Here is a 57,671-nt window from a genome sequence, read left to right as displayed (position 1 = left end):
CCGAAGAAGCGAAGATCCCCATCAGCAAGGTCGAGCGCTTTGCGTACCCCGTTCTGCTCGAGCGCTCCCGCGCCGCGGAAATGGCGCAGGGCGGACACCCGGTGCGCGACAACGGTCCGACAGTTCCCACCCTCTCCGAAATCGTGACCCACGCATTCCGCGCCCGCGGCCACAGTATCGACGAGGCCACCTGGGATGCCTGGCGCGACGAGGACAATCAGTGGGTCGCGCAGTTGCAGTGGCAGGCCGGCCGCACCACCAACGCCGCGCACTGGCGCTACCAGCCAGACGCGCACGGCGGAACGATCGTCGCACTCGACGACGCGGCATTCGACTTGATCGATCCCGACTTCGGTCGCCCGCTCCGCGGCCTGGTACCGGTGGTCTCGAACGAGCCGCAGCAGCTCGAACTGTCCCGATTCGACGTCGAACCGGTGGCGGAGATCGAGCCCGAGCCCGCAGCAGTTTCCGAGCGGACAGCAGTCCCCGAGCGGACGGTGGTGGCGGAACGGATCGTGGCGCCCGAACCGATTGCTGTCGAGCCGGAAACCGTCGTCACCGAAGAGGTTCCCGAACCCGCACCGGATGTGACCCCGAAAACCGCTCCGCAGCAGACGCAGACCAAGGACAAGCGCGGACGGCCTGCTCTTCCCTCGTGGGACGACGTACTCCTCGGGGTCCGCAGCAGCGGTCGCTGACCCGAAGGAAAGTATTCTTCTTTCGAGCGAGGCTGAGGAGAGAGGGCTGCCGGTGGCTGCACGGGTATCGACGATCTGGTTTCTGGGCGGCGCAGACGCTCGCACCGAATTGAGCAGGTACCCACAGCCGGATCAGACCGAGGCCCTGAAAATCGCCATGTCGCTGTACCCGGACAAGGAGTTCGAGTCGCTCGGGCCTCAGCCGCTGTCGATGGCCGCGACGGTGAGCCCCGGCTACGTCTTCGTCGGCGCGTACGGTCGAGTGAGTGTCGTCTGCAGCTCCGAACTCAGCACCTTCGTCCCCTCGAAACTGCCTGATTCCTGGCACCTTTCGGCAGAGGGTGGCTCGACGCTGTTGATCAGCTCCGTCCCCGAAACCGCGCAGGGTTCGTTTGCACTGTGGGAGGACGGCGAGCTACGACGCTCGTTCAGTGCCATCCCGATCGACATCATCGAAAATCTGGGGATCCCACAGACCTGGGAACTGGAATTCTGGGCCGGCAACCATCCCCTGCGTTACCCGCCCGGGATCCTGCCTGATCCGCAGTCACTTCCGTTCCACCCGCAACAGTTCGCGGAGTCCGCCAACCTCGAGTGGCTGGGATTTCGATACACCGGCGCGCCGCGAGAACACGAACTCGACACAACGCAGATTCTCCTGTGGGGCTTCAAGATTCACCGACCCGGCGAGGCACCCAAACCTGCACCCCCAGCCCCCGCGCCGATGCCCGAGCAGGCGCAGACAGAGGTACCCATGCCCGAAAACATGCCGCCGATCCACGACGCACCGGTGGCCAAGCCGCGCGGCCGCCTCGCTCGGTACTTCGGCTTCAAGTAGCGCCGAGCAGCCTCACAGGTTCACGCGGCTATCGCTGCGATCCACCCGAGCGGTACGCCGGCTACCGCGCCGTAGACCACCCATCGCCAGACGGGGACGGCTCGCCAGCGCCAGACGGTCGGCGCAAGTCCGCCTACCGCAATGACATTGACGACAACCGCCAGGAGCACGTTCACGTTGCCCAGCGCGACACAGAACGCCGCGACGGCACTGGTCGAGAGCATGGCTGCGAACACCGACACCGCGATTCCGGTGAACCAGGGCGTGCGGTCCTGAGTCACCGGCCGGTCCTGACACGTTCGTAGAAGGCCATCGCCGCTGCGGTCGCGACGTTGAGCGAGTCGGTGCCGGGCGCCATGGGTATCTTGGCACGAATGTCGGTGGCCCGCATCGCATGTTCGGTCAAACCTGGCCCCTCGGCGCCCAGCAGTAGCGCTACCTTCTCCCCGGTCATCGCTTCGGCCAAAGTGACCGCTTCCGGATTCGGAGTCAAGGAAATGAGCTGAAAACCGTTGCCACGCAGCTCATCCAAGTCGTGTGGCCACTTTGCCACATGCGCGAAGGGCACTCGCAGCACGTGCCCCATCGACACACGGACCGACCGCCGGTACAGCGGGTCGGCACAACCCTTCCCGAACAGAACTGCATCGACACCGAGCCCCGCCGCGTTGCGGAACATCGAGCCGAGATTCTCGTGATCGTTGACGCCTTCGAGGACCACGACGGTCTTCGCGTCCTTCAACACGTCCGAGACCGCGAGCGGTGCCGGGCGTGCTGCTGCAGCGAGGACGCCGCGGTTGAGGTGAAATCCGACGACCTCGGCCATCACTTCGGCGCTCGTACGGTAGAACGGCACGTCCACACCGTCGAGATCGTCAGCGAGCTCCAGGAGCCGTCGTTCGACGCCGAGGAGACTGATCGGCTCGAACCGCGAAGTCAGCAGTCGCTGAGTGACGAACACTCCCTCGGCGATGACCAGTCCCTTGCCCTCCGGCAGGTCGGGGCGCCGATCCGAAGAGTTGAGATCGCGAAAGTCATCCAGCCGGGGATCGGCGGGATCTGAGATGTCGATGACGTGAACCACGGGTCTATCGTGCCGTACGCACCGCGAGCCCCCACCACTACTCCCGACCTAGCGCAACAGCGTGACAAAATGCGCGTCGAGCACCTGGCTGATCACCTCTGGATTGGTTCGCTCGGGATTGTCGACGCCGTGCGACGCGAGCCCGTCGGCGAGCGCATGCAATCTCATCGCCTCGATGTCGACCGAGGCACCCGGCCGTAGAAAACCCGCTCGATGCGCCGCTTCCACGAACGAACGAAAGTGCTCGAACAAGGTCCGGTCTGTCTCGTCACGCACCGCCGTCAACGCCGAATCGGTCTGGGCGGCAGCAGCAAAGGCCTCCCAAACCTGCATTTCTTCACGCCGATCTTGGTCGAGGGGAACGAACTGATCGGTGAACTGACGGATCGCGCGGCGGATGTCGGGATCGAAGTCGATGCCGGCAATCCTTTCCTCCACCCGGACGGTCACGAGCGTCATCGCGAACAGCAAGAGTTCGGACTGCGTCGCGAAGAAGTGCCGTAGCGACCCCGTCGACATCTTCGCCTCGTCCGCGACCGCCCGGACGCTGGCGCTCGCCACACCGTCTCGACGGATCACACGCCACACGGCCTCGGCGATCTCTTCACGCCGCTCATCCGGACTGCTACGTTTCACCACTTCACAAAACTAACACAGCTGTGCTAGTTTTCAATCACTAACACAGTCGTACTAGAAATGAGCTGATGTCATGATCGTCCACTTGATCATCGCGTGCGAAATCATGTTCTGGGTGTTCATCGCCGCAGGTCTCGCGGCCCGCTATCTACTGCGCCGCAAAACGCTGGGCGCCGCACTGCTCATCTGCGCGCCCCTGGTGGATGTCGTACTGCTCGTCGCCACAGCCCTCGATCTTCGTGGCGGTGGCGAGGCGAACTTCACCCATGGGCTTGCCGCGGCCTACATCGGATTCTCCGTCGCGTTCGGACACAGCCTCATCTCCTGGGCCGACGCCAGGTTCGCCTACCGATTTGCCGGCGGCCCGGCTCCCGTCGCACCACCCAAGTACGGGAGTGCGCGAGCACTGCGCGAATGGCGCGAGTTCGGCAAAGCCGCGATCGCCTGGGCCGTCGCGTGCGGACTTCTCGGCGCGGCCATCTTCCTCGTCGACGACCCCACCCGTACTGGAGCCCTCGACGGATGGATCAGCAAGCTGACAGTGGTACTCGCAATCTGGGGAGCAATCGCCCTGAGCTACACGGTGTTTCCCAAGCGTGAGAAGGTCACGGCGCGCGGCTAGCCTCGACTGCCTGTTCGGTCGCGTCGCATACGATCACCGGACGCAGGACGAAAACCGGTAGCCTGCCACCGTCTTCCGGTCGCGCAAGACGAAGTTTCAGCCCTTCGCTGCGTAGCAGGTACACCCCGGCCACAGTGCCCGAGACGAGCGAGATCACTCCGCCCACGATCAAGGGCGCACGTGGGTCCACGGAGTCGGCGAGCCAACCCAGCAACGGGCTTCCCAGCGGTGTGCCACCGAGGAAACTGAGCATGTAGATACCCATCACCCGCCCGCGCATCTCGGAAGGCACCGACATCTGCAGGATGTTCATCGCGGACGTCGTGAACGTCAACGTCAGTGCGCCCGTGGGGATCAACATCAGCGCCACCAACGCGTAGGTGGGCATCAATCCCACCGCGACCTCGAAAACACCGAAAGCCACGGCGGCACCGAGGAACGTCCGCAACCGCGGCGCTTCCTTCCGTCTTGCGGCGTACGCAGCGCCGGCAAGGGTGCCCACGGCGAGCGTCGTGGACAGCAATCCGTAACCGTCGGCCTCGAGGCCGAACGTGTTGCGCGCCATCACCGCCAGGCTGATCGCGAAGTTCAGGCCGAAGGTCGAGACCATGAAGACCGACACCATGATCACGCGAAGGTCCTTGCGGCCCCATACATATCGGAACCCGTCGCGCACCTGCCCCTTGGTGCGCGGGGCCGGTTCCGACGGGATCAACTCCTTCTTGTTCATCAGGTAGAGCGCGATGAGCACCCCACCGAATGTCGCGACGTTGAGCAGGAACACCCACCCTGTTCCGATCAGGTTGATCAGCACACCCGAGATGGCCGGACCGACGATGCGGGCCGTGTTGAACGTCATGGAGTTGAGCGCGATGGCGTTGGACAGGTGTTCCTTGCCCACCATTTCGATGGTGAACGATTGACGCACGGGTGCGTCGAGCGCCGAGACACAGCCGAGGGCAAAGGCAATCAGGAAGACATGCCACAACGCGACGAGCCCACCGACGTCCAGCAGACCCAACACCAGCGCGCATACCGCACTCGCCCACTGCGTGAAGATCAGGATCCGACGCTTGTCGTACCGATCGGCAAGCACCCCACCCCACACCGACAAGAACAGCGTCGGGCCGAACTGCAAGGCCATGACGATGCCCACCGCCAGCGCATTGCCGTCCGAGAGCGTCAGTACCAGCCAGTCCTGGGCGATGCGTTGCATCCACGTGCCGACCAGAGAAACGATCTGTCCGGAAGCCCAAAGGCGGTAGTTGCGGTTGTGGAGCGCGGCAAACATGCCGGAATCGGGGTCTCGGGGCACCCCACTATCTTGCCCCTCGAGTAATTCGTTTGGGCAACGACCTCTAGGTAGCGGAGCTACGCGACCTCTAACTCACGGAGCTACTCCGTCTTGTTGACCATCTCGGTGATGATCTCGACGGCACCGCGCAGCGTCGCGAGTTCTTCGCCACCCAGCCCGGCCAGCTGCTCGTTCATCCACGCCTCACGCGCATGGGTTTCGTCCGCGAGCAACGCCTGCCCGGCGTCGGACAGATTTACGATGATCTGACGACCGTCCGTGGGATGCGGCGAGCGCTCGACCAGACCGAGCTCGGCGAGAGAAGCAACAACGCGCGTCATCGACGGCGGCTGCACTTTCTCACGTGCTGCGAGTACGCCAGGAGTCATCGGGCCGTACTGATCCAGGCTCGCCAAGGCGGACAGTTGCGTCAGCGATACCTGAGCGTCGACTCTGCGGCCGCGCAGATGCCTGGTGAGACGCACTACAGCCAGGGAAAGATCGCTGGCCAGCGCACGAGTTTCGGTGGTCACGCGTCAGACAATACGTCAAGAGCTGGCCGGTAGCTCACGTAATCGAATACCGGTCAACCCTGATTTCACGTAAGGGCGTCGGTAATGGGTCCGACAGTGAAGTAGGCCACAAAAAGTGCCGCCACGATCCAGAGCAACGGGTGGATCTTCTTGATACCACCGCTGGCAGCGTGCAGGACCACCCATGAAATGAAGCCGACGCCGATGCCGTTGGCGATCGAGTAGGTGAACGGCATGACGATCATGGTCAGGAACGCCGGGAGAGCAACCGAGAACTTGGTGAAATCGATGTCTCGGACCTGCCCGATCATCAGCGCACCGACGACGACGAGGGCAGGCGCAGCTGCCTCGATCGGCACGACGGAGTAGAGCGGCGTCAGGAACATCGCGACGAGGAAGAGCAGTCCGGTCACGACGTTTGCCAGGCCCGTGCGGGCGCCTTCGGCGATACCCGACGCGGATTCCACGAACACGGTGTTCGACGACGCCGAAGCGCCACCGCCCACGATCGCGCCCGCGCCTTCGACGACAAGCGCGCGACCGACGTTGGGGAGGTTTCCGTCCTTGTCGGTCAGGCCGGCTTCCTTACCGAGACCCGTCATCGTGCCCATGGCGTCGAAGAAGTTCGCCAGCACGAGAGTGAAGACAAGCAGGCTGGCGGCCAGAACACCGATGCGGGTGAATGCGCCGAAGATGCTGACGTCGCCGACCAGGCTCAGATCAGGCATACCACCGAGCATCTCCGGGATCGCGGGGATGCTGAGGTTCCAGCCCTTGGGGTTGGTTCCGAGCGAGGGTCCGACGTCGGCAACTGCCTCGATGATCGCGGCGAGGATCGTCGTGACGACTATGCCGATCAGCAGTCCACCACGAACCTTGCGCACTACCAGAACACCCATGAGCAGCACACCGAAGATGAACACCACGGTCGGCCACGAAGCGATCGAGCCGTTGATTCCGAGTCCGACGGGAACCGTCGTACCGGCGGCATCGGGGATACGGCGGACGAATCCGGCGTCGACCAGTCCGATGAAGGCGATGAACATGCCGATACCGGCCGCGATCGCGGACTTCAATGCCGAGGGAATCGCATTGAACACCGCAGTTCGGAAACCGGTGAGTGCCAACAGAACGATGATCACACCGTCGATGACCACCAGGCCCATCGCCTCGGGCCAGGTGACCTGAGGTGCGATTGTGACGGCGAGCAGGCTGTTGATGCCGAGACCCGCGGCGATGGCAAACGGATAGTTGGCAACGACACCGAAGACGATGCTCATCAGGCCGGCAACCAGAGCGGTGACCGCAGCCACCTGGTTGACCGGAAGGATGTTGCCGAGAACGTCGGTCTTCGCTGCAGCGTCGTCAGCCGAGAAACTGCCGAGGATCAGGGGGTTGAGGACCACGATGTAGGCCATCGCCACGAAGGTGACGACACCGCCGCGAATCTCGGTCGAGATCGTCGACCCTCGTTCGCTGATCTTGAAATAGGTGTCGAGGATCTTGCCGGGTGCCGCCATGTTTGTTCTTTCCCCATCGCTGTAGGTCGCCGTGTGCCGGCGCACATGAAGCCGGTCGCACTAGGGAGAGTAGGCCACCGGGGTACGGGTAGCGTTAATTTTGTGACGGAGACTCGCAACACAACAGGCCTGATCGGCAAATTGTCCGCACCCGCGCCGGCACTGATCATCGGCACCGCGTTGTGGGTGATCGCCACGATCGTGGTCGCGGTGAGCGGCGATCGTTGGTCGGATGCACTCCCGATCTGTTACGCGGGTATCGGAGTCGGCTTCCTCGGCTTCGCTCTGTTCTCCATTCAACGACGCGCAGCTGTGCGCGGTGACAAGGGCGCACAACAGGGCGCCGGTCTGGTCGACTGAGCAGGTCGATTCACCCTTTCAGTATGGTAAGCCTACCCTGCACTCCAGTGTCGGTCTTAGCTTGTCAATGCTGAAAGGAACCACGTAGCCGTGAAGATCTCGCACCGAAATCGTTGGAAAAGCCGAGGACGTTGGACGAGACTGACATCCGTTGCTGTGGTCGCCCTGGTCGCCCTGGTCGGCACAGCACTCGTCTCCTGCAGTTCGAACGACGACGCAGCAAGTAGTTCGTCGAGTTCCGGTGGTGGCGCCTTCCCCGTCACGATCGATCACGCTTTCGGCAGCACCACGATCGATTCCGAACCACAACGGATCGTCACCGTCGGTTACAACGACGAGCAGGCTCTGTTGGCCCTGGGCGTCAAGCCCGTCGGAATGGTCAACCAGTACCCGGGCGAACCGGACGTCAACCGCACGTGGCCATGGGTCACCGGCCCTTGGGGCGGAACCGAACCGACCGTCGTCGGCAGCAATCCCGAAACCACGATCAGCGTCGAAAAGATCGCTGCGCTCGAGCCCGACCTGATCCTCGCGCTCTACTCGAGCATCGACAAAGACCTGTACAGCACACTTTCCGCGATCGCCCCGACCGTCGCGAAGGATCCGGCCTACGGCGACTACGCAACTCCGTGGCAGATCACGACGAAGACCGCAGCGAAGGCAGTGGGTCGCGAAGCCGACGGCGAGAAGTTGGTCGCCGATATCGACAAGCAGTTCGCCGACGCCAGAAGCGCTCACCCGGAATTTGCAGACCAGACCGCGGTGATCATCAGCGTCGACGCGACCCCGGAGTTCTACGCCTTCTCCTCCGAGGACGCCCGCGGACGGGTTCTCGGCAGTCTCGGATTCAAACCTGCTCCCGCGGTCGAGGCCTTGATGAACGGTGAGTTCTACGCGCCGATCTCCACCGAACGACTGGATCTTCTCGACGTGGACCGTCTCGTTGTCATCGGCAATCCCGATGCCGCACAGGCGGTCCGAAACAACCCTGGCTTCCAGCAACTCGACGTGGTCAAGGACAATCGCGTCGTCTACGTCAACGACGATCAGGCTCCGCAGGTCGGTGCGGCCTTGACCGCAAGCTCGGCACTGAGCTTGCCGTGGGCCACGAGCCAACTACTCGCCGAGCTCACGAAGTAACCAGCGCCCGGCGCTTTCTGATCTGCGCGGTTCCCCAGATCCACACCCCGGCCCACATCATCCCGAACGCCCAACCTGCCAGTACATCGGTCATCCAATGGGCAGCCAGGTAGACGCGGGAGAATCCGACGGCGATCGTGTACAGGCCGAGGCTCGCGAGCATTGCCATCTTCGCGAGCCTCGGCAAGGCAAGACGAAGGATCACGGCGGCAACCGAAGTCGCGAGTATCGCGCTCATCATCGCGTGGCCCGACGGGAACGAATACGAATCGATTTCGATCAATCTCTCCGGAACGGGTGGGCGGGTTCGCGTGAAGATGCGCTTCAATCCGCTCATCACGAGCAGACCGGTCAACATCGATCCGGCGATCAGCAGAGCTTCGGTACGCAGTCTCCGAACCAGAAGCACGATCGTGAGCAGCGTCGCGATCAGCCACGACGCGAGGGTTCCGCCGCTGTCGGTGATGACGTCGACGACGTCCACGAGCCACGCCGTCCGCTGACTCACTGCGCTGTCGAGTACCCACTGATCAAAAGACATCTGCCCTCACATTCCTTGCGGCAGAGTCCACGTACGCATCACGTGATGAACGCCGTCCGAGTCCACCCACCACGGCACGATCACCGTCGTCTCGACCGCCCCCGTCAGTTCCACCGTCAGTTCGTGATGGATCACTACCTCGCCGCTGGGTACCTCACGGCCGAGGGCTGCGAAGCCGAGAACTGCCTGCGGTTCGTTCGCCCACGTCGTGACGACGCCGGTGCTGCTCACTCGTCCGTGAACGGATGCAGACGCCGTCGCGACGTCGAGTAGATCTGCCAGTGCGTCGGCCGTCTCGAAGCTGCCGAGCACCACTCGTTGTGCAGGTAGTGCCGCTCCCAGCCACGGTCGGTCGAGAACAAGGGCGTCGCCGGGATCGACCAGATCGCCGGAAAGGCCTCGCACGAACGGAGGCAGGTGCAGTTCCTCCAGGTCGAGAACCCGTCGCTGCGCTGCCTCACCCAGTAGTCGGTGCGTCCGCGCGACGACGGCGGAGGCCGGCATCCGTAGTGGGTCGGCAAGCCGATCGAGCAGCAGCTGAGCCAGTTCCGGATCGTCGACAGTATCCGATGCCAGCAATCCGGAGAAGAATCCGGCGTCGGGGTGTTCGGCAGCATCGAGCAATCCCTCGAAGGTGCGATCGCCCGGAGCGCGCAGCAAGCCCAGCACCTCACCGCCGAGTTCGGCATTCGAACGCAACCACCACGCCGTGTATCCACGACGGTCGGTGAGCAGCGCCCGCGTCGCCGGCGACTCGACCAGCAGCGACAACGCCTGCGGCCAGCGGTCTTCGTCCACGAGATCGAGATCGCGCACGGCTTCGATGTATTCGGGGTCCTCGTCGAGGGTGTCCCACCATGCGTCTTCGGCGTCGAGATCGTGATCGGGGCCGGAAGGCAATTCCTCACGGACCACCGTGAAACCCCACCCGACACCGACTACCCGTAGCGCCTGCTCCCCCACCTGCTGAACAAAATCAGCGTCGACGATGCCGAAGGGAGAATCCTCGACCAGGACGCTTGCAAGGGGAGCTCCCGGAAGCAGAAGTTGGTCGGCGGACCGCAATTCGCCCTCCGAATCAGGAAGCAGCACTTCACCGATCCACGACGGCAGCGCCCCTGGCGCCACGTGGGCCGCCAATCCGAGCACCACTTGCGCCAACTCCGTCGCTACCGAATCATCTTGGTCCGCAGCATCTTCGATCAATGCGCGCAGCGCCGGATCGGACAGCAGGTCGGTGGCACTCGCAGTCTGCGCTCCCAATCGAGAGAGCAACGGGTGAACCGCGACGGGATGAACCAACCTCGTCCACTGCACCGACGGCGCGTCTTCGCCCAGTTCGACGCCGACGACGACGGTCCGCGGCCCGGTCACCGTCCGTCCGTCGGAGAGCGGAACCGGCAGTGTTCCAAGCTCTTCCACCGCAAGAGTGTCGATCACCAAGGGCTCGAGAGCCGAATAGAGTCGATTCCACCACTTCGGTTCACGTTCCGAACCGCTGAGCAGTTCCGCGATGCGCGCGAGCCCGATGCGGTGCGTCGACACTGCCGCGAGTGCTCGCTCGTGCTTGGGGCCGGAGAGCTCGGGGACAACCAGGCCGCCGATGATGTCGGTGAGCAACTCGGCAAGGTCATCACCGAGCCCGGGCACCACGGATGCTCGCTGCGGCGCGCGGTCGGGTTCACCGACCACCGGAAGCCACTCGTTTTCCTGCAGCTCCTTCAGAAGCGCTTCGCGCAGAAGCGAATCCGTTTCACTGCGGGCAAAGGCAGGGATCGGGACGAGTGCCGTTCGCTGCCGAGGAGGTAGTGCAGCAAGGAACTTCGCGTACCCCTCGGCAAGCGGAGCGATCGGTGCAGCGGGCATGATGCGTCGCCGATCGGGTTGCATTGCAATGTCGGCAATGATGATCGCGGGGATCGACAGCTCCTCGTCGGATCGCGTCGGCGCCCGCAGGACGTCGTCTGCGACCGGCTCGACGACCCCGTCGCGGACCGGCACCAACCATCGCGCGTTCGGCGCGGTGTACTGCCACCACGTGCGATCACCGATCGCGATCTCGACGAGGCCGGAATCCAGCACCCGTTCCGATCGCCGAAAAGTTTTCTCACCCAGACGAATTGATCCGAGAGCCGGGAGTTCGAGCAGCAGGTCGACTGCCTCACGTGTCATCTGCGAAAGCAGCGCCGCGGCATCGACGTCCGGCCGAAGCGTCAGCACCACTTCCGAATCAGCACCATCGCTCGGCAATTCGCCAGACGGCCACACCAAACGAAGTACGGGGACACTGGTTTCCGGTACCGGGAGTTCGCGAGACTCGATCTCGCGCAGAGTGTGCGAGGCAGAGAATCGAATCGATCCCGTCGACGAGCGCAGTTCCACCTCGTCACTGACCGAGAGAACTGCCGAGAATCCGACGCCGAACCGTCCCGTCACACCTTCGTCGGCGTCGACCTTGTTCGACGCGCGCAGCGCGGTCAGCGCATGTACACCGGATTCGTCCAGTGGACGGCCCGTGTTCGCCACCGTCAGCGTCCGACCGTCCACATCCACCCACAAAGAGCCCTGGACGCCCTCGCGTGCAGCTGCATCGGCAGCGTTCTGCGCCAGTTCGGTGAGCAGACGGTCGCGGTACCCGGCCTTTGCGAGGTCGGATTCCGCAGCCGCGTCTTCACGCAATCGCGTCGGAGATTCCGACCACGCGCGCAGCGTCGCCTCGCGGAGTGCGTCCGTACCGAACGGATCTTCTACTCGGTGGATACCGAATCCTCAACTGCAACAGCGCTCGACGGGCGAGCGGGCACCGCAATCAGCTCGACGGCCCCGTCGTCGAATGCGTCGAACTGCGGCGAGCCCGCACCGAGCGGCAGGCTGGTGTCCGAGTGCGCGCCACAACCGTAGGACACGCTGACCACACGGCCGTCTGCGGAGAGTTCGTTTCCGCACACACCGAACGCTGCGTGCAGCGAACCGGCGAGTGGAAGGAAGAATCCACACAGTCCACACGTCGACGGCGCGGCCTTCGCCATCTCCGACTCCGGGCCGAAGTCACCGTCGAACCAACGCTGCGCGGCATCGAGTCGGCCCTCGCGGCTCATGACCTGTTTGCGGCCGAGCCCGATTTCGAGAGCTACCTCGTCGACTTCCGGGTCACCGGTGGCGACGTAGCCGGGAACGAGGCGAGGATCCTCGGCCGGCGGGGCGAGTAGGTCACCGACGGACAGATCGCCGGGACGAATCCGCTGATCCCATGGCAGCCATTCCGGCGCAACCAACGCGTCGGGACCCGGCAACAGCGCCAACTCACTGATCGTGGCGTGGGTGTCCTCCGGTCCGGCAGCGACGACAACCGCCCACTGCCAACCGCGGTATCCCGGAATGTCTGCTGCAAATCGATGGGTGGCGGCAAATTCGTCCTCCGACGTCACGCCGAGGTATGCCCCCACACCGCCTTCATGCAGGTCGACGACTGCCTTTCGGGCAAGCTCGACCGCATCGGCCAGTACTGGGCGCGGCACTGCACGCTCTGGAGAAGTAGCAACACTCACTCCTCCAGTTTGCCGCACCACCGCAAGTCCGCAACGCACTGGGCTGCCATGCTGGGCAGATGAGTAGGTCACACGCCAATTCCGTGCGCACTTTTGCAGTGGTCGCCGTGATCGCCTCGGCCTTGGCGGGGTGCTCCGATTCCCCCGGCGCTCCCGACAACCTCACGTCCGAAACCGGCTCCGTCGAGATCGTTCGAGTGTCCGCGCACGATCCCGACGCGTTCACGCAGGGCCTCGAGATCGACGGAAACCGGTTGTACGAAAGCACCGGACGCGTCGGGCAGTCCTGGGTGCGCTCGAGCGAGATCTCCGACGAGCAGTCCCCCGCTTCGGGACCGGAAGTTGCGCGTGCCGATCTCGACCCGCCGTTGTTCGGTGAGGGCATCACGGTCGCCGGAGACACACTGTGGCAACTCACCTGGAAAGACGGCGTTGCCATCGCCCGTGACAAGGACACCTTGACCGAACGGGGGCGGTTCCCACTCGACACCGAGGGATGGGGAATCTGTTCGCTCGGGGATCGGATTGTCTCGAGCGACGGTTCGGCCACGTTGACCTTTCGCGATCCCGAAACCTTTGCGCCGATCTCGACCGTCGACGTCACCAGATCTTCGGAGTCCGTCGGCAAGCTGAACGAATTGGAATGCGCCGAAGACGGCTCCGTCTACGCCAATGTCTGGACCACGGACACCGTCGTCCGAATCGACCCATCGGACGGCAGCGTCACGAACGTGTACGACGCTTCGCCGCTACGCGAAGAACTCGTCGCGGACGGATCGACCAGCACCGTCGACGTTCTCAACGGCATCGCGCAGATTCCCGGTACCGATCGATTCCTGCTCACCGGCAAGTATTGGCCGCAGATGTTCGAAGTCCGTTTTGTTAACTGAGTCCGACATGACACAGGACTCGCAGGGGTGTGCGTGGTAGCCGCGCCGACACTAGGACAGAATTGAGTGGTGACCGGACCGCGCGAACCCTACGACCCCGAAACTCGGCGAATCCACGACGAGCCGGAGGGGCAACAGGTGCACCCCGGTTACGACAATTACCCACCCGCGGCCCGCCCGGACAATTACCCACCTTCGGCCCGTCCCGCTGCCCGTCGCACGCCTTTGCCACCGCTGCATCCGATTCCCGAATCGCGGGGAGACTCCGAATCCGCGGCCGGTTCGAAGACGCCGGGGGCGGACGCTCCCAAGGCTCCACCGATGCCTCGCAAGCTCACCGTCACTCGCGTCGCAGCGATGCGCAGCCGCGAACTGACGAACAAGGGCATCGCGACCTTCCAGCGCGCGGCGAAGGCCGACGGCGCGGACAAGTCCGGTCTGACCGCTCTCACCTACGCGGTGATGACGAACAACGCGACCGACGCGGCGATCTCCGTCGCTCTGGCCAACACGCTGTTCTTCTCGGCCGCGACGGGCGAGGACAAGACCAAGGTCGCGCTCTATCTCCTGATCACGATCGCACCGTTCGCGGTCATCGCACCGCTCATCGGCCCCATGCTCGACCGGTTGCAGCGCGGACGCCGCATCGCACTCGCGTCGTCGTTCGGAATCCGGACGCTCCTCGCGGTGATCCTGGTCTTCAACTTCGACAGTTGGATCCTCTATCCGGCCGCGCTCGGCATGATGGTGCTCAGTAAATCGTTCTCGGTGCTCAAGAGCGCAGTGACACCACGCGTCCTACCACCGGAAATAGACCTGGTGCGCGTGAATTCGCGTCTGACGGTCTTCGGGCTGATCGGTGGAACGATCGGGGCCGGCGCTGTCGCAGGTGCGCTCGCGCTGGCTTTCGGTTCCACCGGCGCCTTGTGGTTCGCGGTCGCCGTCACCGTGTTCGGCGCATATCTGAGCATGCGAATCCCGTCGTGGGTCGAGGTCACCGAGGGTGAGGTTCCCGCGACCATCACCTACCACCCGGACGAAGCGCATCACGCCGGCAGCGCCCCACCGCAGCCGGACGCCAAACCTGCCAAGGTCCGTCAGCCTCTCGGACGCGCCGTGATCATCGGACTCTGGGGCAACGGCACCATTCGCGTGCTCACCGGCTTCCTGACGCTCTACATCGCGTTCGTCGCCAAATCACGCACCGATCACGAGCCGCTCCAGCAGGCCATGATGCTCGGCCTGGTCGGCGCAGCAGCCGGTCTGGGTAACTTCGCCGGAAATGCCACGGGTGCACGCCTCAAGCTCGGCCGGCCTGCCTTGATCGTGCTCCGGTGTACTGCGTCGGTGTGGATCATCGCGGTGATCGCAGCTCTGACGGACAACCTCATGACGGCCGCGCTTGCCACGCTCATCGCATCGGCCGCCAGCGCGCTCGCCAAGGTCTCACTCGACGCGTCACTCCAGCACGACCTGCCCGAGGAATCGATCGCGTCCGGATTCGGTAGATCCGAGACGGTTCTGCAGCTGAGCTGGGTACTCGGCGGCGCATTGGGGGTTCTGCTTCCGACCGAATACTGGATCGGGTTCACTGTTGTATCGGTGTTCCTGACGATCGGGCTTCTGCAGACCTTCCTGAGCTACCGAGGAAGCAGCCTCCTGCCCGGCCTCGGCGGGAAGCGACCCGATCTGGCCGAACAAGAAGTGACCGAAGTGATTTACACCGGTAAATCCAACCGAGGACAAGGAAGTACTCCGCAGTGATGATGCGCTCGAGAACAAAGAAGATCGTGGCAGCGATCAGTGTCCTGATGGTGGTGGCACTGGTTGCTTACGTCTCCGTTCTTTTCGTGATCATCAAGAACATCAACGACGACCCCGACAAGCTGCCGGTCATCACTGCATACGCACACGGCAAGACGATCGAAACGAACCCTGCCGGTTTCTGCACCATCGACCTGTCCCAGTGCGCCCAGGTGGGCGACATCTACGCACTCGACGTTCCAGCGGGCTACCCGCTGCAGCTGTCGTTGTCGACGGACGTCTCGGATGCGCAGTGGGCACTGCTCGCCGTCTACGAGGATGCCGACGGCAACCAGACCGGTGAGCCCCGAGTCTTCGAGCCCGGCGAGGCCCTGGCAGTGACGGTCGAGTCTTCGAGCGATCCCGTCAAGCAACTCGTCGGCGTCGAAATCCACCTCGCCGTCGGTGAGGGAAGCGAACAGGGACTGCTGATCTGGTCGATCAAGACCGCTTGATCCCCGGAACGTCGAAAATGCCCTGCACACCGATTGGTGTGCAGGGCATTTTGTTTCGAAGCCGTGTATGGCAGCTCGTATCGAGCGATCAGGTGTCGAGCTCGCGAGCGACGGCCCGGACGACCTCGGAGATCCGCTGAGCGGTCTTGCGGTCCGGGTACTTGCCGTTGCGCAGATCCGGCTGGACCTTCGCCTCGAGCAACGTGATCATGTCCTCGACCATGCCGTGCAACTGATCAGGGGTGTGCTTACGCTCGACGGGCTCACGACGCGTCGCCGTCGCGCCGCGCAACGACGGCGCCGGCTCGAGTACCTTCAGGCTCAGTGCCTGCGGACCGCGGCGGCCCGCAGCCATTCCGAACTCGACGCGCTGGCCGGCCTTCAAGCCTTCGACGCCCTCGGGGAGAGCGGAAGCACGGACGTAGACGTCCTCGCCCTCTTCCTGCGACAGAAAGCCGAAACCCTTTTCGACGTCGTACCACTTCACCTTGCCGGTCGGCACCGCGTTCACCTGCTCATCACTCGACTGGGGCGTCTGCCCCAATGTGCTCGGGAGGCTCTCGGAAGAGCCTCATGGCCTTGCTCGCATCGCTTCCGGTGGAAGAATGCAAAAGAACGCGCCCCACACTTGCTTCAGCGGGGCGCGCAGTCTGTTAACAGTCTACCTGTGACGAACCCGGGTCGGCACCCAGGTTTACAGGCACTATCCTCGTAGGTGTGGACCCTCAACCGAACCCGCGCACTTCCGGCACCGGAAACGGTCTGTTCCGTACGGCGATGGCACTGTTCATCGTCGGATTCCTGGCGATCGTGGCCATCTTCGCAGTCCATATCTTCAGCGACACCCCACCCGGCCTGGCGTTGTACCTGGTAGCACTCGCGTGCCCGATCGGCTTCCTTCTGGCCATCGTCTACACGCTCAGATCCGGTCGACGCGTGCGCTGATCACTCCCGCCTCCAACCGAAAGGTCACTGACCATGAGAATCCTCCTGAACGTGATCTGGCTGGTCTTCGGCGGCTTCTGGCTGGCGTTGGGCTACTTCGCCGCAGGCATCATCTGCTGCATCCTCATCATCACGATTCCCTTCGGAATCGCGGCATTCCGCATCGGCATCTACGCACTGTGGCCGTTCGGTAAGACCGTCGTCGACAAGCCGACCGCTGGTGTCGGTTCGATGATCGGCAATGTCATCTGGGTGATCATCGCCGGTATCTGGTTGGCGATCGGACACATCGTCACCGCCGTCGCGATGGCGATCACGATCATCGGAATTCCGCTCGCGGTCGCGAACCTGAAGATGATTCCGATCTCGCTGATGCCGCTCGGCAAGGAGATCGTCGACGTGGACCGGGTGAATTACGCATAGTCGTGGACCGCGTCGATTACGCATAGCGGGCCCGCGGACCGAAGAACCCGACCACAGCAGTTGCTGTGGTCGGGTTCTCTCGTATCAGGTCGGATCAGCGCCCGAGGCTACCGAGTCCGGGAAGGTTACCGAGCGAACCGGTACCCGTTCCCGGGTTGCCCGGATCGACGGGGCCGACCGGCCCCTCGGAGATCACGATGGTCACGCTCGAAGCACGCGAAAGCACGCTCTTCGCAGTGATCTCGACGGTGACGCTGCCGACAGCGGTGGGGGTACCCGAGATGGTGCCGTCCTGTGCGAGGGACAGTCCGCCGGGCAGAGTGCCACTGGTGAGTGCAAACGTTGCGCGCGCATCGGCAGTGAGCTTCTGCGAATACGCCTTACCTACCTGAGCGGCAGGCAATTCGACGGTCGCGGGTAGCGGGTACGCAGCAACGACTGTCACCTTGCCCCCGTTGGTCGTCGACGCGATGGCGCCGGTCGAGGTGTCGAGCGCGAGGTTTTTGACCTTCTCCAGTGCCGGAACCTTCGTATCGGTCAGAGCGGTGGTGGCGCGGGTCGTCAGATCGACCGACCACAGGTGTCCGTTCATGACGTCCGCGACATATGCAATGCCTGCCGCAGCGTCGACGACCACGCCGTTGGGAATCGCGGTCGGAGACAGCGTGGTCTTCGACAGAACCGCGCCGGCCGGGGTGATCGCCCACAGGTTGGTTGCCCGGGTGTCGGTCATGTAGATGTTGCCGGTGTTCGTGTCGACATCGACGTCGACCGGGTACAGGTTGTCGGCACGCACGATCGACTTGAGTGCTCCGCCCTTGCGTACGTCCGCCTGCCACAGCGTGCGGCCGTAATTCTCGTCGAAGAAGTTGGTGTCCGCGATGTAGAGGAAGCCGCGGACACTGTCGAAGGCGAGCTTGGTCGGCGTTGCCGACTTGTGGACCAGAATGCTCGACACGGCGTCGGCGGCGTTGGGGTCGACGACTCGGATGTTGCCGGACTTGTAGTCCGAGAAGTACGCGCGGTGTGTTGTGGGATCGACGACGACATCGTTGATCTGCGGACGCGAGCCGTCGGGGTTCTTCTCGCTCAGCGTGACCGTCTTTTCGACCTTCCCGGTCTTCGTGTCGACAATCGAGATCGCGCCGCCGTAGGAGGAGGACACGTATGCGCGTCCGAGGCCCGAGTCGACGGCAAGTGCCGACGGGTAACCGACGACGCCGTCGATGGTGCCGACGGACTTGCCGGTGTTCGTGTCGACGACGGACAACGAGCTGGTCGGTCCGCCGTACTGCGTGATGTATCCGCGGTGGGTTGCCGAGTCGACGACGATGTCGCCGGGCTGGGTTGCGGAATAGCTTCCGACAACACCGTGTGTCGGATCCTCGGGTGAGGCGTGTGCAGCGGGAGCAGTGACGGCCAGGCCGACAGCAGCAGCGGCGACGGCGAGTGATGCGGTGACCGCACGCCGACGGTATTGCAGTTTCATGAGGGGTGCCCTACTTCTTTGGAAGACTCTGCGAAACCTGCCCAATCGAGGCAAGTCAGGCAAACCTAACCTAAGTTTCGATCTCGATGTTGAGACACGGGCCACACCTTGGGCCCGGATCGACACACCTCTCAATCGCCCGAAATTGTATTTCCGCATAACGTGTGACCTTGCTCACATTACGGATGGATAACGGAACGGACACAACCGGACATTCACTCGGGCACCCCCACCTACCTGGGAAGAGTCTCCTGCGCTTTGTGTGACGCGTTGTACGGCTTTCGCCACGCCGCGTTATCAAATGGTGACACGAGCGACTCGAGCCGTTACCGTCGTTTTCGGCCGGGAAACTCGGCCACCTCCGGCCCGCCGCGCCAAGCCTTGTCCCGCGGGTACCGGACTTCCGACAGAGCATTCCAGGGACGAGGACGGGGGACCCAAAGTCCTCTGTGAGAACAGAAAAGTTCTCCAGTGGACACCGGTTCGATCGCAAGACCGAATCTTGGGGTGAAGCCAGACCCTTTCCAGCCAGGAAAGGCGAGGCCGGGCGACCTCTCAGCCCGAACCCGACAGCTGACCTCGCAGGCGCGTGTGGAGAGGATTTCGACCATCATGAGCGGACGCCATCGCAAGCCCACCACCACCGGCCGCACTGTCGCCAAGGTCGCCGTCACCGGCGCCATCATGGGCGTAGCAGGAATTGCAGCCACCGGAACCGCAAACGCTGCCCCCGACTCCGACTGGGATCGTCTCGCCCAGTGTGAGGCCGGCGGAAACTGGGCCATCAACACGGGCAACGGTTACCAGGGCGGACTGCAGTTCTCCCCCAGCACGTGGAACGCACACGGCGGCGGACAGTACGCAGCCACCGCAAACCAGGCCACTCGCGAGCAGCAGATCGTTGTTGCCGAGCGTGTTCTCGCAAACCAGGGTTGGGGCGCATGGCCGTCCTGCTCCTCCAGCCTCGGGCTGAGCAGCGGCGCCACCGAGCGTTCCGCTCCGGCCACGACGGCTCCTCAGGCAGCTCCGGCTCCAGCGCAGCAGGTCGCACAGACCGTTGCACACCCGGTCGCCGACGCCATCGATCAGGCAATCGCATTCGCCGAGGCCAACGGTATCCCGGTCGACCCGCAGATCCTCGCAGTCGCCGACACCGCGAAGTCGTTCCTCAAGTAACACCGGCAAGACTGTCCGCTCGGACGCTCGAACATCAAGAAGGCCCGCACCGATTCGGTGCGGGCCTTCTTCGTGTCGAGTTGTTATCGGTTGATGACGGTGTGCGGGTGTACGTAAGGAAGTGACTCCACCGGAACCGGAAAGGTGGTGTCCTCGCCGAAGGGTGAAAGTCCACCTGCGCGGGTCGATGACAATTCGGTCACTGCGTGATCTCCGTCTGCAGTTTCCGGCCATCCTGGATCTACATAGTGTTGCTTCGAATTGTTGGCCACGAAGTCATTTTGACAGGACGCCGTTACGCCGTACAGACCAGGTCTCTAATCTGATACCTGATGACCGAAACACGTGGCACCCCGGCGGGCAGTTCCGCAGCCGAAAGTCTGACCGATTGGCTCTCGGCGCGCAGTGACGCCGAGTTGACGGAGTTGCTGCGTCTGCGCCCCGATCTGGCCGTACCGCCGCCGAGCACGATGGTGGTTCTCAGCGGTCGGGCACAGCAACGCGCGTCGGTCAGCCGAGCCGCAGACGAACTCGACACCCTCGATTTCGGTCTTCTCGAATTGTTGGCGCTGGGCGGCGCCGAGGAAACTCCGATGACGCGGGCGGAGCTCAACAGTGCGATCGCCGAACGAGCGCTGACCGGCAAGGGCAAGGTCACCAAGAAGGCCGTCGACAAGTCTCTGTCGAAGATGCGCGCGTCCGCCCTCATCTGGGGTGTCGATCCCATCAGCGTCGTCCCGGCAGTCATCGGGATGATTCCGTGGCGTGTGGGGCGCGCCCTCGAACCTGCCGAGGCGATGACCGAGACCGAGATCTCGGCTGCGCTCAACGCTCTGGACACCCGCGAGCGGGATCTCCTCGAGACACTCGCCAACTCCAGCCCGATCGGTCGCACCCGCGACGCTGCCCCCGGAACGCCGCCTGAGCGCCCGGTTCAACGACTGCTGGCGGCCGGCATGCTGCGGTGGCTCGACGAGCAGACCGTCGAGCTTCCGGCGACGGTTCGTCAGGTCATCCGCGGCGAGCCGGTTTTCGATCCGACGACGCTGACCGCACCTGTCATCGGGGGCGACAAACTCAAGCCGGCGGACGTGAACGCCGCAGCAGCCGGCGAGGCGCTCGAGTTGGTACGCCAATGCGAGAACGTGATCGCTGTTCTGGGCGCAGCGCCGGCCCCCGCACTGCGAGCCGGTGGGCTCGGTGTTCGAGAACTACGACGCGTGGCCAAGACGGCCGATCTCGACGAAGCGCGCGTGAGCCTACTTGTCGAGTTGCTCTCGGCAGCCGGACTCATCGCCAGTGGAACACCAGATCCGGCGCCGGTCTCGGACAACGCGGACGAATACTGGACGCCCACGCTCGCGGTCGACGGCTGGCTGAACGCATCCACAGCGCGACGGTGGGAGGTCCTGGCGTCCGCCTGGGTCGACGTACCTCGAGTCCCGTGGATGATCGGGCTGCGCGATTCCACCGACAAGCCGATCGCGGCGTTGTCCGAGGAGGGCCGCGCTCCGGCGGCTCCGCGAGATCGTCAGGCCATTCTCGGGCTGCTCTCCGAACTCGACAGCGGCCAGACCGCGTCGGCCGTCGAGGTAAGTCGACTACTGGCGTGGCGACGCCCGCGATGGAGCGGGCGCCTACGGACGTTCGCGATCGAGCGGACTCTGGACGAGGCCGCCGCGCTCGGGCTGGTGGCCCGCGGCGCGTTGTCGTCACCTGGACGAGCTTTGCTGCACGGCGGGGACGCCGAAGCCGAAATGCAGTCCGCCCTACCCGAGCCCATCGACTACATCCTGGTCCAGGCGGATCTGACTCTGGTTGCGCCCGGCCCGCTGGTACCGGACCTGCTCGAGCAGGTGAGCCTGGTCGCAGACATCGAGTCGGCCGGATCGGCGTCCATGTACCGCATCAGCGAGGACAGCGTGCGTCGTGCGCTCGACGCCGGTCTGACGGCCACCGAACTGCATACGATGTTCGCTTCGAAATCGAAGACTCCTGTCCCCCAATCACTTTCGTATCTGATCGACGATGTCGCCCGTCGACACGGACGACTGCGTGCCGGAGTGGCGGCGTCGTTCATTCGATGTGAGGACGCGTCACTGCTGGCGGAGGTCCTCGCATCCGCAGTGGCCGAGCCGTTGGCACTGCGCGCCTTGGCTCCCACCGTCGCGATTTCGCAGGCCCCTCTCCGCGAAGTCCTGACCGAGCTGCGAGCCGCCGGATTCGCGCCGGCAGGTGAGGACTCCTCGGGCACGTTGGTCGATCTCCGCCCACGCGGGGCACGTGTACCCAACCGTCGCAGCCGACCGGCGTCGAGGATGCCGGCGAGCCCGTCGGCGGATCAGCTGGCGTCGTTGGTCCGCACGATGCGGGCCGGAGACCGTGCTTCCGCCCCCGGCCGCGGCGGAGTGCGAACGGACGGTTCACGGGAGAACAACGCCGCCACCATCGCCTTGCTGGCCACGGCGGCCCGAGACAATTCGAGCGTCAACATCGGCTACGTCGACGCCCAGGGGGTCGCGACGCATCGCATCGTCGACCCCGTCAGCGTTGGCGGCGGACAGCTGGACGCCTTCGACCCCGCGAGCGGCGCGGTTCGCCGTTTCACGTTGCACCGAATTACTTCCGTCAGCCCCGTCGACTCCGGAAAAAAGTAGCAAAAAAGAAGCAACTGGCTTTTTTCTGTAAATGAAGTATGGTCGAGGTCAGTTTGTGATTGCCACTTCGAAAAATGAGGAGCGACAATGGCTGACAAGGCGCCGGGTAAGAACATGAAGAAACCCGCCCAGTCGATCAAGGAACGCCGCGCGGAGAAGCGGGCGAAAACTGCGGAGTCTTCCGAGTTCATCCGTAAGCGAAAGCGGAGCTGACAGCAAAGTCCAGAGAAGACGAGCTGATTGCGAAGCTGACCAATGCCTGCCTCCACCGACACCCTCGTGCACCTGCACGAAACGTTCAACCTGTTCAAGTCACGTAATCGAGGAACTGACGCACGCTCGCGCGGGTACGCAGCGGGCATGACCCTCGCTTCACTCTGCGTCCTCGACGAACACGCTCGGCAATCCGGAATACTTCTATCGGATTTACCGCAGAAAGAGAATCAACCATCGTGAAAAGAACAATCCATACCCTGGACCGCATTCAAACGAGACTCGAATCGGAGCTTGATTCCACTCCGGGTGATTCCGAAAAGAATATCGGTTACCGGTCCGGAATTTCCGAAGCTATTACTCATGTAATGGAAATGCGGAAGTCAGTGGTCGCGCAGAAATAGGAGACGCATCGATTAGGCGCTCACCCCAATAACTGCCGCACACCACCCACCAGAAAGACGACCTGGTCCTCGTAGAAGTCGGCAAGCCGCTCCGGCGCGAGCGGCTTGCCACTTCCGCTCCAATCGTCCGCCCGGCTCAACGCCTGGAGGAAGCCCATCAAGGCAATCGCCCAGCGAGTCTCGAGCCGTTCGGGATCGGTAGCAGGAAAAGTACGACGGACCTGGTCGAGAAGATGTTCACGCAGGTGCAACTCGGTCGCCTCGAGGGCTGGATGGCCCGGTCGTGACATCTGCGGCTGCGAGATCTGCGTGACGATTCTGATCCATCGCATTCCCCGCGTGCGATGGCGAAGGAGCAATGCCTTGTAGGGCGCAGTGACGGCCCGTACCAGCGCCTCGACCGTCGGCGGCGTCTTGTCGGCGGAGAGGGCGTCGACGTTCGCGCTGATCTGATCTCGCACCGACGTTCCCATGTCCAACAGCACCGCTGCGACCAGATCGTCCTTGGTTCCGAAATGGTAGTGGACCGATGACGGCCCGAGACCGGCCGCGGCATTGACCGAGCGCAGCGAAACTGCATCCAATCCCTCTGTCGCGAAAAGCCGTTCAGCAGTTTTGAGCAAACGCAGACGCGTCGCGTCGCCTTGACGGTTCTGCCGGGAGTCGGTCATACGAACGAGCTTCGCACGGGCTCGACAAACGTCTCAACCGTGGCGAACGCGGAGTCAGAGTGATTCACGGTGTGCTCGCACCCTGTTGTCGCGATCCACCCAGCCGTGGGCGCGTGCGTAGTCCACCATCGCGGAGAACTTCTGTCTCCACTCGGTGTTTCCGATCCGGGCAGCGACGGCTTGCTCCAAGTGGCCGATGTCGAGCCAGACGTGATCCCCCTCGAGTTCCCCCCACGGTTCCAGTACCCGACTCAGAGTCTCGGATCGATCGTCGCCGCCAACGACGACCGAGAGACTGGTGAAGTCGTCGACACTGTTCAGTTCGACGGTCGAGGAGTCGGGGGTGATTGTGACGTCCAGTTGCATACCTCTTCAATACTCCTTCGGAAAGTACTTGGTTCAGTCGATCGACTTGCAACAACGATATCCGACGTCATTGCACCAGATAACGTTGAACTACAGGTGATTACAAATCTCCCACTGTGCGGGAGGCTCAACTTATTGGATCAGTTGATCCATGTTAGACATCTCGATCAGAGCGAGTGATCCAAATCACTCCCCTGTCGACAGGAGTTGTCATCGTGTGGTCCGCATCGTCCATCCGCTTCGGAGCCTTCCTCGCCCCGTACCACCCGCTCGACGCCGATCCCGCCCTGCAACTCAGACGCGATATCGACCTCATGACACACCTGGACCGCCTCGGATTCGAAGAAGCGTGGATGGGTGAGCATCATTCGACCGGCGCCGAGATCGTGCCTGCCCCGGACATGTTCATCGCGGCCGCCGCAGAGCGAACCGAGCGCATCCAGTTCGGCACAGGCGTGACGTCTCTGCCCTATCACCACCCGTTGATCACGGCCGACCGCATCACTCAGCTCGATCTGCAGACCCGCGGACGGCTCATCTTCGGCACCGGCCCGGGCAAGATCCCCCTCGATGCACACATGATGGGCATCAACCCGTCGGACCAGCGTCGTCGCCAGGGCGAAGCGCTCGAGGCCATTCTCGCGTTGCTTCGCGGCGAGGTCGTCAACATGGAAACCGACTGGTTCACGTTGCGTGACGCACGCGCACAGCTGCCCACCTACCGCGCGGACGGCATCGAGACAGTGACAGCGTCCACGATTTCCCCCAACGGTTCGGTGCTCGCAGGCAAGAACGGCCTCTCCCTGCTCTCATTGGCGGCGAGTTCACCCAGCGGCTTCGACGCACTGGATCGCAACTGGGATGTGTACGAGAAGGTCTCGGCCGAACACGGCCACCGCGCCGACCGAGCGACGTGGCGTGTGGTCAATCCGATGTTCATCGCCGAGACCCGAGCCGAGGCCGAGCGCGCCGTGAGCCGGCGGATCGGATCGATGGCTTCTTACGTGAATCGACAGACCGGCCAGAACCCGGCCTGGGCAGATACACCTGCCGGAATCATCGATCAGTGGCGCAACGACACGCTCGGCGAGTTCGGTCAGGCGATCATCGGTACCCCCGAAGATGCGATCGCACAGATCGAGCGTCTGATCGAGAAGACGGGAGGGTTCGGCACGTTCTTGATCCTTCACGTCGACATGGCGAGCTGGGAGGACACCAAACGCAGCTACGAATTGTTCGCCTCCGAGGTGGTCCCGCACTTCCGGAAGCGAAATGTCGGGCGTCAGGCGAGCATGCAGTTCGCCGAGGACAATCGCGAATACCTGATCGGCGGGCTGGTCGGAGCGATCACCAAAGCCCATACCGACTACTACGGCCGGCCGGCCGAGACGGGAGCCGTGCGCGCATGAGGGCCGTCCGTTTCCAGCAGGGAGAATTCGCGGTCACCGAGATCGCCGACCCGCCGCCGTTGGCACCCCATCAGATCCGCATCGACGTCGTCGCCTGCGGGATCTGCGGCAGCGACCTGAGCATGTCGAAGGACCCGTGCCGCTTCGTTCAGGTCGCGCACGACGGGGGCTACCCGCTCGCCACCTTCGATCCGGACGCGCCAGTGGTGCTGGGGCACGAATACGCGGGTATCGTCTCCGAGACCGGTTCTGCAGTAGACGATTTCGCGATCGGCGATCGGGTGGCCGGCATCGGCTTGGCCACCGACACCGCTACCGGGATCCCGACGATCATCGGCTACTCGAACGAGTACCACGGCGCGTTCGGCGATCACATAGTCGTCGACGGGTTCTGGGTCCGCAAAGTTCCCGACCACCTGTCACTCGAGCACGCCACACTTGCCGAACCTCTCCACGTCGGCGAGATGCACCTCCAACAGTCCGGCCTCACCTCGGCCGATTCGGCGCTCGTCATCGGTTGCGGAACGATCGGACTGGGCGCCATCGTCGCCGCGAAAGCGCGCGGAGCGCAGATCGTCATCGCGTCGGAGCCCTCCCCCAAACGACGCGAGCTCGCCGCGAAGATGGGCGCGGACATCGTCGTCGATCCGGCCGAGCAGGATCCGATCGAACTGTGGAATCGAATGATCGCCGAAGGCAACCAGCTTGTCGGCCAGGCCGCGAACGGAGTTCTGATCGCCTACGAATGCAGCGGTCGGGCGGGAGTCATCGGAGAACTGATGCACACTCTGCCGTTCAACTCGCGGATTCAGGTTCTGGCTGCGCCGTTCGGCGACGAGACGATCATTCCCGTCGTCGGGCAGTTCCGGAGGATCTCGATCAATTTCGGTCACGGTCCTTACGAGAATGCCTACGACATCACCCTGCAGAGGCTCGCCGACGGCGAGATCGACGCCGAAGCGATCATCACCGGCAGGGTCGGTCTGGATGGAGTCTCGGACGCTTTCGCAGCTCTGCGCGCACCCGACGAACACGTGAAGATCCTCGTGCTACCCGCGGGCCTCCCGGAATAGCGGTCGATCCTGCCCTGTTGACGTAGGGGTGCTCGCACCCGGGCACCTCTACTTCGGGCTGTGCGAGCGTCGCCTGTTGGCGTCTGCGCCCCGATACCAGGACAATGGCAGGGTTGGCGTCAGCCGACAACGCGGCGCAACGCTCTGTGGCTGCCGCGTTTGCTTCACTAGGAGGATTCCGTGACCGACGGACCGTTGATCGTCCAATCCGACAAGACGCTGCTGTTGGAGGTCGACCACGAGCGCGCCGGCGATGCCAGGCAGGCAATCGCCCCCTTCGCGGAACTCGAACGGGCCCCCGAACACGTCCACACGTATCGCATCACTCCCCTGGCCTTGTGGAATGCCCGCGCCGCCGGACACGACGCCGAGCAGGTTGTCGACGCGCTCGTGTCGTACTCACGATTCGCGGTTCCACAACCGCTGCTGGTCGACATCGTCGACACGATGGCCAGGTACGGACGCTTACAGCTGGTCAAGAGCCCGGTGCACGGCCTCATCCTGGTCAGCCTCGACCGCGCAGTCCTCACCGAGGTGATGCGACACAAGAAGATCTCGCCGATGCTCGGTGAGAAGGTCGACGACGACACCGTGATCGTCCACCCGAGCGAACGCGGCCGCCTCAAGCAGATGCTGCTCAAGGTGGGCTGGCCGGCCGAGGACCTCGCCGGCTACGTGGACGGCGAAGCGCACCCGATCGATCTCGCTTTCGAAGAGGGCCACTGGGAACTGCGCGACTACCAGCAGATGGCAGCGGATTCGTTCTGGGCCGGCGGCTCGGGCGTCGTCGTGCTGCCGTGTGGCGCCGGCAAGACGATGGTGGGCGCCGCAGCGATGGCAAAGGCCAAGGCCACCACCCTCATCCTCGTCACCAATACCGTTGCCGGTCGTCAGTGGAAGCGTGAGTTGATCGCGCGTACATCGTTGACCGAGGAAGAAATCGGCGAATACTCCGGCGAGCGCAAGGAGATTCGGCCGGTCACGATCGCGACCTACCAGGTGATCACACGTCGCACGAAGGGCGAGTACAAGCACCTCGAACTTTTCGACTCCCGCGACTGGGGACTGGTGATCTACGACGAGGTCCACTTGCTGCCCGCGCCTGTCTTCCGGATGACGGCAGATCTGCAGTCGCGCCGCCGTCTCGGCCTGACCGCAACGCTGGTTCGTGAGGACGGCCGCGAAGGCGACGTCTTCTCGCTCATCGGCCCCAAGCGCTACGACGCTCCGTGGAAGGACATCGAAGCGCAGGGCTGGATCGCGCCGGCCGACTGCGTCGAGGTGCGAGTGACGATGACGGACGCCGAGCGCATGTCCTATGCCGTCGCCGAACCGGAGGAGCGCTACAAACTGTGCTCGACGGCTCACACGAAAATTGCGGTCGTGAAGTCGATCCTGGCCAAGCACCCCGATTCTCCGACTTTGGTGATCGGTGCGTATCTCGATCAGCTCGACGAACTCGGCGAAGCCCTGAACGCCCCGGTGATCAAGGGATCCACCAAGAACAAGGAACGCGAGATCCTCTTCGATCAGTTCCGTAACGGTGAGATCCAGACGCTGGTGGTGAGTAAGGTCGCGAACTTCTCGATCGACCTTCCGGAGGCGTCTGTCGCCGTGCAGGTTTCGGGAACCTTCGGGTCGAGACAGGAAGAAGCGCAGCGACTCGGACGCCTACTGCGACCCAAGCACGACGGCGGTCAGGCTCACTTCTATTCGGTGGTCTCGCGCGACACTCTCGATGCGGAGTACGCGGCACATCGTCAGCGATTCCTCGCCGAACAGGGCTACGCCTATCGGATCACCGACGCCGATGACCTGCTCGGACCTGCCATCGGCTGAGCATTTCTGCAACACGTTGCAGAATCAAATGGACATACGTCCAGTTGTCTGTAGAGTGTCCCCTGTCACAGTCGTGTCCATCGGTCGGGGGTCACCAGCACCATGCGCTCAGTTCCACGTCTACGGGGTCGGCTCGCCGGAACCATCTCGCTGCTGACTGCCGCCGTCGTCGTCGCCACGACCGGCGTCAGCGCCGCGGCACCGAGTCCTGCTCCTACTGCGCAGAACTCGGTGTACGCACTTGCGAACGGTTGCTTCGCGCTGCGCACCGAGTCTGGTGATTTCGTCCGTCGTGACGGATCGGCGTACCTCACCGACGTAACGAAAGCCGCAGACGCCGAACCGTTCCGGCTACATGCGGCCCAGTTGGGTCGTTTCATGCTGTACGGCCCGGACGGGTCGATGCTCTCGCACGACGGCGCGGACTCGGTACTCGCCACTTCCGAAGCAACTCCCTCCACCGACTGGACCGTGATGTCCACCGGTGAACCGTTCGTTCTGACCGCGACCTCGAACGGCCGTCAACTGATCTCGCGCGACTTGATGCTCACGATGTCCGATCCCGGTGACGTTCCCGAATCTGCGTTCACGCTGATCCCGCGCGACGGCTGCGCCGATTTCCCCGAAGCGGAGGTGGGCGCAAACGGCGTTCCGGGAGAAATCGGACCGAACGGTGAAGTCACCGGATTCATCGACACACACGTGCACATGAACGCTTCCGAGTTCATGGGCGGAAACCTGCACTGCGGCCGACCTTTCGATCCTCAGGGCGTCACCGCAGCGCTCGTCGACTGCCCGGACCATCAACCTGACGGGATACCGGCGCTCCTCGAAAACGTTCTGTCGTACGGCAATCCCTTCGAAACTCACGACACCACCGGCTGGCCGAGTTTCGCCGACTGGCCGGCGCACGATTCACTGACGCACGAGCAGACGTACTACAAGTGGGTCGAGCGGGCCTGGCGCGGCGGGCTGCGAATCTTCACCAATCTCTTTGTCGCCAATCGTGTCCTGTGCGAGCTGTATCCGAGCAAGCGAAATCCCTGTGACGAGATGGAGACCGTCCGGATCCAGGCGCAGCAGACACGCGAACTCCAGGACTACATCGACGCCCAGTACGGCGGTCCCGGCCGGGGTTGGTTCCGCATCGTGAGCTCGCCGGAACAGGCCAGGCAGGTGGCCGCCGACGGAAAGCTGGCCGTCACCCTCGGGGTGGAGGTGTCCGAACCCTTCGGTTGCTCTGTGCGCAACGGTATTCCGCAGTGCACCGAGGACGACATCGACCGCGGCCTGGACGAGTTGTACGACCTCGGTGTCCGGCAGATGATCGTCACGCACAAGTTCGACAACGCCCTCGGCGGTGCCCGTTTCGACGGCGGCGTCACCGGAGTGGCCGTCAACATCGGCAACTACCTGGGCACCGGGGAGTTCTGGCAGTCGGAACCATGCACCGGCGTTGCCGAGGACAATGTGCTGCCCACCAAGGTCGACGGCGCACAGAATCTTCTCGCGGTACTCCCACCCGGAGTGACGCTTCCGGTGTACCCCTCTGGTCCGCAATGCAATTCGCACGGCCTGACCGACCTCGGCGCGTACACGATCCGAGGTTTGATGGACCGAGGGATGATCGTGGACATCGATCACATGAGCGTCAAGACCGCCGAAGCGGCTCTCGATATTCTCGAAGCTGCGAACTACTCCGGCGTCGTTTCCAGTCACAGCTGGAGCGACCCGAGCCTGTACAAGCGGATCTACGCACTCGGCGGATTTGTCGCCCTGTACGCCGGACAACTCGACGCATCGGACGAAAAGCCCGAGGAGCGTGGGTTCATCGACCAGTGGCGGGACGCACGGGCGATGCGAAGCGAGAACTACTACTTCGGTTTCGGCTACGGCGCCGACACCAACGGCTTCGGGCCGCAGGCCGCACCGCGCGGCGACGCCGCAGAAAATCCGCTGCAATATCCGTACACCGCCTTCGACGGCACCGTCATGGACCAGCAGCGCGCCGGCACCCGGGTTTTCGACGTGAACACCGACGGCGTTGCCCAGTACGGGATGATTCCCGACTGGATCGCGGACATGCGTATTGCTGCGGGCGCCGACGGCGACACGATCATCGAGGACATGAGCCGTGGCGCCGAGGCTTACCTGCAGATGTGGGAGCGCGCGCGAAACTAGCTACGCTGGTGGACGGTCCCCGGGCGATCGGGGGCCGGTCCTAGATCGTCCGGCACCACCCGAAGGAATTTTTCGTGGCTGACTTCCAGTTCACTGTCGACAAGGCTCACGCCAAGTCGGTCAACGACACACTGGCCGATGTACGCCGCCTGCAGATTTCTGCGGTGATCTTCGCGATCGTCCTCGCCGCGGTCGGGGCCTGGTTGATCAGCATGGGTGAGGTGTGGTCCATCATCATCGGCGCAGTCCTCGCCATCGGTGCGGCCAGTTCACTGTGGGTCGCGTTGTGGGCACCTCGCAAGGTGGGAAGCGTCGAATCTCTGTATGCGGACAACCCACTGGTTCCCGCGATCGTCACCGAGGTTCACCCTCGAGCGGCGACCCTGACGGCACTGATCGACATCGCGAAGCCGGCGGCCGGAGCACCGAAGTACGCGCTCGTCAGCCGCAATGTTCGACTCAATCCGAAGTGGCGAGTCGGCGACCGCATTCCGTCGGTCGCACTGCGTTCGGATCGTTCCACCCGCAGCAAGGCTGACACGTGGCAGATGGTCAGTCCCATGCCGATCGAGTGGGGGACCAAGGACTCGGCAGTGCTGGCACGCGCGATCGCTGCTGTCAGTGCGAGCGAGTGGAACTTCCTGCAGAGCCGGATTCCCGATTCCGAAGAAGTTCGCACCCACCCCGATCGCCGGGTTCTGATCAACCCGGCCGATCTTCCTGACTCGCTGCGCTAGTCCAAACGGTTACGCGAGCGCGGGCAGCACTTCCTTCTCGAACATCTCGATTCCCGACGTGTCGTACGCGGCCTCGGGGAAGTAGAAGATTCCGTACTCGAGTCCCTGCGCCTCGAGCGCCGACAGGTTCTCGATGATCTGCTCGGGCGTACCCACGGCGGGCATTCCGCGGAACGCATCGAGCGACGCATCGGCGGCAGCTTCGCCGACCAACGGCGTCAGTCGGGCCTTCAGTGTCTCCAACCGCTGAGCCACCTCGGATTCCGTCGCGCCGATGGCCACGTTGTAGTTGGCCGAACGGACGATGGCGTCGAAATCGGTACCGACGGTGTCGCAGTGCTTCTTCAGGATCTCGGACTTGTGCGCGAAGCCGGCCGGGGTGCCGTCGAAGTTCGTGTACTGCGCGTACTTGGCCGCGATCTTGAGTGTGACCTTCTCGCCGCCACCGGCAACCCAGATGGGAATTCCGCCCTCTTGCAACGGAAGTGGACGGCACAGCGCTCCGTCGACCTGGTAGTACTTGCCGTCGAGCGTCGAACTGCCGGTCGACCACGCCTGCTGCATGATCTGGATTCCTTCGTCGAGGCGGCCCAGACGCTCACCGGCAGAGGGGAAACCGTAGCCGTACGCACGCCACTCCTGCTCGTACCAACCGCCGCCGATGCCCATCTCGACGCGTCCACCCGTGATGAGATCGGTGGTCGCGGCGACCTTGGCGAGGTACGCCGGGTTTCGGTAACTCATGGCGGTACACATCTGGCCCAGTCGGATACGCGAGGTCGACGCACCGAGTGCGGCCATCAACGTCCACGCCTCGTGAGTCGCTTCTTCCGTCGGCTGGGGAACGGTGTGGAAGTGGTCGTAGACCCACACCGACTCCCACGGCTCTGCCTCCGCGCGCAGCGTGAAGTCTCGCATCACCTCCCACTGCTTCGCGGGGTCGATGCCGACCAGGTCCAGACGCCAGCCTTGAGGTACGAACAGTCCGAATCGCATGTAGCGAGCCTACCTACAGTTTCCCGACGCGCGACCGGGGTGACACCCGCGGAGAGTAGACCGGAATGAAGCGGAACATCATCGCCGCGCCGGCGAACGACGTCGCGCCCAGAGCGGCGAATGCCCACCCGAGTGGGAGCACCGCGGCGAGTAGACCGATCGCGAGCGGCCCACCGAACATGCCGGTGTCGTGAGTCAATCGCCATGCAGCGAGGAACTCGGCGCGTTCTTCGGGCGGGGCGATATCGGCACCGAGGGTCATGATCACGCCGTTGCCCAGCCCGTTGCCGATCCCCATCACGACAGCGACCACGGTCAATCCCACTGCACCCGTCGAGAACGGCAACAGTAGGTACGACACACCGATCACCGTCAGCGAAGGCACCGCGACCAGCCTGCGGCCGTATCGGTCCATGATGTGTCCGGCCGGGTACGAGCACAGCAGGTCCACGGCCGCACCGATACCGAAGATCACACTCACCTGGGCTGCATCCAATCCGAGGTGCAATGCCCACAATGGAAGAACGGCCTCACGCGAAGCGCGGGCGGCGCCCATCAGAAGGGAGCCTGTCCCGAGCGTCGACAGAGCGGCACGATGACGGCGAAGGATCTCCGGGAGCGTAACGTGTCCGTGATCGCTGTTGCCTGCCTGCACCTTTCGTGGCGGGTCGGGAACGCGGGCCATCAGCGCCCCGGCGAGCACGACGCCCACCAACTGGACGAGGAATCCTCCGCGCGCTCCCACCAGGAGAATCACGCCGGCCCCGATGAGCGGTCCCAGGAAGAAACCCAACCGCCACATCGCAGCGAACGACGACATTGCTCGGGCCCGTAGACCGAGTGGCACGGTCTCGGCGAGGTAGCTCTGCCGCGCAAGGCCCCACACCGCATTCGCCAATCCGGTCAACAGTGCGCCGATACCGAGCATCCACGGAGTCTGTGCAAGGAGACAGATCACCACTCCTGTTGCACCCAAGGAACTTCCGCCGATGATCGACCTGCGCTCACCGAAACGCGACACGATCCTGCCGGCGGGGAGGTCACCGAGTACGGCGCCCAAACCACCGAGTGCAACGATCAGGCCGGCGACGGCAACCGAGGCACCCAGGTCGCGCGCGGTGACGGCCATGATGGGGGCAGCCGCACCCTGACCGATCCCGAAGATGGCCGCCGGTACGAAAACCGTTGTGACCAGTGGCTTGAGACCGGCAATCGCCGGCTGTTCCTTGGGCAGTGTTTCCGTCACGCGCTCACTTCTGCCGCGTCAGCGGCCCGCGAGAACCGATTCGCCGGACGATCGAGGCCGTAGTGACCCCGCAGGGTGGATTCCGTGTATTCGGTCCGGAAGAGCCCACGCGCCTGCAGAATCGGCACGACCCGGTCGACGAACACCTCGAGCCCTCCGGGCAGATAGGGCGGCATGATGTTGAAGCCGTCCGCGGCGCCCTTGTCGAACCATTCGGTCAACTCGTCCGCGACCTGCTCCGGTGTCCCGGCAAATGTCCGATGCCCACGGCCACCGCCGAGTTTGCCGATCAGTTCACGGACGGTGAGGTTTTCGCTCTCCGCAAGGTCTTTGACGAGCTGGTATCGACTCTTGTTTCCTTGGATGCGATCGATGTCCGGCAACGGGGGCAACGGGGCATCCAGCGAATGCTCGGTGAGGTCGACGCCCACCATGTTCGAGAGTTGGCGCAGCGAGTACTCAGGTGAGATGAGATCCGTGAACGACTGCTCCAGTGCCTTGGCTTCTTCTTCCGTATCCGCGATGAAGGGAACGATGCCTGGCAGCACCTTGATCTCGTCGGGACTACGCCCGTACTTGATCAGCCGCGCTTTGAGGTCGGTGTAGAAATCCTGCCCCTGCTCGAGTGTTCGTTGAGCGGTGAACACGGCCTCGGCATACTTCGCCGCGAAGTCCTTACCGCTCTCGGAGGAACCGGCTTGCACGAGCAACGGACGTCCCTGTGGAGACCTCGGCGAATTGAGCGGGCCAGCCACCGTGAATCGTTGACCGTCATGGTCGATGCGATGGACACGATCAGGATCGGCGAAGATTCCGGTCTCTTCGTCCAGGACAACTGCCCCCTCTTCCCAGCTGTCCCAGAGTCCGAGCGTCACGTCGAGAAACTCCTCGGCGCGCTCGTAACGACCGCTGTGCGTCGGTACCGCATCGAGGCCGAAGTTCGCGGCCTCGTCGGCGCCGGCCGACGTCACGATGTTCCACCCGCCTCGTCCACCACTGATGTGATCGAGGGAAGCGAACTTCCTTGCGAGAGTGTACGGATCGCTGTAACTGGTCGACGCGGTTGCAATCAGTCCCACCTTGTCGGTGGCCGCAGCGATCGCCGACAGCAAGGTGACGGGTTCGAAGATCGCCTGGGTGTTGTACTTGACCCGCGGGCCGACTGCTAGACCGTCGGCGAAGAACACCGAGTCCAGCTTTCCACGCTCGGCGATTCTCCCCAATTCCTGGAAGTGCTTGACGTCCAGGAGGTTGGCCGCGTTTGTGCGTGGGTGGCGCCACGCCGCCTCATGATGGCCGACGCCCATCAGGAAGGCGTTCAGATGAAATTGTCGTTCGGACATGAGTTCGCAGAATCTTTCCGTGAATGTGTGGTCAGGTGGTGACGCGCCAGCGCGAGAGCCGACGTTCGATCAGGACCAGAATCGCGTTGATTGTCAGACCCAACAACGAGATCGCGACGATGCCCGCGTACATGTTCGGGATCTGGAAGTTGAGTTGTGAAGCGGTGATCAGATACCCGAGACCGGCTTTGGCCCCGACCATTTCGGCGGCGATCAGCACGAGAATCGACGACGCGGCTGCCATGCGGATACCCGTGAAGATCGTGGGAACAGCGGCGGGCAGAACCACCTTCTGAAACAGCCGAATCGAGGAGAACCCCAGCGAGGCAGCGGACTTGATCAGCAGCGGATCGACCGTGCGCACACCCGAAATGGTGTTGAGCAGGATCGGGAAGGTGCAGGCGTAGATCACCAGGGCGATCTTCGATTCCTCACCGATTCCGAGAATCAGCACGAAGACGGGAAGCAGCGCCAAGGCTGCTGTGTTGCGGAACAATTCGAGAATCGGGTTGAGGAAGTCGGAGACCGGGCGGTACCAGGCGATCGCAATTCCCAACGGAATCGCGATCGCGATGGCCACGAAGAAGCCGGTCAGCGCACGCGTCAGACTGGCGGAAACATGCTCTTGCAATTGTCCGTTCTCGGCGAGGGTGAAGAATGCGGACACAACTTCGGTGAAGGGCGGGAGGAAGACCTTGTCCACCAGCCCGAGCCGAGGTGCCGCTTCCCAGATCCCGAGGAAGATCGCGATCGCAATCGACGGCTTGGCAATCCGCCAGGCGGTGGAACCAATGTAGCGCGCCGCCTTGCCGCCGGCCTGGCTCCGCTGCGCAACGTCAGGTGTTTTGTCGGCCAACGGTTTCGGGGTGGCGACCACCTCCGGCGTCGCCAATGCGCTAGACATGTGCAACCTCCTTGGCAGGATCGAGTTCGCCGGCCCGAGCGCGCTCGACTTCACCGTGCAGCAGCGTCCAGATCCGGTGCCGGAACACACGGAACTCCTCACCTGATCGCACGTCGTCGCCGGACCGGTCGATGTCGATGTCGACGATCGTCTTGACGCGCCCCGGGCGCGAAGTCAGTACTGCAACACGTTGCCCGAGGTAGATGGCCTCGTCGATTCCGTGGGTGATGAACAGGATCGTCTTGCCGGTGGCCTTCCAGATGCGCAGAAGCTCGTCCTGCAGCGACTCTCGCGTCTGTGCGTCCAGCGCTGCAAATGGTTCGTCCATCAGCAACACTTCGGGGTCGAATGCCAGGCTGCGGGCGATCGCGACTCGCTGCTTCATTCCACCGGACAACTCGTGCGGATAGCGATCCGCGAAACCTTGCAGACCGACCAGTTCGAGGTAATGCTCGGCGAGCTCGCGTCGCTCGCTCTTCTTCACGCCCTTCGCTTCGAGTCCGAACTCGATGTTGTGACGTGCAGTTCGCCATGGAAGCAGCGCGTACTGCTGGAAGACGATTCCCCGATCCAAGCCTGGGCCCGTGATCTGCTTGCCCTCCAGAAGGATTCGACCGGAAGTGGGCGAACTGAGTCCTCCGAGGAGGTCCAGCAGAGTCGACTTGCCGCAACCACTCGGCCCGACGAGGACCAGGAACTCCCCCGGCGCCACGTCGATGTTGATGTCCTCGACCGCGGTGAAAACTTCGTCGGTCCCACGAATGTCGAACTGTTTGGTGACGTGCTCGAGCCGTAGTTTCGGTTCTGTGCTCATTTTGCTGCCTCCAGTGCCTGTCCGTCAGCGCCGCTGTCGGGTGAATACGTTCCGTTGGCGTACGGGTTGAATTCGTTCGTGTAGATGTCCGACGGCTTCAACTTTCCTTCTTCGAGTTCGCCGTTACGGGTGAGCCAGTCGATCCACGTGCTGATCTCGGCATCGGTGATCGTTCCGCCTGGACCGGCGACCCCCGGGCTCTTCCAGTAGCTGATGAGCTTGGTGTCCTCGTTGCGTCCGCGGCTGTTGATGATCGACGTCAGCTTCGCGACCACTTCTTCTCGTGGGTGTGTCTGCGTCCAGCGGATGGCCCTCGCTGTTCCCTGCACGAAATCCGCGACCGCCTCCTTGTTCTGCGCGATGTAGTCGTCACGGAACACCAACGTGCCGTAGGTGAACGAGCCGAACAACGATTCGTCCGTGAACAGCTCACGAAGGCCACCACGTTCTAGCGCGGAGTCACGGAAGACCGAGCCGAGGGTGGCGACGTCGATCTGTCCCTGCCGCAACGCTTGTTCCGTGTTGACCGGCGGAACGACGATCAATTCCACCTGCTTGATCTCGTCCGGCGTAAGTCCCTGCCGCGCAAGCCATTCACGGACGACGAACTCGTGGTGCGCACCGAGGGTGTTCATCCCGACCTTCTTGCCGATCAGGTCCTTCGCCGATTTGATCGGACTGTCGTCGAGTACGTAGTACCCGTTGAAGCTCTCCTTGTCCGAGCCGTAGTACCCGATGACCGAGGTGATCGGTGAACCCGCGGAAGCCAACTTCACCACCGCCCCGTTGAACGCTCCGCCGAACTCGGTTTGACCGGTCGCTGCGTTCTGAATGCTCTGAGGGCCGCTGGTCGTATCGCCGATCCAGTTGAGCTCCACGTCGTTGAAGTAGCCGAGGTCAGCGGCCAGTTCGGGGTAGATGACCTGTCCGGTGCTGCCCTCGTACCGCAGGACGGTCTTGCCGTCGGCGGTCTTGACCACTTCGTCGGAGGAGCCCGAGCAGGCAACGGCAAAACTGGACAGAGTGACAAGAGCGACGACCGCGGCTACCGAGCGCGCGAAACGAGGGCGAATCATGAAGTTGCTTCCTGTAGAAGATGATTGGTTCAGTTCTCGGCTACACCTGTCCGGAGCGCCGTGTGCGGCGCTCGGCACAGGCAGGTGTGGGAATGTCAGTTCAACGACAACAGTTGAGCGACATGAGCGGGAAAGACCGAAACACGTGAGACTCCAATGAATGTGCAGACAGGATCGAGCCGTGAGCAGTGCCGAAACCATACGTCGGCACCCACTACCTGGGTCAACGGTTACATTCATGCCGGATTTAATGTGTGAGGTCCGTATCATGAGGGCATGCTTTCGCCGACGACTGCGCAGGACTTCGAGCAACACCGTGGCCACCTGACGTCGGTGGCCTACCGTCTCACCGGAAGTTTCAGCGACGCTCAGGATGCGGTGCAGGAGGCATGGATACGCTTGCAAGTCGCACAATCGAGACAAGGAAGCGACCTCGAGATCCGCGAGCTGCGCGGATGGCTCACCACTGTTGTCGGTCGGATCTGCCTCGATCATCTCAAATCGGCCGCGGTCAGACGAGAAAGCTATGTCGGACAGTGGCTTCCGGAGCCGATCGTCACGCCCGTCGACGCCACCTCGGGCACACCCTCAGCGACACCCGATCCGCTGGAGTACGTCGTGACGCAGGAACAGAATCGTTTTGCTGCCCTCGTCGTCCTGGACACCCTTACTCCCGCTCAACGCGTTGCCTTCGTCCTGCATGACGGCTTCGACGTGCCCTTCGCCGAGGTTGCGCGCATCCTCGACATCGAAGTAGCCACTGCCCGTCAGTTGGCCTCGCGGGCCCGTAAAGCCGCAGCGTCGGCGCCGGTCCCGGTCAGTAGCGAGGAGCATGCTGCTGCCGTCGAGCGATTGGTGACGGCTATCGCGAGTGGAGATCTGAACGCCGTGATAGGTGCACTCGATCCCGATGCCGTCCTGATCGGTGACGCAGGCGGAACTACCCGCACGGCTGTCAACATTGTGCGCGGCAGCGATCGTGTCGCGCGGTTCTATCTGGGATTGGCCCGCAAGTACGGACCGGCAGCGGTGTTCTCGATGTCACCGGTTCTCGTCAACGGACAGCTCGGCGGTGTATTCGCCGGCTCACCGGGGGACGACCAGTACCCGCAGTTCGCCGCTCGCGTTGCCGGCTTCACTGTCCGCGACGGAGTTGTGTGCGCAGCCTACGACATTGCGAATCCAGCCAAGTTCAGCGCTGTGCCGATGCTCGATCACACCGAACCCGAACGCAAGTAGCGAGACTCCCATTCCTCGAGGTGTGATCTGGACACCTGCGTGCCGAACCACAGTCGGTGCAGTACATCCGATCCCAGATGATGCAATTCGGTGTGCGTCCTCCACTGCTGCGACGCCCACTCGGGTTCGTTGTGGGCGGCGTCGATCCCGGCCATCGCGCTACCTCGCAGTTCGAAGTCCAGGTCCCGACGAAGCTCCGAAAGCTCCGACCAATTCGCCTGTGGTGCATAGTGCCTCGCGCGAATTTCGGTCAGCAGCTTGAACAGGACGCTACCCGCCCGTTCGTCGACCCAGATCAGAGTGCGTCGATGCGCACCGCGCCCCACCGTCCACAGGACCACCAACGCCACGACGACGCCGATTGCCGTCTCGAGCATGCGGCTGAGGATCAGATGTCGGACGGTCCCGTGCGCACCACCGGCCGCGCCGAGGAGAATCGCGAGGGCGGTGATGAAGATGACGGCTATCCCGTAATTCCGCACCAGGAACAGCTCGATCCCCGCCATCAGGACGGCAAGTACCGCCACCAACCACAGACCGGTCGGACTCCAGGCGTAGATGGCACCCAACAGAATCAACCCGAGGACGGTTCCGCCGATGCGGTGGATTCCGCGATAGGTGCCCAGTATTCGATCCGGTCCTTGATGAAGGACCATCGCCGCGGCGATCACCGCCCAGTCCGGGCGATCGATGCCGAGCAGGACGGTGAGGGTTCCCGCCGCCATACAGGCAATGGACAGCCGAAGTGCCGTCACCGACGCTCGGCTGGACGGATTGCAGGCGCGGAGGAACCGATATCGGATCGTCGGGTCGGGCAGAGGCGGGTGGGCCCCGACCTCGTCGACGTCGAACGCGGGGTCCGCCATGAGCTCCGGATCGTGGTCGTCGGAGATCGCTCTGGCCATCGAGATCTGCGCTCGTTCGAGTTCACGGGTCAACGGGTGGTCTTTCCCGACGATTGCGCCGCGGTAAAGGCACTGCCACGCGTCATGCAGCCGAAGTGCTGCAGCGTGGCGTTTGTCTCGCGTGAGTTCGGGTGGGGCGTACCTCGCCTGAGCGTCCGTGTACTCCGCAACGGCCGAGACGGCTGCCTGTACAGCACTGCGTTCGACAGCTCTCGGTGCCCACAGGATTCCCGTCATCGAGACGACCACCGCGCTGATCCCACCGATTGCCGTCCACATCGCGACCTCGACCGGCGGCTGACCGGGAGTGGCGATCACGGAACTGATCTCGGTGGTGAGCAACAGAAAGAACGCGCCCGGTGGACCCAATCGAAGCGCGTCGACGGTGAAGGCGCAGGTCGACACCACGACGGCCATGATCAGCACGACAAAGACCAGCAGCACCGTCGGCGCTCCCTCAGCGATGGCTCGGTGGACGGGCTCACCCACCGATGCCCCGACGAAGGACAGGATCGTCAGCGCCGTCGCAGCGATACCGACTGCCTTCCACCTGCTCCGGTACGGACGACCCTCACCGTAGATCGATGCAAATGCACCGAGGCCGACCAGGAGCGAAGCAGACCCGAATCCGAGCAGTGTGGCGATGGCCGCCGGAATCGCCAGGGCTAGGGCGACGCGAACCGCTCCGGGGTACCTGTTTCCCACCGGCGGCAATCCGAACAGGACGCTGCGCGCCGGCCGCGGAGCCGGGAGGTTGGACTCGTGACCCGCTGATGTTTCTTCGGGGTCCACTGCCCATCCTTCGCGCCGGCCTGTTCGTGTCTGTGTCCTCCCATTCTTGCGGGCGGCCGACGTGGAATTCGAGGCGGGTCCGGAGGTCGATTCGACCACCCCTTTATTGACACTATGTCAACAGTGTGGATGATAGGTGGAGTCGGATCCGCTCGCGGGTCGCACTTCATCGATCGGGAGAATCACGATGACGCAAGGATCTACCGCAACCCGGACCGCAGAACGACGGTCCCCGTGGATGGACGACGAATTGGAGGCCGTGGCCGACCTGGCAAGGAACTTCTTCGCCAAACACGTCACACCGCATCAGAAACGCTTCGCGTCCCAAGGTTTTCCCGACAAATCCGCATATCGAGAACTCGGGGCGCTCGGGCTCGCCGGCATGTCGATCCCCACCGAGTACGGCGGCGGAGGAGGAACTTTCGCGCACGACGCCGTGCTGTTCCACGAGCAGGTCATGGCGGGTGATCATTCACTCCAACTCGGCGTGCACTCGGGAATCGTGCCGCACTACCTCAATGCCTACGCCGATCACGAGCACAAACTGCGCTGGCTACCGAAGCTGGTGAGTGGCGAGTGGGTGGGCGCAATCGCCATGACCGAGCCCGGCACCGGATCCGACTTGCAGAACATCACCACCCGAGCCGTCCGCGACGGTGACGACTATCTGATCAGCGGCGCAAAGACATTCATCTCGAACGGTCGCAATTGTGATCTGGTGATCATTGCCGCCAAGACCGATCCCAGCCTCGGAGCGCGTGGAGTGTCGCTCATCGTGGCCGAGGTCGATGACAACACACCGGGTTTCGAGCGCGGGCGAATACTCGAGAAGGTCGGACAGAAGGGCCAGGACACCACCGAGCTGTTCTTCGACCGCTTGCGGGTGCCTGCAACAAACCTGCTCGGGGACCGCGAAGGCACAGGGTTTGCCCAGCTGATGCAGCAGCTACTGCCCGAACGATTGATCTGCGGAGTTGCAGCCACTGCGGCAATGGAGCGTGCAGTCGCCCTCACCGTCGAGTACACCAAATCCCGAAACATGTTCGGGCAAAAGCTCTTCGATCTGCAGAACACGCGCTTCGAACTTGCCGAGTGCGCGTCCATCGCTCGTATCTCACGAACGTTCATCGACGACTGCATCGTCAAATACCTTGCCGGGCAGCTCGATGCGACTACCGCCGCGATGGCCAAGTACTGGCTCACCGATCAGCAGTGCGCCGTGATCGACCGCTGCGTGCAACTACACGGCGGGTACGGCTACATACTCGAATACCCCATCGCTCAGATGTATGCCGACGCTCGTATTCAGCGAATCTACGCCGGATCGAACGAAGTCATGAAGGACCTCGTGGCGAGATCACTCTGAGCAATCAGGAATCCGCCTCGCACGCCGGCAGAACGTCACGCACGATGGCGAGCAAACTGCGTACCAGCAGAAGGTGCACCTGTTCGCGGTCGAGCGCTCCCGTCACCAACCACTGCTTACTGGCGGCCTTCGCCAAGCCTCCGTACGCCACGATCATCGAATGAACAGCAGCCTCACTGCCTTCACTCGGTCGAATCTCGAGCGCATCCATCATGCGTCGCGCAGCAACGTCGTCAGCATCCTGCAGGATCCGATCCATCTCGGGATCACGGCGGAGGTCGTCGGACATGACTGTCGAGATCCACATGTCGCGATGACGCCAGGCGACGTCGAGCCACCGATCGATCACGGCGCCGATCCGCTTCTCCTGGCTCGCCGATCGCGGGATGCGGTCCACCGCCACTTCGGGAATGAAGACGAACCGCCGCACGACGTCGAGATACAACTCCCGCTTGGAGCCGAAGTAATGATTGAGCAGCGGACGTCCGACCCCAGCCGCCTTGGCCAACTCGGTCATCGAGACGTCGGCAAAAGACTTCTCCTCGAAAACCTTTGCCGCGCTGACAATGATCTGCTCACGCCGGTCTTCGGGACCGAGACGCCTTCCGCCTGTGGCCGACGCGGACGTCATTCTTTTCTCGCAGGCGTGCTGTTGACCGTCGCCTGCGCCTCGACCATGAGCGAAATGTGCTCCACCAAACGCTTTCGAGAGATCTTGGAGGACGGGGTGTGCGCCTGATAGATGAACGCGAGGGCACCGAACAGCCCCACCGAATTGAGTTCGGAGTTCGCGGAGTCGGTTGCCTCGCCGCCGTACATCAGCTCGAGCGACGCGGAAATCGGATTCGTGAACTCCGCCATCAATTCTCGCCCTCGATCCCACAGCGCAGGTTCCGCCTGGGATTCGACGAACATGATGCGTCCACGTCGAGGATCTTTGAATACGTAGTTGGTGAAGGCCTTCACCACGTGGCGGATCAGGGCCGACGGTTCGGAAGGCGCCGCCTCGAGAGCGTCCAGAATAGTGTCACGCGCACCGAGAACGACCTCGTCGAGCACGGCGACCAGCAGTTCGTCACGGTTGGCGAAGCTCTCGTAGAAGTACCGTTCGGTCAGCGCGGCCTCGCGGCAGGTCGCACGCATGGTCGCGGCGGCCGCTCCCTCGGTGCCCATGATCTGCAACCCGGCTTCGATCAGCTGTGTCCGGCGCGCGGCGCGGCGATCTTCCGGTTCCTGCCCACGCCACCTGCGCGGGCCGGTGCGCCGAGCCTCGGTATCCGTCATGTCCCCATGTTCTCACTGACCGGCAGCGCTCTCGACCTCAGGTTATCGCGGCGACCTCCGCAAGCGAACTGACATCGCCCGATGTCAATCAGTTGAATTCTGACATCAACCGCTGTTGACATCACTTGATGTCAGACTTACTCTTCGTTCAGTTGTTCACGCACCAATCAGGAGGCGTCACACATGGTCGACATCGACCCAACCTCGGGGCCATCGGCCGGTGACGAGGAAACTCGAACTCGCCGAACACGAGTCGTCGTCATCGGAGCCGGTTTCGGCGGCATCGGAACGGCTGTCCGCTTGAAGCAGTCCGGGATCGACGACTTCGTCGTTCTGGAACGTGCCGCGGAGCCCGGGGGGACCTGGCAGGTCAATACCTACCCCGGTGCACAGTGCGACATCCCGTCGATTCTGTACTCGTTCTCGTTTGCGCCAAATCCGAACTGGACGCGGCTGTATCCGCTACAGCCCGAGATCTACGACTATCTCCGGGATTGCGTCCATCGCTTCGGACTGGCCGGTCATTTCCACTGCAACCAGGACGTGACAGAAGCTTCGTGGGACGAGCAAGCCCAGATCTGGCGGGTACACACTGCGGAAACCGTGTGGGAGACACAGTTCCTGGTCGCGGCCACCGGCCCGTTCAATGCCCCCGCCACACCCGACCTTCCCGGGCTCGAATCGTTTCGTGGTCAGATGTTCCACACCGCGGACTGGAACCACGACCACGACCTTCGCGGTGAGCGGATAGCCGTGGTCGGCACCGGTGCCTCTGCGGTGCAGATCATCCCCAGACTGCAACCGCTCGCGGACACGTTGACCGTGTTCCAGCGGACACCGACGTGGATCCTGCCGCACCCGGATCAGCCGATGACCGGCTGGCCGAGCGCTCTCTTCGAGCGGGTGCCGCTCACCCAACGACTGGCACGCAAGGGACTCGACCTGCTCCAAGAAGCCCTGGTACCCGGATTCGTGTACAAGCCTTCACTGCTCAAAGGGCTGGCCGCACTCGGCCGAGCACACCTTCGCCGGCAGGTGCGGGACCCGGAGCTTCGCGCAAAGCTGCTCCCCCACTACGCATTCGGATGCAAGCGTCCGACGTTCTCGAACACCTACTATCCCGCGCTGGCGTCACCCAATGTGGAGGTGGTGACGGACGGAATCGTCGAGGTGCAGGAGCGCGGAGTCCTCACCGCGGACGGCGCCTTCCGGGAAGTCGACACCATAGTCATGGGAACCGGCTTTCGTATGGGAGACAACCCGTCGTTCGACATCATCCGGGGCAAGGACGGCCGCAGCCTCGCGCAGACGTGGAACGGCAGTGCCGAGGCCTTCCTCGGCACCACCATCAGCGGGTTTCCGAACTTCTTCATGATCCTCGGCCCCAATTCCGTGGTCTACACCTCGCAGGTCGTCACGATCGAAGCGCAGGTCGAGTACATCGTGAGCTGCATTCTTCAAATGGACGAGGGCGGCATCGGCAGTATCGACGTCCGGGCAGACGTGCAGAGAGAGTTCGTGCGCGCGACCGACCGCCGACTCGCCACCAGCGTGTGGAACGCCGGCGGGTGCAGTAGTTACTACCTCGTCGACGGCGGCCGCAATTACACCTTCTATCCCGGATTCAACCGATCCTTCCGCACCAGGACCAAACGAGCCGACCTCGCTCACTACGCGCAGGTACAACCCGTCTCGTCCGAATCACTCACCACTGCCCGAGAAACCGTGAGGAGCCGATAATGCTCGGCATCAACGCCTTCCGAGGCACACCCGTCGTCGCACCGTCCGGCGCGCGCCGCTACACCGACGAAGCACATGCGATCGCCGCCCGTGACGTCGAATTCGACTGGGACGGCGTACCACTGCATTACGTGCCGAACGAACCGATGGTCACCCACGTCATCAACTTCATGCATCTCGTGTTGCCCGAGGGAGAGCGGGCCATGTCCGCAACGCTCGCCGAAGCACTCCCGCTCATCGAGGACCCCCGCCTGCACGAAGAGGTGGTGGGATTCGTCGGCCAGGAAGCAACACACGCGTCGTCGCACAAAGGTGCACGCGAGCATCTTGCGGACCTCGGCATGGACATGAAACCGATGTCACGCCGGATGGACTGGCTCGTGGACAAGATATTGGGCGACAAAGGATTGACCGGAAAAGCCAAGCACGCCTGGCTCTGTGAACGTCTCGGCTTGTTTGCCGCGATGGAGCACTACACGGCGGTGGTCGGGGAATGGCTGCTCACCGATCCCGCCCTCGAAGATGCCGGCATGCACCCGACGATGCTCGACATGGTCAAGTGGCACGGCGCCGAGGAAGTCGAGCACCGCAACGTGGCCTTCGACGCCTACATGTACGTGGACGGTAGCTACGCCCGCCGCGTTCGCACGGCGCTGCTCGCCAGCTTCACGTTGTTCGTGTTGTTCATCGCCTCGATGAACTACCTCTTCCGGCAGGACCCGTCGAAGGCGAAGGGCCGCCTGTGGCCTCTGCAACTGATCAGCGCCACTCGCCGCGGCCTGGTCCCGAACATGAAATTCCTGATCACCGAGATTCCTCCGTATCTGCGGCCGAGCTTCCATCCGTCCCAGATCGGGGACATGGACGTAGCCATGCGCTACCTCGCTCGCTCACCTGCCGCCAATCGTTCTTCCGAAAAGAGTGAAGGATGAACAAGACGACTGCCGACCGTCCTCACGACGCACAAGACTTCACACCGACCCGGTCGTTGAGGATTGCCGCACAGGCGACGAGCGCATACCGTCGAATCTTTGCGTCAAGTCCTGCAGCGCAGATACTTTCGCGTCCCAACCCGGTCCGCTACAGCGGATTCGACATGACGCTGGACGTGAAGTCCGTCCGGTTCGAGTGCGCAGACGTCCTGAGTGTCACCTTGACCCCGAGGGAAGGAATCACCCTGCCGTCGTGGATTCCCGGCGCTCACCTAGACGTCATTCTCCCCTCGGGAAGGCAACGACAGTATTCGTTGTGCGGAGACCCCGACGACTTGACCTCGTATCGGATCGCCGTCCGGCGGATCGACGAAGGCGGGGGCGGCTCCCGCGAGATACACGAGTCGCTGAAACCCGGAATGGTTGTCGACGTACGAGGGCCGCGGAATGCATTTCCTTTTGTCACTGCTCCGTCGTACCTCTTTGTTGCGGGCGGAATCGGGATCACTCCGATACTTCCCATGGTGCAACGCTGTCACCGCCGCGGAGTCCCGTGGCGTTTGGATTATCTCGGACGAACTCGGGCAGCTATGCCATTCCTGAACGAGATCGAGGAGTATTCCAGCGGCCGGGTAACCATCCGACCGGACGACGAGTTGGGCCCGACGGATATCGAAACACTGGTCGCTGCTGCGGATCCCGGTGCCGCGGTGTACACGTGCGGACCGGCGCCGCTGATGAACACGGTGCGTGCGGCAACTTTCGCCGCCAACCCGACCGGATCGGTGCACAGCGAGAGGTTCTCCCCACTCCCGGTAGTCGACGGCAAGGAGTTCACGGTGCATCTGGCGCGCACCGGTCTCACCGTCGATGTGGGCGAGTCCGAAAGCGCCTTGGCTGCAATACGACGCGTACTTCCCGGAGTAGCGTATTCATGCCAACAGGGCTTCTGCGGTACATGCAAGGTCCGGGTGCTCTCCGGGACCGTCGAGCATCGAGACACCCTCCTCACCGAATCCGGACGTACTGGTTCGATGTTGACCTGTCGATCACGTTCCACCGGTGGGTCTTTGGTGGTGGACCTGTGAAGGGAAAATTCTCTCTTTCTGCGGCCGACGCAGCCTTCATCCGCTCCGCTCCGCTGGTGATCACTCACCGGATCGAATCCGAAGCGACATGTGAAAGCTTGTGGCAGACGTTGACCTCGGACGGAGCGCTCACGTCGTGGGCGCACGGGATCACCGGAGCCGACTGGACCTCGGACAGACCATTCGGCATCGGGACTACGCGAACCGTGCGAGCCGGCGCTTTTGCTGCACTGAACGAGCGATTCTTCCGCTGGGACGAGGGGCGCCGGATGTCGTTCTACGTGGAGTCGGCGTCACTTCCGGGGTTCAAACGCTTCGCTGAAGATCTGGTGTTGGAACCGACTTCGACTGGCAGTCGCCTCACCTGGACGTTCGCTGTGCAAGCGCAGCCGTGGTTCGCCCCCATTCTGACTCTGTCCCGACCGATCCTCCAACGAGTCACCCGCGGCTGGGCCGACGGCGCCGTCCACCACACACTTCAAGGAACTCCACGATGACGGCGACCGAGATCGACACGACCACACAGGCGTCCGACGACACGGTGACACAGGCGTCCGACGACACGGTGACACAGGCAGTGCGCGACGCCCGTACTGCTTCCGAATGGTGGGCAGAACTGACATTCGAGCAACGCGCTCGTCGACTGGATCGGTGGCGAGGAATCATCGCTCGTCGCGCATCCGAACTCGCCGACGTCGTGCACCGGGACATGGGCAAGCCGCACCCTGACGCGATGCTCGAAATCGCCATGGCACTCGAACATCTCGCGTGGGCGTCGAAGAATGCCCGAAAGGTATTGGGCAGGCGCAGCGTCCGCTCCAGTTTGTTGACGGTCAATCAGGCCTCCTCGGTGGAGTATCGACCTCTCGGGGTGGTCGGTGTGATCGGTCCGTGGAACTATCCGGTCTTCACCCCGCTCGGTTCGCTCTCGTTCTCCCTGGCTGCAGGCAACGCCGTGGTCTACAAGCCGAGTGAGTTCGCGCCGGCAGTCGGGCAATGGTTGGTTCTAGCGTTTGCCGAGGTCGTCCCTGAACATCCTGTGCTGCAAGTTGTCACAGGCGATGGTTCGGTCGGCGCGGCACTGTGCCTGGCCGGTGTCGACAAGATCGGGTTCACCGGATCGACCGCGACGGGCAAGAAAGTCATGGCAGCGTGCGCCGAGACCCTCACACCGGTGTTGATGGAATGTGGTGGTAAGGACGCGCTCATCCTTGATGCCGACGGAAATGTCGGTGCCGCCGCGGATGCTGCGGTGTGGGGAGCATTGTCCAACTCCGGTCAAACCTGTCTGGGCGTCGAGCGTGTGTACGTGCACGAACAGGTCTACGACGAGTTTGTAGACAAGACAATCACTTTGGCTGCCCGAGTTCATGCCGGTCCGGATGCCGAGGACAAGATCGGTCCGATCACCATGCCCTCTCAAGTCTCCGTCATCCGGCGCCACATCGACGACGCGGTGTCTCGAGGTGGACGTGTCGTTCTCGGAGGGCTCGGCTCGATCTCCGGCCAGTACGTGCAACCGACCATCATGGTCGACGTCCCCGAAGACAGCCTCGCCGTCACGGAGGAAACTTTCGGCCCGACGATGACGATCACCAAGGTCGCCTCGATGGACGAGGCGGTGGAGTTGGTCAATGCGTCGCCATATGCATTGGGAGCAAGCGTCTTCGGCAAGGATGGAGTGGCTGTTGCCGATCGGCTCCGATCCGGAGGAGCGTCGGTGAACTCTTACGTGATGTATGCCGCGGTTCCCAACCTGCCACTGGGTGGGGTCGGAGCATCTGGTTTCGGACGCGTTCACGGCCCAGATGGTCTGAAGGAGTTCACCTATGCCCGGTCGATGACCAGGCAACGATTCCGTTCGCCCCTACCACTGACGACGTTTCGACGGACCGCCCGAATCGACTGGCTGGTCAAGGTTCTCATCCGCGCACTACACGGAAGGCACTGAAGCAATGACGGGACGCTTGTCCGCAATTGCGGGAACAGTCCGCGATCTGGGCATTCCACTGCCCGGACGCCGACTCGACTACGACGTCGCCGGGAAGGTCGTACTGATCACCGGTGGAGGCGACGGTATCGGTGCAGCGCTGGCGCGCACTCTCCACCGGCGTGGGGCCACCGTGGCACTGGTCGACGTCAACGAGAGTTCATTGGCAACGGCCGAGCGCTCATTCGAGTCACAGCGAGTCGTGACGGTGACGGCCGATGTCCGAGATCGGGACGGCATGACCGCAGCCGTGCAAACGATCATCGAGCAGCTGGGCAGAATCGACGTCGTAGTGGCCAACGCCGGAATCACCCCTCCCCCGGCAACATTGCGCCAGATCGATCCCGACGCCTTCGATCGTGTGCTCGACGTCAATCTCACCGGCGTCTTCAACACCGTGCATAGGACCATCGACGAGGTGATCCGCAACAGTGGGCACATCGTCGTCGTGTCATCGGCGGCGTCGTTCGCCCCCGGTTTGGGCGGCGCTTCGTACATGATCAGCAAGGCTGGGGTCGAAGCGCTCGGCCGGGCGCTGCGTCTCGAGGTTGCCGGCTACGGCGCTACTGCCGGCATCGCGTACTTCGGGATGGTGGATACACAACTTGCACGCGCAACACTCGACGACGACGAGATCGGGCGCAAACTCGACGCTCGACTACCTGGTCCCCTCCGTCATCGAATCTCCCCGGACCGTGCCGCCACCGTGATCGCCGACGCGATCGCGCGCCGCGCCGCCCGGACCCTTGCCCCCGCTGCCTGGGAACCCTGGGCGTGGGGACGCGGATTCATCAATGTCCTTGCCGACGGTTACCTGGCAAAAGACAAACAGGCACACGACCTGATCCGCGAACTCGAAGACAGAACCACCGCTGCGGCCCCGACGAATGCATCAGCCCTGCCAAAGGCATCCAGGAGAACATCATGACTACGTTGTGTGCAGCCTTCCAGCGAGTGTCGGCGGTAGCGCCCGACGCGGTGGCTTTGCGAGACATCGGCGATGCGCGAACACTGACGTGGCGCGCGTACGGCGAACAGGTTCGCGAGGTTGCCGCGGGATTGGCCGGAATCGGCGTGGGACATGGCGATACGGTTGCATTGATGATGAGTAACCGCATCGAGTTCTACCCGATCGACGTCGGCGCCCAACACCTCGGCGCGACGTCCTTCTCCATCTACAACACGTCGGCACCCGAAGCCATCCACTACATCCTCGCCAATTCCGGTGCGCGAGTGCTCGTCTGCGAGGCCCAGTACGTGGATACCGTTCGCCAATCCGGTGCCACACTCGACACGATCGTGGTCGTCGACGCGCAACCGTCTGCCCAGCAGTCCGGCACCCTGACGCTGGAGCAGATGAAGTCCTCTGCTGCCGCCGATTTCGATTTCGAGAACACCTGGCGTGCGGTGAAACCGAACGACGTCGCCACGTTGATCTACACCTCCGGCACGACCGGCAACCCCAAGGGCGTCGAGACGACCCATGCGTGCCTGTTGTTCGAGACCAACGCCGTCAGCGCTGTACTCCCCGTCGAATTCGGTGACCGCATCACGTCGTACATGCCGTCGGCGCACATCGCCGATCGGCTCACCTGCCTGTACATGCAAATGGTGTTCGGCACCCAGATCACTGTCGTGCCGGATCCGAGCCAGGTAGCGGCTGCGCTTCCGCACTGTCGCCCCACGATCTGGGGCAGCGTCCCCCGTGTGTGGGAAAAGCTGAAGGTTGCAGTTGAATCGGCCGTCGCCAACGAACCGGACGACGCGCGGCGAGCGGCATTGCAGTGGGCACTCGACGTCGGTCGCACTCGGCTCGCACACTTGCGAGCCGGTGAAACAGTCCCCGCCGAACTGGAAGCGGACTACGTCCGAGCCGATGCAATGGTCCTCTCCGCTCTGCGTGCGAAACTCGGTTTTGCCGAACTGAAGTGGGCCATCTCTGGCGCCGCACCGATTCCGCCGGACACCTTGGCATTCTTTGCAGCCCTGGGAGTTCCGATCTCGGAGATCTGGGGAATGTCCGAGCTGACATGCATTGCGAGCACCGCGCCGGCCGAGCCGACCAAGTTGGGAACGGTCGGAAAGTTGCTCCCCGGTATGGAAATGCGCATCGAGGCCGACGGCGAGCTACTGGTTCGAGGACCGTTGGTCATGAAGGGGTACCGCGGCGAACCGGCAAAAACGGCCGAAGCGATCAGTGCAGACGGTTGGCTTTCGACCGGAGACATCGTCACGGCCGACGCAGACGGATACCTCACGGTGATCGATCGCAAGAAGGAGCTGATCATCAATGCGTCGGGAAAGAACATGTCCCCCGCTGCCATCGAGACCGCAGTGAAGACGTCGTCGTCGTTGATCGGTGAGGTCGTGGCGATCGGAGACGGCCGAAAGTTCAACACAGCGTTGATCACTCTCAGCGCCGACGCCGCGGTCGGAGCGGCACGCTCACTGGGACTTGCGGCCGAGGCCGCGGTACTCGCCAAGGACGCTCGGATCGTCGACATCGTTGCAACTGCTGTCGCCGAGGGAAACTCGCGTCTGTCGAGGGCCGAGCAGATCAAGCGGTTTCACGTACTCACCACGTTCTGGGAGCCAGGCGGCGACGAGCTGACACCGACGATGAAGCTCAGGCGCAAGCCGATAGCCGAGAAGTACGCGTCCGAAATTGCAGCCCTCTATGCGGATTCGGTCGTAGAGGACGTCTACGAGCCTGCGCCCTGCGCATAGATCAGCGTCTCGGTGGCCTTGACCACAAACGTAGCGGCCGATCCCGGAACCAGATCGAGCTCGGCCGCTGCGCTCGCCGTGATGTCGGCAGACAAGCCCGGCTGGCCGGCTTCGTCCTCGGCTCGGACTCGGACGACATCGCCTCGATTTTCGATCTCCGCGATCGTGACCGCAAACGCGTTTCGTGGGCTCCCGTGAGGCGGATCCAGGTAGACCGACACTGCTCGCGGCTCGAAGACTGCCACGGCGGCACTGCCGGCCGGTAGGTCGGTCTCCGTCTGGCCCGCGATATCCACCCCGACCGGACTTCTGAGCATTCCGTCTCCGGCCATCGTGCCGCTGCGCAAGTTGATCCCTGCGATGCGTGCTGCAAATGCACTACGCGGGCGAGTCAGAACTGTTCGTACGTCACCACGTTCGACGACCCGGCCGCCGTCCAGCACGACAACGGTGTCGGCAAGGGCCAGCGCATCCAGAGCGTCGTGCGTGACGAGCACGGCCGTGCGATCTCCTGTTCGGAGCACTCTACGCAGCAACGACCGCAATGCCGGGGCGGAGGCGACGTCGAGCGCAGACATCGGTTCGTCGAGCAGGAGTAGTTCGGGTTCAGCAGCCAATGCCCTCGCCACTGCGACTCGTTGCGCTTGACCGCCGGAGAGCTGTGACGGCTTGCGGTCAGCCAATTCGGCGGCGTCGACTGCGTCGAGCCAGTGGCGCGCGGAATCGGCGGAATCGCGACGCGACCGCCCTGCACTGCGCGGCGCGAACGCCACGTTCGCGGCCGCACTGAGGTGGGGAAAGAGAAGTGCCTCTTGCGCGAGTAGAGCAGTGCCGCGCCGATGCGGCGCCAACGCGACTCCCCTACCGGTATCGGTGAGAACGCGAGAATTCAGTTCGATCAACCCACGCCGCGGGTGATGTAGTCCGGCAACCGCCACCAGTACCGTCGACTTGCCTGCGCCGTTCGGTCCAAGGACAGCGGTCACCTCACCGGCCGCGACGTCGAACGTCGCAACGACATCGCGCTCCGGAATCTCGATGTCGACGTGGAGGCCACTCACAACGAACCCGCCGATCCGCGTCCACGCACCGCAACCACGATGACCACCGCGACTACGACCAACACCAGCGAAAGCGCTACCGCTGCATCCGGATCGGTCTCACGCTGGAGATAGATTTCCAACGGCAGGGTACGCGTGACCCCTTGCAGACTTCCCGCGAACGTCAGCGTTGCACCGAACTCCCCCAGTGCGCGAGCGAAAGCCAGCACTGCCCCTGACACCAGACCGGGAAGCACCAGCGGCAAAGTCACCCGGCGAAGCACGGTGGTCGGGCGGGCTCCGAGCGTCGAGGCTACGGCCTCGTATCGTGTGCCCGCAGTGCGTAGCGCACCTTCGAGGCTGACGACGAGGAACGGTAGCGCGACAAACGTCTGCGCCAGGACCACCGCGGTTGTCGAGAATGCTATCTGGATGCCGAGCACTTCCAACTGCTCACCGATCAACCCTTTGCGCCCGAACGTGTACAGCAACGCGATACCGCCCACCACTGGCGGCAGAACCAGCGGGAGCAGAATCAAGGATCGAAGAACGGACAGTCCCCGAAAATGACTGCGCGCCAACACCGCGGCCATCGGTACCCCGAACAGGATGCACAGCAGCGTGCTCATTGCCGCTGTCTTCAAACTCAGTTTCAACGCGGCAACCGACGATTCGGAAGTCACGAGTTCCCAGAACTGCGACCACTGCACGGTGGCCAGCATCGCCGCCAAGGGCGCGATGACAAACGCTCCGCCGATCAGCGCCGGAAGGTAAATCCATACCGGCAACCCGAGCGGAGCCCGGACCGCCGGTCTTAGGTGTGTCACGGGGCAGCGAATCCCGCGTCACTCAGAACTGCCAGGCCCTTGGGCCCCTTCACGAGATCGACGAATTTGGTTGCCGTTCCCGAATTCTTCGAATCCTTCAGCACCGCAATCTGGTACAGGTTGACCACCGTGGTGGCTTCCGGGAACGCGACGGTCTGAACCTTGTCACCAGCGGACTTCGCGTCGGTGACGTAAACGATGCCGGCATCGGCCTGCCCGGACGTCACCTTGTTGAGAACGTCGGTCACCGACGATTCTTCGCTGACGGGCGAGAGGGTCTCGCCTGTGGCCGTCTCGACCTTCTTCGTAGCCGCGCCACAAGGGACCTGCGGAGCGCAGATCACCAGTTGCGTCCCCTCCTTTGCCAGATCGGCGAACGACGCGATGCCCTTCGGATTGCCCGGCGGCACAACAATCGTCAAGGTGTTGCTCGCGAAGTCCGAGGGCGACCCCGCGACGACGCCGGCGTCGGTGGCCTTGGTCATGTTGGCGGCGTCAGCCGAGGCGAACACGTCAGCCGGTGCGCCCTGAGTGATCTGAGCGACGAGGTCCGAGGACCCGGCAAAGCTGAAAGTGACCGATGAACCGGGGTTCTCGGACTCGAATTCCTTGCCGAGTTCGGTGAAGCTGTTCTTGAGTGACGCCGCCGCGAAGACGGTGATACTTCCCGTGGCACTCTCACTCGAAGTGGTTGTGGTCGGAGCGGCCGACGACGTCTCCGACGAAGAATTGTCGGAGGAACTACAACCGGTCACCAGGGCAAGCGAAAAGGCACCTGCTGCAACAAGTCCGACTACACGCTTCACGAATTTCCTCCAGTATGTTCAAAAACTACGGCGTTTCCACGATGACCGTGGTGGCCTTCACGATTGCGACTCCGATACTCCCGACCTCGAGTCCGAGCTCCCGAACCGCGTCGGTACTCATCAACGAGACGACAGTGAAGGGCCCACACTGCATTTCGACCTGAGCCATCACCTTGTCGGTGACGACCTTGGTGACGAGGCCGGCGAACCGGTTGCGGGCCGAACTCGCACCCGTGAGCGGATCGGCCGGTGCGGGTCCGGCGTTGGACCGGGCGAAGCCCGCCAACTCGGCACCGTCGATGACCTTGCGGCCGGAGTCGTCCGTCGTCGCGGTGAGAAGCCCACCGTCGACCCACCGCCGGACGGTGTCGTCACTGACACCGAGCAGGCCGGCAGCTTCGCGGATTCGAATGTTGGGCACCAGGTGATCGTAGGTCGCAAGTGCGGACCTAACAAGCCGAAATGCCCCGCAGATGCGTGAACTAGTCAATCATGATCACGTATCTGCGGAGCATTGTCGATAGTTGCCGTAGACGAATCAGCGCATCATTCTTCTGCCCAGGGCACACGGCAGGAGTCGGTGCTGAACCCCTGCTCGGTAATCCCCAACGCCGAATACATCCGGGCGCGCATGTTTTCGAGCCCGATCTGATAGGTCAGTTCCACGACGCCCGCTCGCCCGAACCTGCGCTCGAGATCCGCGACCTGTTCGTCCGTCACCCCGTTCTCCCCATGGGGGTCACCGGTCATGGCGTCGGCGTAGGCGATCGCGGCCCGCTCGTCTTCGCTGTACTTCGATGAATCCCGGTAGTTCGCGATCTCTTTCAACTTGTCGATGTCCAAACCGTCCAAGCGCGAGAGCATCGTCCCGAAGTCGACACACCACGAGCAGCCGACAGTCCAGGCGACGCGATAGACGGCCAGTTCACGAATGTTCGACGGCAGCACCTTCGACGCCTTCTGCACGGCCATCTCGTGACGGGCAGCCGCGACGAACAATTTCCGATGGTTGGCCAGGACGGCAAAGGGCTCGGGGACTTCGTCGTACTGCCTGGCGGCGAATTTGTATGCCACTTTGATCAACGGACCGGCTTCTGACGGTGTCACTGCGGGAATGCGAGTCATGGCAAGCCTCCGTATGTTCTGGGGCACCGGATTCGATGCTCTCTACAGAGTTGGACGATGGCGGCGATTCAAACGTGACAAGCACCGCGTCCGAGCGGATGTGAGGATGCGGTGTCAGCCGACTAAGCTGCAAAGATGCCTTCGACGCCCCGCAACCGCACCGTCTCGCGTCTGCAGCCGTTCGCATCCACGATCTTCGCCGAGATGACAGCGTTGGCCACACTTCACGACGCGGTCAACCTCGGTCAGGGCTTTCCGGATACCGACGGCCCTGCTGCCATGCTCGAGGTAGCGCGCCGAGCCATCGCCGAGGGCGTCAATCAATACCCGCCCGGTCCGGGCATGCCCGTCTTGCGTCAGGCCATCGCGGAGGATCGGCGCATCCGCTACGGACTCGACAGTGATCCCGACTCCGAAGTTCTGGTCACCGTCGGCGCCACCGAGGCGATCAGTGCTGCGATTCTCGGACTGGTCGAACCCGGCGAAGAAGTAGTGCTGATCGAGCCGTACTACGACTCCTACGCTGCATCCGTCGCGTTGGCAGGCGCTGTACGTCGCACAGTTCCGTTGGTAACCGCGGGAGACGGATTTGCGGTCGATCTCGATGCATTGCGCGGCGCGATCACCGCCAAGACGAAGATGCTGATCGTCAACAGTCCTCACAACCCCACCGGCACCGTATTCACCGATCACGAACTTCGAGCGATCGCCGAACTCGCGTGCGAACGCGACCTGATCGTGTTGAGCGACGAGGTCTACGAGCACTTGGTCTTCGACGGCCTCACCCACACACCGATGGCGTCGCTCCCGGGCATGCGTGAGCGCACCGTCACGGTGTCCAGTGCCGCAAAGACTTTCAATGTCACCGGCTGGAAAACCGGCTGGGCGATCGGCCCCCGAGAACTCATCGACGGAGTCCGTGCCGCCAAGCAGTTCATGTCATTTGTTGCCGGTGCACCGTTCCAACCGGCCGTTGCTTACGCGCTCACCAACGAACAGCCGTGGGTCGTCGAACTTCGACAGAGCTTGCAAGGCAAACGCGACGTACTCGGTAAAGCTCTGACCGACGCCGGTTTCACGGTGCATTCCGGTGGCGGCACGTACTTCCTCCTTGCCGACATCAGACCGTTGGGCGAAACCGATGCGGGTGATTTCTGCCGCGCACTGCCCGAGCGAATCGGCGTCGCGGCCGTTCCGGTCGACGTGTTCGCGGACAACCGCGACGATTGGAAGCACCTGGTGCGCTTCGCCTTCTGCAAGCAGGACCACATTCTGTCCGAAGCTGCACGCCGTCTCCACCTGCTCCAAGGAGCAGCGCACCCATGACAGCGCGGACCATCCCGACCGCATTCGTCCACCGCTATCTCGCGTTCTCGCCGGACAACGACGTCGACTTGTCGGGTGCACTGCGCGCTGCCGGGATCGACCTCGAGACACTGTCCGACCCGCGCGCCCGGCTGACCCCGACTCAGGTCACCACGTTCATCCAATCCACCTGGCAGATCACCGACGACGAATTGTTCGGCCTCGGATCCGCCCCGGTCCCCCGTGGCACTTTCCGATTGATCTGCCTGACGTTGATCCATTGCCCTGATCTCGGATCGGCCTTCGCTCGAATGTCCGACGTGATCCGTGCGCTACCGGCTCTGGCCCCACTGTCGATCGAGAAGGGCGAGGAAAGCACTCGGGTGAGTTTCGCTGTCCGAGCTCGCGAAGGCGTCGCCGAACCTGATGTCGCAGAACGTGTCACAACCGATTTCGTCCTGATCTTGCTGCACCGATTTTCCGCATGGTTGATCGGAAAGCGCGTCCGACTTCGGGCGGTCGAATTTCCGTACTCGGCACCGGATGCACGGTTGGCGCAGGACTACGACTACATCTTCGGA

At 63.1% G+C, this 57,671-nt stretch carries 57 protein-coding genes and 1 riboswitch (2 of these 58 only partly in view); of the genes, 29 read left to right on the top strand and 28 right to left on the bottom strand.

Annotation, left to right across the window (positions count from 1 at the left end; all coding sequences use genetic code 11):
* Positions 1-698: the 3' portion of a septation protein SepH gene (gene sepH, locus QM609_RS16000; protein WP_050654711.1), read on the top strand. The gene continues 226 nt to the left of window position 1, outside the view; only the last 698 of its 924 coding nucleotides appear in the window; its start codon lies beyond the left edge, outside the window; its stop codon occupies positions 696-698.
* 52 nt (positions 699-750) lie between these two features.
* Positions 751-1,536, top strand: a complete 786-nt coding sequence (locus tag QM609_RS15995; protein WP_050654712.1) for a DUF6928 family protein — start codon at positions 751-753, stop codon at positions 1,534-1,536.
* Between the two features lie 20 nt (positions 1,537-1,556).
* Here QM609_RS15995 and QM609_RS15990 read toward each other — a convergent pair whose 3' ends face one another.
* The 3 genes from QM609_RS15990 to QM609_RS15980 are packed head-to-tail and all read right to left on the bottom strand — an operon-like array spanning position 1,557 to position 3,259.
* Positions 1,557-1,817 carry a DUF2537 domain-containing protein gene (locus QM609_RS15990; RefSeq protein ID WP_030535366.1) on the bottom strand — a complete coding sequence of 87 codons (261 nt, stop codon included), beginning with the start codon at positions 1,815-1,817 and terminating at the stop codon, positions 1,557-1,559.
* A complete protein-coding gene (locus tag QM609_RS15985) occupies positions 1,814-2,620 on the bottom strand; it encodes a TrmH family RNA methyltransferase (protein WP_003939731.1) in 807 nt (268 codons plus the stop codon). Before QM609_RS15985 ends, QM609_RS15990 begins: the two co-directional genes overlap by 4 nt.
* Positions 2,621-2,668: 48 nt before the next feature.
* Positions 2,669-3,259: a TetR/AcrR family transcriptional regulator gene (locus QM609_RS15980; RefSeq protein WP_037128521.1), complete on the bottom strand. Its 591-nt coding sequence runs from the start codon at positions 3,257-3,259 to the stop codon at positions 2,669-2,671.
* A 70-nt stretch (positions 3,260-3,329) separates the two neighbouring features.
* Between QM609_RS15980 and QM609_RS15975 the strand changes: the two genes are divergently transcribed.
* Complete coding sequence (locus tag QM609_RS15975) at positions 3,330-3,878, top strand: hypothetical protein (protein ID WP_003940103.1); 549 nt, start codon at positions 3,330-3,332, stop codon at positions 3,876-3,878.
* Here the strand turns inward: QM609_RS15975 and QM609_RS15970 are convergent.
* The 3 genes from QM609_RS15970 to QM609_RS15960 all read right to left on the bottom strand — a co-directional run bounded on the left by QM609_RS15970 (position 3,862) and on the right by QM609_RS15960 (position 7,225).
* On the bottom strand, positions 3,862-5,169 hold the full coding sequence (locus QM609_RS15970; protein WP_007733487.1) for an MFS transporter: 1,308 nt from the start codon (positions 5,167-5,169) through the stop codon (positions 3,862-3,864). The two genes, QM609_RS15975 and QM609_RS15970, sit on opposite strands and share 17 nt — an antisense overlap.
* Before the next feature lie 104 nt (positions 5,170-5,273).
* Complete coding sequence (locus tag QM609_RS15965) at positions 5,274-5,705, bottom strand: MarR family winged helix-turn-helix transcriptional regulator (RefSeq protein ID WP_003939901.1); 432 nt, start codon at positions 5,703-5,705, stop codon at positions 5,274-5,276.
* A gap of 65 nt (positions 5,706-5,770) precedes the next feature.
* The gene (locus tag QM609_RS15960; RefSeq protein ID WP_003940242.1) at positions 5,771-7,225 is read right to left on the bottom strand and encodes an NCS2 family permease; all 1,455 of its coding nucleotides are present in this window, start codon (positions 7,223-7,225) and stop codon (positions 5,771-5,773) included.
* Positions 7,226-7,327: 102 nt separating this feature from the next.
* Here QM609_RS15960 and QM609_RS15955 point away from each other — a divergent pair, with 102 nt between their 5' ends.
* Entirely contained in the window at positions 7,328-7,585 is a 258-nt protein-coding gene (locus QM609_RS15955) for a DUF2530 domain-containing protein (protein ID WP_007733492.1), read from the top strand.
* A gap of 90 nt (positions 7,586-7,675) precedes the next feature.
* Positions 7,676-8,725 carry an iron-siderophore ABC transporter substrate-binding protein gene (locus QM609_RS15950; RefSeq protein WP_050654713.1) on the top strand — a complete coding sequence of 350 codons (1,050 nt, stop codon included), beginning with the start codon at positions 7,676-7,678 and terminating at the stop codon, positions 8,723-8,725.
* Here QM609_RS15950 and QM609_RS15945 read toward each other — a convergent pair.
* From QM609_RS15945 to QM609_RS15935, 3 genes are all read right to left on the bottom strand, one after another.
* Entirely contained in the window at positions 8,715-9,266 is a 552-nt protein-coding gene (locus QM609_RS15945) for a phosphatase PAP2 family protein (protein ID WP_050654714.1), read from the bottom strand. The two genes, QM609_RS15950 and QM609_RS15945, sit on opposite strands and share 11 nt — an antisense overlap.
* A gap of 6 nt (positions 9,267-9,272) precedes the next feature.
* Positions 9,273-11,945: a sacsin N-terminal ATP-binding-like domain-containing protein gene (locus QM609_RS15940; RefSeq protein WP_050654715.1), complete on the bottom strand. Its 2,673-nt coding sequence runs from the start codon at positions 11,943-11,945 to the stop codon at positions 9,273-9,275.
* Between the two features lie 68 nt (positions 11,946-12,013).
* Positions 12,014-12,835, bottom strand: a complete 822-nt coding sequence (locus QM609_RS15935; RefSeq protein ID WP_030535360.1) for a DUF3027 domain-containing protein — start codon at positions 12,833-12,835, stop codon at positions 12,014-12,016.
* Positions 12,836-12,873: 38 nt separating this feature from the next.
* Here QM609_RS15935 and QM609_RS15930 point away from each other — a divergent pair, with 38 nt between their 5' ends.
* The 3 genes from QM609_RS15930 to QM609_RS15920 all read left to right on the top strand — a co-directional run bounded on the left by QM609_RS15930 (position 12,874) and on the right by QM609_RS15920 (position 15,962).
* Positions 12,874-13,704: a glutaminyl-peptide cyclotransferase gene (locus QM609_RS15930; protein WP_073512664.1), complete on the top strand. Its 831-nt coding sequence runs from the start codon at positions 12,874-12,876 to the stop codon at positions 13,702-13,704.
* Between the two features lie 69 nt (positions 13,705-13,773).
* Entirely contained in the window at positions 13,774-15,468 is a 1,695-nt protein-coding gene (locus tag QM609_RS15925) for an MFS transporter (RefSeq protein WP_223304424.1), read from the top strand.
* Positions 15,469-15,494: 26 nt separating this feature from the next.
* Positions 15,495-15,962 (top strand): DUF2771 domain-containing protein, encoded by a 468-nt coding sequence (locus QM609_RS15920; protein WP_223304425.1) that lies wholly within the window; start codon positions 15,495-15,497, stop codon positions 15,960-15,962.
* An 88-nt stretch (positions 15,963-16,050) separates the two neighbouring features.
* Here QM609_RS15920 and QM609_RS15915 read toward each other — a convergent pair whose 3' ends face one another.
* The gene (locus tag QM609_RS15915; RefSeq protein WP_007733502.1) at positions 16,051-16,464 is read right to left on the bottom strand and encodes a cold-shock protein; all 414 of its coding nucleotides are present in this window, start codon (positions 16,462-16,464) and stop codon (positions 16,051-16,053) included.
* A 215-nt stretch (positions 16,465-16,679) separates the two neighbouring features.
* On the opposite strand from QM609_RS15915, the gene QM609_RS15910 reads away from it, so the two are divergent.
* On the top strand, positions 16,680-16,907 hold the full coding sequence (locus QM609_RS15910) for a hypothetical protein (protein ID WP_003940194.1): 228 nt from the start codon (positions 16,680-16,682) through the stop codon (positions 16,905-16,907).
* 33 nt (positions 16,908-16,940) lie between these two features.
* A complete protein-coding gene (locus QM609_RS15905; protein WP_003939919.1) occupies positions 16,941-17,330 on the top strand; it encodes a YccF domain-containing protein in 390 nt (129 codons plus the stop codon).
* A 94-nt stretch (positions 17,331-17,424) separates the two neighbouring features.
* Here the strand turns inward: QM609_RS15905 and QM609_RS15900 are convergent, their stop codons facing one another.
* Positions 17,425-18,819: a YncE family protein gene (locus QM609_RS15900; RefSeq protein ID WP_050654717.1), complete on the bottom strand. Its 1,395-nt coding sequence runs from the start codon at positions 18,817-18,819 to the stop codon at positions 17,425-17,427.
* A gap of 394 nt (positions 18,820-19,213) precedes the next feature.
* A riboswitch (cyclic di-AMP (ydaO/yuaA leader) is annotated at positions 19,214-19,423 on the top strand.
* A gap of 8 nt (positions 19,424-19,431) precedes the next feature.
* On the opposite strand from QM609_RS15900, the gene QM609_RS15895 reads away from it, so the two are divergent.
* Positions 19,432-19,995, top strand: coding sequence for a transglycosylase family protein (locus QM609_RS15895; protein ID WP_003939675.1), 564 nt, complete (start codon positions 19,432-19,434; stop codon positions 19,993-19,995).
* 83 nt (positions 19,996-20,078) lie between these two features.
* On the opposite strand, the gene QM609_RS15890 is transcribed toward QM609_RS15895, so the two are convergent.
* Positions 20,079-20,267, bottom strand: a complete 189-nt coding sequence (locus tag QM609_RS15890; protein ID WP_019744939.1) for a hypothetical protein — start codon at positions 20,265-20,267, stop codon at positions 20,079-20,081.
* A 60-nt stretch (positions 20,268-20,327) separates the two neighbouring features.
* Here QM609_RS15890 and QM609_RS15885 point away from each other — a divergent pair, with 60 nt between their 5' ends.
* The gene (locus QM609_RS15885) at positions 20,328-22,652 is read left to right on the top strand and encodes a helicase-associated domain-containing protein (protein WP_050654727.1); all 2,325 of its coding nucleotides are present in this window, start codon (positions 20,328-20,330) and stop codon (positions 22,650-22,652) included.
* An 87-nt stretch (positions 22,653-22,739) separates the two neighbouring features.
* Positions 22,740-22,865, top strand: coding sequence for a hypothetical protein (locus QM609_RS15880; protein WP_007733507.1), 126 nt, complete (start codon positions 22,740-22,742; stop codon positions 22,863-22,865).
* 424 nt (positions 22,866-23,289) lie between these two features.
* Here the strand turns inward: QM609_RS15880 and QM609_RS15875 are convergent, their stop codons facing one another.
* Together QM609_RS15875 and QM609_RS15870 are read right to left on the bottom strand one after the other, a co-directional pair.
* On the bottom strand, positions 23,290-23,940 hold the full coding sequence (locus tag QM609_RS15875) for a TetR/AcrR family transcriptional regulator (RefSeq protein WP_003940633.1): 651 nt from the start codon (positions 23,938-23,940) through the stop codon (positions 23,290-23,292).
* A 54-nt stretch (positions 23,941-23,994) separates the two neighbouring features.
* Positions 23,995-24,306 carry a hypothetical protein gene (locus QM609_RS15870; protein ID WP_003939736.1) on the bottom strand — a complete coding sequence of 104 codons (312 nt, stop codon included), beginning with the start codon at positions 24,304-24,306 and terminating at the stop codon, positions 23,995-23,997.
* A gap of 215 nt (positions 24,307-24,521) precedes the next feature.
* Here QM609_RS15870 and QM609_RS15865 point away from each other — a divergent pair, with 215 nt between their 5' ends.
* From QM609_RS15865 to QM609_RS15845, 5 genes are all read left to right on the top strand, one after another.
* Complete coding sequence (locus QM609_RS15865; RefSeq protein WP_050654832.1) at positions 24,522-25,715, top strand: LLM class flavin-dependent oxidoreductase; 1,194 nt, start codon at positions 24,522-24,524, stop codon at positions 25,713-25,715.
* A complete protein-coding gene (locus tag QM609_RS15860) occupies positions 25,712-26,788 on the top strand; it encodes an alcohol dehydrogenase catalytic domain-containing protein (RefSeq protein WP_050654728.1) in 1,077 nt (358 codons plus the stop codon). The genes QM609_RS15865 and QM609_RS15860 overlap by 4 nt, the downstream gene beginning before the upstream one ends.
* A gap of 180 nt (positions 26,789-26,968) precedes the next feature.
* Complete coding sequence (locus QM609_RS15855; RefSeq protein WP_003940219.1) at positions 26,969-28,627, top strand: DNA repair helicase XPB; 1,659 nt, start codon at positions 26,969-26,971, stop codon at positions 28,625-28,627.
* A 102-nt stretch (positions 28,628-28,729) separates the two neighbouring features.
* The gene (locus tag QM609_RS15850; RefSeq protein ID WP_050654729.1) at positions 28,730-30,808 is read left to right on the top strand and encodes an amidohydrolase family protein; all 2,079 of its coding nucleotides are present in this window, start codon (positions 28,730-28,732) and stop codon (positions 30,806-30,808) included.
* A 74-nt stretch (positions 30,809-30,882) separates the two neighbouring features.
* The gene (locus tag QM609_RS15845; RefSeq protein ID WP_020970500.1) at positions 30,883-31,545 is read left to right on the top strand and encodes a DUF3239 domain-containing protein; all 663 of its coding nucleotides are present in this window, start codon (positions 30,883-30,885) and stop codon (positions 31,543-31,545) included.
* Positions 31,546-31,554: 9 nt separating this feature from the next.
* On the opposite strand, the gene QM609_RS15840 is transcribed toward QM609_RS15845, so the two are convergent.
* The 6 genes from QM609_RS15840 to QM609_RS15815 are packed head-to-tail and all read right to left on the bottom strand — an operon-like array spanning position 31,555 to position 37,924.
* Positions 31,555-32,541, bottom strand: a complete 987-nt coding sequence (locus QM609_RS15840) for an LLM class F420-dependent oxidoreductase (protein ID WP_283337310.1) — start codon at positions 32,539-32,541, stop codon at positions 31,555-31,557.
* A 13-nt stretch (positions 32,542-32,554) separates the two neighbouring features.
* Positions 32,555-33,787 (bottom strand): MFS transporter, encoded by a 1,233-nt coding sequence (locus QM609_RS15835; protein WP_042451237.1) that lies wholly within the window; start codon positions 33,785-33,787, stop codon positions 32,555-32,557.
* Positions 33,784-35,130, bottom strand: a complete 1,347-nt coding sequence (locus QM609_RS15830; RefSeq protein ID WP_007733520.1) for an LLM class flavin-dependent oxidoreductase — start codon at positions 35,128-35,130, stop codon at positions 33,784-33,786. Before QM609_RS15830 ends, QM609_RS15835 begins: the two co-directional genes overlap by 4 nt.
* A gap of 31 nt (positions 35,131-35,161) precedes the next feature.
* On the bottom strand, positions 35,162-36,034 hold the full coding sequence (locus QM609_RS15825) for an ABC transporter permease (protein ID WP_050654731.1): 873 nt from the start codon (positions 36,032-36,034) through the stop codon (positions 35,162-35,164).
* Entirely contained in the window at positions 36,027-36,848 is an 822-nt protein-coding gene (locus QM609_RS15820; RefSeq protein WP_283337309.1) for an ABC transporter ATP-binding protein, read from the bottom strand. Before QM609_RS15820 ends, QM609_RS15825 begins: the two co-directional genes overlap by 8 nt.
* Positions 36,845-37,924, bottom strand: a complete 1,080-nt coding sequence (locus tag QM609_RS15815) for an ABC transporter substrate-binding protein (RefSeq protein WP_050654732.1) — start codon at positions 37,922-37,924, stop codon at positions 36,845-36,847. The genes QM609_RS15820 and QM609_RS15815 overlap by 4 nt, the downstream gene beginning before the upstream one ends.
* A gap of 276 nt (positions 37,925-38,200) precedes the next feature.
* Here QM609_RS15815 and QM609_RS15810 point away from each other — a divergent pair, with 276 nt between their 5' ends.
* Positions 38,201-39,163, top strand: coding sequence for a sigma-70 family RNA polymerase sigma factor (locus QM609_RS15810; RefSeq protein ID WP_030535346.1), 963 nt, complete (start codon positions 38,201-38,203; stop codon positions 39,161-39,163).
* Here QM609_RS15810 and QM609_RS15805 read toward each other — a convergent pair.
* The gene (locus tag QM609_RS15805) at positions 39,139-40,860 is read right to left on the bottom strand and encodes an FUSC family protein (protein WP_050654833.1); all 1,722 of its coding nucleotides are present in this window, start codon (positions 40,858-40,860) and stop codon (positions 39,139-39,141) included. The two genes, QM609_RS15810 and QM609_RS15805, sit on opposite strands and share 25 nt — an antisense overlap.
* 187 nt (positions 40,861-41,047) lie before the next feature.
* Between QM609_RS15805 and QM609_RS15800 the strand changes: the two genes are divergently transcribed.
* Complete coding sequence (locus tag QM609_RS15800; RefSeq protein ID WP_047271188.1) at positions 41,048-42,226, top strand: acyl-CoA dehydrogenase family protein; 1,179 nt, start codon at positions 41,048-41,050, stop codon at positions 42,224-42,226.
* Positions 42,227-42,230: 4 nt separating this feature from the next.
* Here the strand turns inward: QM609_RS15800 and QM609_RS15795 are convergent, their stop codons facing one another.
* Together QM609_RS15795 and QM609_RS15790 are read right to left on the bottom strand one after the other, a co-directional pair.
* Positions 42,231-42,857, bottom strand: a complete 627-nt coding sequence (locus QM609_RS15795; protein ID WP_030535343.1) for a TetR/AcrR family transcriptional regulator — start codon at positions 42,855-42,857, stop codon at positions 42,231-42,233.
* Complete coding sequence (locus QM609_RS15790; protein WP_007733534.1) at positions 42,854-43,510, bottom strand: TetR/AcrR family transcriptional regulator; 657 nt, start codon at positions 43,508-43,510, stop codon at positions 42,854-42,856. Before QM609_RS15790 ends, QM609_RS15795 begins: the two co-directional genes overlap by 4 nt.
* Before the next feature lie 183 nt (positions 43,511-43,693).
* Here QM609_RS15790 and QM609_RS15785 point away from each other — a divergent pair, with 183 nt between their 5' ends.
* The 7 genes from QM609_RS15785 to fadD11 are packed head-to-tail and all read left to right on the top strand — an operon-like array spanning position 43,694 to position 51,987.
* The gene (locus QM609_RS15785; protein ID WP_283337308.1) at positions 43,694-45,250 is read left to right on the top strand and encodes a flavin-containing monooxygenase; all 1,557 of its coding nucleotides are present in this window, start codon (positions 43,694-43,696) and stop codon (positions 45,248-45,250) included.
* Positions 45,250-46,182 carry a metal-dependent hydrolase gene (locus tag QM609_RS15780; RefSeq protein ID WP_003940129.1) on the top strand — a complete coding sequence of 311 codons (933 nt, stop codon included), beginning with the start codon at positions 45,250-45,252 and terminating at the stop codon, positions 46,180-46,182. Before QM609_RS15785 ends, QM609_RS15780 begins: the two co-directional genes overlap by 1 nt.
* Positions 46,179-47,270 (top strand): PDR/VanB family oxidoreductase, encoded by a 1,092-nt coding sequence (locus tag QM609_RS15775; RefSeq protein ID WP_050654733.1) that lies wholly within the window; start codon positions 46,179-46,181, stop codon positions 47,268-47,270. The genes QM609_RS15780 and QM609_RS15775 overlap by 4 nt, the downstream gene beginning before the upstream one ends.
* Positions 47,267-47,767 carry an SRPBCC family protein gene (locus QM609_RS15770; protein WP_050654734.1) on the top strand — a complete coding sequence of 167 codons (501 nt, stop codon included), beginning with the start codon at positions 47,267-47,269 and terminating at the stop codon, positions 47,765-47,767. The genes QM609_RS15775 and QM609_RS15770 overlap by 4 nt, the downstream gene beginning before the upstream one ends.
* The gene (locus QM609_RS15765) at positions 47,764-49,221 is read left to right on the top strand and encodes an aldehyde dehydrogenase family protein (RefSeq protein ID WP_050654735.1); all 1,458 of its coding nucleotides are present in this window, start codon (positions 47,764-47,766) and stop codon (positions 49,219-49,221) included. The genes QM609_RS15770 and QM609_RS15765 overlap by 4 nt, the downstream gene beginning before the upstream one ends.
* Positions 49,222-49,225: 4 nt before the next feature.
* Positions 49,226-50,188 carry an SDR family oxidoreductase gene (locus tag QM609_RS15760; RefSeq protein WP_050654736.1) on the top strand — a complete coding sequence of 321 codons (963 nt, stop codon included), beginning with the start codon at positions 49,226-49,228 and terminating at the stop codon, positions 50,186-50,188.
* Positions 50,185-51,987 carry a fatty acid--CoA ligase FadD11 gene (gene fadD11 / locus QM609_RS15755; protein WP_050654737.1) on the top strand — a complete coding sequence of 601 codons (1,803 nt, stop codon included), beginning with the start codon at positions 50,185-50,187 and terminating at the stop codon, positions 51,985-51,987. The genes QM609_RS15760 and fadD11 overlap by 4 nt, the downstream gene beginning before the upstream one ends.
* Here the strand turns inward: fadD11 and QM609_RS15750 are convergent.
* The 5 genes from QM609_RS15750 to QM609_RS15730 all read right to left on the bottom strand — a co-directional run bounded on the left by QM609_RS15750 (position 51,963) and on the right by QM609_RS15730 (position 55,785).
* Positions 51,963-53,048, bottom strand: coding sequence for a sulfate/molybdate ABC transporter ATP-binding protein (locus QM609_RS15750; RefSeq protein ID WP_283337307.1), 1,086 nt, complete (start codon positions 53,046-53,048; stop codon positions 51,963-51,965). The two genes, fadD11 and QM609_RS15750, sit on opposite strands and share 25 nt — an antisense overlap.
* Complete coding sequence (locus QM609_RS15745) at positions 53,045-53,854, bottom strand: ABC transporter permease (RefSeq protein ID WP_020970514.1); 810 nt, start codon at positions 53,852-53,854, stop codon at positions 53,045-53,047. The genes QM609_RS15750 and QM609_RS15745 overlap by 4 nt, the downstream gene beginning before the upstream one ends.
* Positions 53,851-54,660 (bottom strand): molybdate ABC transporter substrate-binding protein, encoded by an 810-nt coding sequence (gene modA / locus QM609_RS15740; protein WP_003940357.1) that lies wholly within the window; start codon positions 54,658-54,660, stop codon positions 53,851-53,853. The genes QM609_RS15745 and modA overlap by 4 nt, the downstream gene beginning before the upstream one ends.
* A gap of 25 nt (positions 54,661-54,685) precedes the next feature.
* Positions 54,686-55,081: a TOBE domain-containing protein gene (locus QM609_RS15735; RefSeq protein WP_003940157.1), complete on the bottom strand. Its 396-nt coding sequence runs from the start codon at positions 55,079-55,081 to the stop codon at positions 54,686-54,688.
* A 125-nt stretch (positions 55,082-55,206) separates the two neighbouring features.
* Positions 55,207-55,785, bottom strand: a complete 579-nt coding sequence (locus tag QM609_RS15730) for a carboxymuconolactone decarboxylase family protein (RefSeq protein WP_003940090.1) — start codon at positions 55,783-55,785, stop codon at positions 55,207-55,209.
* A 135-nt stretch (positions 55,786-55,920) separates the two neighbouring features.
* Here QM609_RS15730 and QM609_RS15725 point away from each other — a divergent pair, with 135 nt between their 5' ends.
* A complete protein-coding gene (locus tag QM609_RS15725; protein WP_047270969.1) occupies positions 55,921-57,111 on the top strand; it encodes a pyridoxal phosphate-dependent aminotransferase in 1,191 nt (396 codons plus the stop codon).
* Positions 57,108-57,671 carry the 5' portion of an AraC family transcriptional regulator gene (locus QM609_RS15720; RefSeq protein ID WP_003940556.1) on the top strand. 447 nt of this gene lie beyond the right edge of the window, so the window shows 564 of its 1,011 coding nt (coding positions 1-564); its start codon is at positions 57,108-57,110; the stop codon falls past the right edge of the window. Before QM609_RS15725 ends, QM609_RS15720 begins: the two co-directional genes overlap by 4 nt.

Origin of the sequence: Rhodococcus sp. IEGM 1302, assembly GCF_030056935.1 — a bacterium.
GTDB classification, from domain to species: Bacteria; Actinomycetota; Actinomycetes; order Mycobacteriales; family Mycobacteriaceae; genus Rhodococcus_F; species Rhodococcus_F qingshengii.
The sequence above is the reverse complement of the archived record's forward strand: the minus strand, read 5'-3'. Positions and strand labels throughout refer to the sequence as shown.

Excerpts from the sequence above, each read along its gene's own strand:
- QM609_RS15975 (WP_003940103.1), top strand. The coding sequence starts at position 3,330 with ATGATCGTCCACTTGATCATCGCGTGCGAAATCATGTTCTGGGTGTTC.
- QM609_RS15970 (WP_007733487.1), bottom strand. The coding sequence starts at position 5,169 with ATGTTTGCCGCGCTCCACAACCGCAACTACCGCCTTTGGGCTTCCGGA.
- QM609_RS15960 (WP_003940242.1), bottom strand. The coding sequence starts at position 7,225 with ATGGCGGCACCCGGCAAGATCCTCGACACCTATTTCAAGATCAGCGAA.
- QM609_RS15945 (WP_050654714.1), bottom strand. The coding sequence starts at position 9,266 with ATGTCTTTTGATCAGTGGGTACTCGACAGCGCAGTGAGTCAGCGGACG.
- QM609_RS15930 (WP_073512664.1), top strand. The coding sequence starts at position 12,874 with ATGAGTAGGTCACACGCCAATTCCGTGCGCACTTTTGCAGTGGTCGCC.
- QM609_RS15905 (WP_003939919.1), top strand. The coding sequence starts at position 16,941 with ATGAGAATCCTCCTGAACGTGATCTGGCTGGTCTTCGGCGGCTTCTGG.
- QM609_RS15900 (WP_050654717.1), bottom strand. The coding sequence starts at position 18,819 with ATGAAACTGCAATACCGTCGGCGTGCGGTCACCGCATCACTCGCCGTC.
- QM609_RS15895 (WP_003939675.1), top strand. The coding sequence starts at position 19,432 with ATGAGCGGACGCCATCGCAAGCCCACCACCACCGGCCGCACTGTCGCC.
- QM609_RS15885 (WP_050654727.1), top strand. The coding sequence starts at position 20,328 with ATGACCGAAACACGTGGCACCCCGGCGGGCAGTTCCGCAGCCGAAAGT.
- QM609_RS15880 (WP_007733507.1), top strand. The coding sequence starts at position 22,740 with ATGGCTGACAAGGCGCCGGGTAAGAACATGAAGAAACCCGCCCAGTCG.
- QM609_RS15875 (WP_003940633.1), bottom strand. The coding sequence starts at position 23,940 with ATGACCGACTCCCGGCAGAACCGTCAAGGCGACGCGACGCGTCTGCGT.
- QM609_RS15870 (WP_003939736.1), bottom strand. The coding sequence starts at position 24,306 with ATGCAACTGGACGTCACAATCACCCCCGACTCCTCGACCGTCGAACTG.
- QM609_RS15860 (WP_050654728.1), top strand. The coding sequence starts at position 25,712 with ATGAGGGCCGTCCGTTTCCAGCAGGGAGAATTCGCGGTCACCGAGATC.
- QM609_RS15850 (WP_050654729.1), top strand. The coding sequence starts at position 28,730 with ATGCGCTCAGTTCCACGTCTACGGGGTCGGCTCGCCGGAACCATCTCG.
- QM609_RS15840 (WP_283337310.1), bottom strand. The coding sequence starts at position 32,541 with ATGCGATTCGGACTGTTCGTACCTCAAGGCTGGCGTCTGGACCTGGTC.
- QM609_RS15830 (WP_007733520.1), bottom strand. The coding sequence starts at position 35,130 with ATGTCCGAACGACAATTTCATCTGAACGCCTTCCTGATGGGCGTCGGC.
- QM609_RS15825 (WP_050654731.1), bottom strand. The coding sequence starts at position 36,034 with ATGTCTAGCGCATTGGCGACGCCGGAGGTGGTCGCCACCCCGAAACCG.
- QM609_RS15820 (WP_283337309.1), bottom strand. The coding sequence starts at position 36,848 with ATGAGCACAGAACCGAAACTACGGCTCGAGCACGTCACCAAACAGTTC.
- QM609_RS15815 (WP_050654732.1), bottom strand. The coding sequence starts at position 37,924 with ATGATTCGCCCTCGTTTCGCGCGCTCGGTAGCCGCGGTCGTCGCTCTT.
- QM609_RS15810 (WP_030535346.1), top strand. The coding sequence starts at position 38,201 with ATGCTTTCGCCGACGACTGCGCAGGACTTCGAGCAACACCGTGGCCAC.
- QM609_RS15800 (WP_047271188.1), top strand. The coding sequence starts at position 41,048 with ATGACGCAAGGATCTACCGCAACCCGGACCGCAGAACGACGGTCCCCG.
- QM609_RS15795 (WP_030535343.1), bottom strand. The coding sequence starts at position 42,857 with ATGACGTCCGCGTCGGCCACAGGCGGAAGGCGTCTCGGTCCCGAAGAC.
- QM609_RS15790 (WP_007733534.1), bottom strand. The coding sequence starts at position 43,510 with ATGACGGATACCGAGGCTCGGCGCACCGGCCCGCGCAGGTGGCGTGGG.
- QM609_RS15785 (WP_283337308.1), top strand. The coding sequence starts at position 43,694 with ATGGTCGACATCGACCCAACCTCGGGGCCATCGGCCGGTGACGAGGAA.
- QM609_RS15780 (WP_003940129.1), top strand. The coding sequence starts at position 45,250 with ATGCTCGGCATCAACGCCTTCCGAGGCACACCCGTCGTCGCACCGTCC.
- QM609_RS15775 (WP_050654733.1), top strand. The coding sequence starts at position 46,179 with ATGAACAAGACGACTGCCGACCGTCCTCACGACGCACAAGACTTCACA.
- QM609_RS15765 (WP_050654735.1), top strand. The coding sequence starts at position 47,764 with ATGACGGCGACCGAGATCGACACGACCACACAGGCGTCCGACGACACG.
- QM609_RS15760 (WP_050654736.1), top strand. The coding sequence starts at position 49,226 with ATGACGGGACGCTTGTCCGCAATTGCGGGAACAGTCCGCGATCTGGGC.
- fadD11 (WP_050654737.1), top strand. The coding sequence starts at position 50,185 with ATGACTACGTTGTGTGCAGCCTTCCAGCGAGTGTCGGCGGTAGCGCCC.
- QM609_RS15730 (WP_003940090.1), bottom strand. The coding sequence starts at position 55,785 with ATGACTCGCATTCCCGCAGTGACACCGTCAGAAGCCGGTCCGTTGATC.
- QM609_RS15725 (WP_047270969.1), top strand. The coding sequence starts at position 55,921 with ATGCCTTCGACGCCCCGCAACCGCACCGTCTCGCGTCTGCAGCCGTTC.